The organism is Streptomyces sp. NPDC058470 (assembly GCF_042721055.1).
Taxonomy (GTDB): Bacteria; Actinomycetota; Actinomycetes; order Streptomycetales; family Streptomycetaceae; genus Streptomyces.
Map to the genome: position 1 here is coordinate 141,161 of NZ_JBHXMF010000008.1, position 55,756 is coordinate 196,916.

At 70.2% G+C, this 55,756-nt stretch carries 52 protein-coding genes (1 of these 52 only partly in view); 21 read left to right on the forward strand and 31 right to left on the reverse strand.

Annotated elements, in window-relative coordinates:
* Window positions 1-306 precede the first annotated feature (306 nt).
* Window positions 307-951, reverse strand: coding sequence for a TetR family transcriptional regulator (locus ACFWP7_RS08575; protein ID WP_384378090.1), 645 nt, complete (start codon window positions 949-951; stop codon window positions 307-309).
* A 169-nt stretch (window positions 952-1,120) separates the two neighbouring features.
* Here ACFWP7_RS08575 and ACFWP7_RS08580 point away from each other — a divergent pair, with 169 nt between their 5' ends.
* The gene (locus tag ACFWP7_RS08580; protein WP_384378093.1) at window positions 1,121-2,347 is read left to right on the forward strand and encodes an acyl-CoA dehydrogenase family protein; all 1,227 of its coding nucleotides are present in this window, start codon (window positions 1,121-1,123) and stop codon (window positions 2,345-2,347) included.
* An 18-nt stretch (window positions 2,348-2,365) separates the two neighbouring features.
* Here the strand turns inward: ACFWP7_RS08580 and ACFWP7_RS08585 are convergent, their stop codons facing one another.
* Genes ACFWP7_RS08585 through ACFWP7_RS08595 form a run of 3 tightly spaced genes read right to left on the reverse strand, consistent with a single transcriptional unit; the run spans window position 2,366 to window position 5,188 of the window.
* Window positions 2,366-2,887 carry a cupin domain-containing protein gene (locus ACFWP7_RS08585; protein WP_384378096.1) on the reverse strand — a complete coding sequence of 174 codons (522 nt, stop codon included), beginning with the start codon at window positions 2,885-2,887 and terminating at the stop codon, window positions 2,366-2,368.
* A gap of 7 nt (window positions 2,888-2,894) precedes the next feature.
* Entirely contained in the window at window positions 2,895-4,109 is a 1,215-nt protein-coding gene (locus tag ACFWP7_RS08590) for a cytochrome P450 (protein ID WP_384378099.1), read from the reverse strand.
* 5 nt (window positions 4,110-4,114) lie between these two features.
* Window positions 4,115-5,188 carry a type III polyketide synthase gene (locus tag ACFWP7_RS08595; RefSeq protein ID WP_384378102.1) on the reverse strand — a complete coding sequence of 358 codons (1,074 nt, stop codon included), beginning with the start codon at window positions 5,186-5,188 and terminating at the stop codon, window positions 4,115-4,117.
* 181 nt (window positions 5,189-5,369) lie between these two features.
* Between ACFWP7_RS08595 and ACFWP7_RS08600 the strand changes: the two genes are divergently transcribed.
* A complete protein-coding gene (locus ACFWP7_RS08600) occupies window positions 5,370-6,044 on the forward strand; it encodes a transcriptional regulator (protein WP_384378105.1) in 675 nt (224 codons plus the stop codon).
* Between the two features lie 36 nt (window positions 6,045-6,080).
* Here ACFWP7_RS08600 and ACFWP7_RS08605 read toward each other — a convergent pair whose 3' ends face one another.
* From ACFWP7_RS08605 to ACFWP7_RS08625, 5 genes are all read right to left on the reverse strand, one after another.
* On the reverse strand, window positions 6,081-6,320 hold the full coding sequence (locus ACFWP7_RS08605) for a DUF6213 family protein (protein ID WP_266468554.1): 240 nt from the start codon (window positions 6,318-6,320) through the stop codon (window positions 6,081-6,083).
* 25 nt (window positions 6,321-6,345) lie between these two features.
* Window positions 6,346-7,731, reverse strand: coding sequence for an NADP-dependent succinic semialdehyde dehydrogenase (locus ACFWP7_RS08610; protein WP_384378108.1), 1,386 nt, complete (start codon window positions 7,729-7,731; stop codon window positions 6,346-6,348).
* Between the two features lie 97 nt (window positions 7,732-7,828).
* A complete protein-coding gene (locus ACFWP7_RS08615; protein ID WP_384378111.1) occupies window positions 7,829-8,296 on the reverse strand; it encodes an NUDIX domain-containing protein in 468 nt (155 codons plus the stop codon).
* Window positions 8,293-9,831, reverse strand: coding sequence for an ATP-dependent DNA ligase (locus ACFWP7_RS08620; protein ID WP_384378114.1), 1,539 nt, complete (start codon window positions 9,829-9,831; stop codon window positions 8,293-8,295). Before ACFWP7_RS08620 ends, ACFWP7_RS08615 begins: the two co-directional genes overlap by 4 nt.
* A 63-nt stretch (window positions 9,832-9,894) precedes the next feature.
* Window positions 9,895-10,830: an NAD(P)/FAD-dependent oxidoreductase gene (locus tag ACFWP7_RS08625; RefSeq protein WP_384378117.1), complete on the reverse strand. Its 936-nt coding sequence runs from the start codon at window positions 10,828-10,830 to the stop codon at window positions 9,895-9,897.
* A gap of 77 nt (window positions 10,831-10,907) precedes the next feature.
* Here ACFWP7_RS08625 and ACFWP7_RS08630 point away from each other — a divergent pair, with 77 nt between their 5' ends.
* The 6 genes from ACFWP7_RS08630 to ACFWP7_RS08655 all read left to right on the forward strand — a co-directional run bounded on the left by ACFWP7_RS08630 (window position 10,908) and on the right by ACFWP7_RS08655 (window position 16,277).
* On the forward strand, window positions 10,908-11,522 hold the full coding sequence (locus ACFWP7_RS08630; protein WP_384378120.1) for a helix-turn-helix domain-containing protein: 615 nt from the start codon (window positions 10,908-10,910) through the stop codon (window positions 11,520-11,522).
* Window positions 11,523-11,607: 85 nt separating this feature from the next.
* Window positions 11,608-12,585, forward strand: coding sequence for an NADPH:quinone oxidoreductase family protein (locus ACFWP7_RS08635; protein ID WP_384378123.1), 978 nt, complete (start codon window positions 11,608-11,610; stop codon window positions 12,583-12,585).
* The gene (locus tag ACFWP7_RS08640; RefSeq protein ID WP_384378126.1) at window positions 12,582-13,763 is read left to right on the forward strand and encodes an acyl-CoA dehydrogenase family protein; all 1,182 of its coding nucleotides are present in this window, start codon (window positions 12,582-12,584) and stop codon (window positions 13,761-13,763) included. Before ACFWP7_RS08635 ends, ACFWP7_RS08640 begins: the two co-directional genes overlap by 4 nt.
* Complete coding sequence (locus ACFWP7_RS08645; protein ID WP_384378129.1) at window positions 13,760-14,845, forward strand: acyl-CoA dehydrogenase family protein; 1,086 nt, start codon at window positions 13,760-13,762, stop codon at window positions 14,843-14,845. Before ACFWP7_RS08640 ends, ACFWP7_RS08645 begins: the two co-directional genes overlap by 4 nt.
* A 222-nt stretch (window positions 14,846-15,067) precedes the next feature.
* Complete coding sequence (locus tag ACFWP7_RS08650) at window positions 15,068-15,922, forward strand: phosphatidylinositol-specific phospholipase C/glycerophosphodiester phosphodiesterase family protein (RefSeq protein ID WP_384378132.1); 855 nt, start codon at window positions 15,068-15,070, stop codon at window positions 15,920-15,922.
* Between the two features lie 160 nt (window positions 15,923-16,082).
* On the forward strand, window positions 16,083-16,277 hold the full coding sequence (locus tag ACFWP7_RS08655; RefSeq protein ID WP_365440206.1) for a hypothetical protein: 195 nt from the start codon (window positions 16,083-16,085) through the stop codon (window positions 16,275-16,277).
* Between the two features lie 32 nt (window positions 16,278-16,309).
* Here ACFWP7_RS08655 and ACFWP7_RS08660 read toward each other — a convergent pair whose 3' ends face one another.
* The 8 genes from ACFWP7_RS08660 to xylB all read right to left on the reverse strand — a co-directional run bounded on the left by ACFWP7_RS08660 (window position 16,310) and on the right by xylB (window position 26,219).
* On the reverse strand, window positions 16,310-17,539 hold the full coding sequence (locus ACFWP7_RS08660) for a phosphodiester glycosidase family protein (protein ID WP_384378135.1): 1,230 nt from the start codon (window positions 17,537-17,539) through the stop codon (window positions 16,310-16,312).
* 85 nt (window positions 17,540-17,624) lie between these two features.
* Complete coding sequence (locus ACFWP7_RS08665) at window positions 17,625-17,981, reverse strand: DUF779 domain-containing protein (protein WP_384378138.1); 357 nt, start codon at window positions 17,979-17,981, stop codon at window positions 17,625-17,627.
* Window positions 17,982-17,991: 10 nt separating this feature from the next.
* Window positions 17,992-19,515, reverse strand: coding sequence for an aldehyde dehydrogenase family protein (locus ACFWP7_RS08670; RefSeq protein WP_384378141.1), 1,524 nt, complete (start codon window positions 19,513-19,515; stop codon window positions 17,992-17,994).
* Between the two features lie 315 nt (window positions 19,516-19,830).
* Complete coding sequence (locus ACFWP7_RS08675) at window positions 19,831-21,159, reverse strand: GAF domain-containing protein (RefSeq protein WP_384378144.1); 1,329 nt, start codon at window positions 21,157-21,159, stop codon at window positions 19,831-19,833.
* A 111-nt stretch (window positions 21,160-21,270) separates the two neighbouring features.
* On the reverse strand, window positions 21,271-21,870 hold the full coding sequence (locus tag ACFWP7_RS08680; protein ID WP_384378147.1) for an N-acetylmuramoyl-L-alanine amidase: 600 nt from the start codon (window positions 21,868-21,870) through the stop codon (window positions 21,271-21,273).
* Window positions 21,871-22,048: 178 nt separating this feature from the next.
* A complete protein-coding gene (locus ACFWP7_RS08685; RefSeq protein WP_384378150.1) occupies window positions 22,049-23,062 on the reverse strand; it encodes an acetamidase/formamidase family protein in 1,014 nt (337 codons plus the stop codon).
* Between the two features lie 418 nt (window positions 23,063-23,480).
* The gene (locus tag ACFWP7_RS08690; protein ID WP_384378153.1) at window positions 23,481-24,689 is read right to left on the reverse strand and encodes an ROK family protein; all 1,209 of its coding nucleotides are present in this window, start codon (window positions 24,687-24,689) and stop codon (window positions 23,481-23,483) included.
* An 84-nt stretch (window positions 24,690-24,773) separates the two neighbouring features.
* Window positions 24,774-26,219, reverse strand: coding sequence for a xylulokinase (xylB, locus tag ACFWP7_RS08695; protein WP_384378156.1), 1,446 nt, complete (start codon window positions 26,217-26,219; stop codon window positions 24,774-24,776).
* Window positions 26,220-26,424: 205 nt separating this feature from the next.
* Here xylB and xylA point away from each other — a divergent pair, with 205 nt between their 5' ends.
* Window positions 26,425-27,591, forward strand: a complete 1,167-nt coding sequence (gene xylA / locus ACFWP7_RS08700; protein WP_384378159.1) for a xylose isomerase — start codon at window positions 26,425-26,427, stop codon at window positions 27,589-27,591.
* A 449-nt stretch (window positions 27,592-28,040) separates the two neighbouring features.
* Entirely contained in the window at window positions 28,041-28,664 is a 624-nt protein-coding gene (locus ACFWP7_RS08705) for a hypothetical protein (RefSeq protein WP_384378162.1), read from the forward strand.
* 68 nt (window positions 28,665-28,732) lie between these two features.
* Here ACFWP7_RS08705 and ACFWP7_RS08710 read toward each other — a convergent pair whose 3' ends face one another.
* The 3 genes from ACFWP7_RS08710 to ACFWP7_RS08720 form a co-directional block, all read right to left on the reverse strand.
* Window positions 28,733-30,076, reverse strand: coding sequence for an esterase-like activity of phytase family protein (locus tag ACFWP7_RS08710; protein ID WP_384378165.1), 1,344 nt, complete (start codon window positions 30,074-30,076; stop codon window positions 28,733-28,735).
* An 88-nt stretch (window positions 30,077-30,164) separates the two neighbouring features.
* Complete coding sequence (locus ACFWP7_RS08715; RefSeq protein WP_384378168.1) at window positions 30,165-31,448, reverse strand: SWF or SNF family helicase; 1,284 nt, start codon at window positions 31,446-31,448, stop codon at window positions 30,165-30,167.
* On the reverse strand, window positions 31,445-34,297 hold the full coding sequence (locus tag ACFWP7_RS08720; protein ID WP_384378171.1) for an SNF2-related protein: 2,853 nt from the start codon (window positions 34,295-34,297) through the stop codon (window positions 31,445-31,447). Before ACFWP7_RS08720 ends, ACFWP7_RS08715 begins: the two co-directional genes overlap by 4 nt.
* 416 nt (window positions 34,298-34,713) lie before the next feature.
* Here ACFWP7_RS08720 and ACFWP7_RS08725 point away from each other — a divergent pair, with 416 nt between their 5' ends.
* Window positions 34,714-34,896, forward strand: coding sequence for a hypothetical protein (locus ACFWP7_RS08725; protein ID WP_081223009.1), 183 nt, complete (start codon window positions 34,714-34,716; stop codon window positions 34,894-34,896).
* A 199-nt stretch (window positions 34,897-35,095) separates the two neighbouring features.
* Here the strand turns inward: ACFWP7_RS08725 and ACFWP7_RS08730 are convergent, their stop codons facing one another.
* From ACFWP7_RS08730 to ACFWP7_RS08740, 3 genes are all read right to left on the reverse strand, one after another.
* Entirely contained in the window at window positions 35,096-35,950 is an 855-nt protein-coding gene (locus tag ACFWP7_RS08730; protein WP_384378174.1) for a hypothetical protein, read from the reverse strand.
* A 138-nt stretch (window positions 35,951-36,088) separates the two neighbouring features.
* Window positions 36,089-36,403, reverse strand: a complete 315-nt coding sequence (locus ACFWP7_RS08735) for a hypothetical protein (protein ID WP_384378177.1) — start codon at window positions 36,401-36,403, stop codon at window positions 36,089-36,091.
* A 149-nt stretch (window positions 36,404-36,552) separates the two neighbouring features.
* Window positions 36,553-37,104 carry a PadR family transcriptional regulator gene (locus tag ACFWP7_RS08740; protein WP_384378180.1) on the reverse strand — a complete coding sequence of 184 codons (552 nt, stop codon included), beginning with the start codon at window positions 37,102-37,104 and terminating at the stop codon, window positions 36,553-36,555.
* Between the two features lie 109 nt (window positions 37,105-37,213).
* Between ACFWP7_RS08740 and ACFWP7_RS08745 the strand changes: the two genes are divergently transcribed.
* On the forward strand, window positions 37,214-37,972 hold the full coding sequence (locus ACFWP7_RS08745; protein WP_384378183.1) for an alpha/beta fold hydrolase: 759 nt from the start codon (window positions 37,214-37,216) through the stop codon (window positions 37,970-37,972).
* A 4-nt stretch (window positions 37,973-37,976) separates the two neighbouring features.
* Here ACFWP7_RS08745 and ACFWP7_RS08750 read toward each other — a convergent pair whose 3' ends face one another.
* Window positions 37,977-38,576 carry a class I SAM-dependent methyltransferase gene (locus ACFWP7_RS08750; protein ID WP_384378186.1) on the reverse strand — a complete coding sequence of 200 codons (600 nt, stop codon included), beginning with the start codon at window positions 38,574-38,576 and terminating at the stop codon, window positions 37,977-37,979.
* Between the two features lie 152 nt (window positions 38,577-38,728).
* Here ACFWP7_RS08750 and ACFWP7_RS08755 point away from each other — a divergent pair, with 152 nt between their 5' ends.
* The 5 genes from ACFWP7_RS08755 to ACFWP7_RS08775 all read left to right on the forward strand — a co-directional run bounded on the left by ACFWP7_RS08755 (window position 38,729) and on the right by ACFWP7_RS08775 (window position 43,836).
* Window positions 38,729-39,502 carry an MHYT domain-containing protein gene (locus ACFWP7_RS08755; RefSeq protein ID WP_384378189.1) on the forward strand — a complete coding sequence of 258 codons (774 nt, stop codon included), beginning with the start codon at window positions 38,729-38,731 and terminating at the stop codon, window positions 39,500-39,502.
* Between the two features lie 62 nt (window positions 39,503-39,564).
* The gene (locus ACFWP7_RS08760) at window positions 39,565-42,099 is read left to right on the forward strand and encodes a nitrate- and nitrite sensing domain-containing protein (protein ID WP_384378192.1); all 2,535 of its coding nucleotides are present in this window, start codon (window positions 39,565-39,567) and stop codon (window positions 42,097-42,099) included.
* Window positions 42,096-42,533, forward strand: a complete 438-nt coding sequence (locus ACFWP7_RS08765; RefSeq protein ID WP_384378195.1) for a roadblock/LC7 domain-containing protein — start codon at window positions 42,096-42,098, stop codon at window positions 42,531-42,533. The genes ACFWP7_RS08760 and ACFWP7_RS08765 overlap by 4 nt, the downstream gene beginning before the upstream one ends.
* 19 nt (window positions 42,534-42,552) lie before the next feature.
* Window positions 42,553-42,966 carry a DUF742 domain-containing protein gene (locus ACFWP7_RS08770; protein WP_384378198.1) on the forward strand — a complete coding sequence of 138 codons (414 nt, stop codon included), beginning with the start codon at window positions 42,553-42,555 and terminating at the stop codon, window positions 42,964-42,966.
* A 264-nt stretch (window positions 42,967-43,230) separates the two neighbouring features.
* Entirely contained in the window at window positions 43,231-43,836 is a 606-nt protein-coding gene (locus ACFWP7_RS08775; RefSeq protein WP_384378201.1) for an ATP/GTP-binding protein, read from the forward strand.
* A gap of 56 nt (window positions 43,837-43,892) precedes the next feature.
* Here ACFWP7_RS08775 and ACFWP7_RS08780 read toward each other — a convergent pair whose 3' ends face one another.
* A complete protein-coding gene (locus tag ACFWP7_RS08780) occupies window positions 43,893-44,321 on the reverse strand; it encodes a PPOX class F420-dependent oxidoreductase (RefSeq protein WP_384378204.1) in 429 nt (142 codons plus the stop codon).
* 94 nt (window positions 44,322-44,415) lie between these two features.
* On the opposite strand from ACFWP7_RS08780, the gene ACFWP7_RS08785 reads away from it, so the two are divergent.
* Together ACFWP7_RS08785 and ACFWP7_RS08790 are read left to right on the forward strand one after the other, a co-directional pair.
* The gene (locus ACFWP7_RS08785; RefSeq protein ID WP_384378207.1) at window positions 44,416-44,826 is read left to right on the forward strand and encodes a roadblock/LC7 domain-containing protein; all 411 of its coding nucleotides are present in this window, start codon (window positions 44,416-44,418) and stop codon (window positions 44,824-44,826) included.
* Window positions 44,827-44,954: 128 nt separating this feature from the next.
* Window positions 44,955-45,983 (forward strand): DUF6397 family protein, encoded by a 1,029-nt coding sequence (locus ACFWP7_RS08790; RefSeq protein ID WP_384378210.1) that lies wholly within the window; start codon window positions 44,955-44,957, stop codon window positions 45,981-45,983.
* Window positions 45,984-45,999: 16 nt separating this feature from the next.
* Here ACFWP7_RS08790 and ACFWP7_RS08795 read toward each other — a convergent pair whose 3' ends face one another.
* On the reverse strand, window positions 46,000-46,866 hold the full coding sequence (locus ACFWP7_RS08795) for an acyl-CoA thioesterase (protein WP_384378213.1): 867 nt from the start codon (window positions 46,864-46,866) through the stop codon (window positions 46,000-46,002).
* Between the two features lie 19 nt (window positions 46,867-46,885).
* Window positions 46,886-49,399 carry a DEAD/DEAH box helicase gene (locus ACFWP7_RS08800; protein ID WP_384378216.1) on the reverse strand — a complete coding sequence of 838 codons (2,514 nt, stop codon included), beginning with the start codon at window positions 49,397-49,399 and terminating at the stop codon, window positions 46,886-46,888.
* A 145-nt stretch (window positions 49,400-49,544) separates the two neighbouring features.
* On the opposite strand from ACFWP7_RS08800, the gene ACFWP7_RS08805 reads away from it, so the two are divergent.
* A complete protein-coding gene (locus ACFWP7_RS08805) occupies window positions 49,545-50,339 on the forward strand; it encodes a metal-dependent hydrolase (protein ID WP_384378219.1) in 795 nt (264 codons plus the stop codon).
* A 17-nt stretch (window positions 50,340-50,356) separates the two neighbouring features.
* On the opposite strand, the gene ACFWP7_RS08810 is transcribed toward ACFWP7_RS08805, so the two are convergent.
* The 4 genes from ACFWP7_RS08810 to ACFWP7_RS08825 form a co-directional block, all read right to left on the reverse strand.
* Window positions 50,357-50,632, reverse strand: coding sequence for a type B 50S ribosomal protein L31 (locus ACFWP7_RS08810; protein ID WP_384378222.1), 276 nt, complete (start codon window positions 50,630-50,632; stop codon window positions 50,357-50,359).
* Between the two features lie 36 nt (window positions 50,633-50,668).
* Window positions 50,669-51,139: a DUF5709 domain-containing protein gene (locus ACFWP7_RS08815; protein WP_384378224.1), complete on the reverse strand. Its 471-nt coding sequence runs from the start codon at window positions 51,137-51,139 to the stop codon at window positions 50,669-50,671.
* A gap of 234 nt (window positions 51,140-51,373) precedes the next feature.
* Window positions 51,374-53,155: an ABC transporter ATP-binding protein gene (locus ACFWP7_RS08820; protein WP_384378227.1), complete on the reverse strand. Its 1,782-nt coding sequence runs from the start codon at window positions 53,153-53,155 to the stop codon at window positions 51,374-51,376.
* Window positions 53,152-55,005, reverse strand: a complete 1,854-nt coding sequence (locus ACFWP7_RS08825) for an ABC transporter transmembrane domain-containing protein (protein ID WP_384378230.1) — start codon at window positions 55,003-55,005, stop codon at window positions 53,152-53,154. The genes ACFWP7_RS08820 and ACFWP7_RS08825 overlap by 4 nt, the downstream gene beginning before the upstream one ends.
* Window positions 55,006-55,299: 294 nt before the next feature.
* Between ACFWP7_RS08825 and ACFWP7_RS08830 the strand changes: the two genes are divergently transcribed.
* Window positions 55,300-55,756, forward strand: partial view of a peptide-N4-asparagine amidase gene (locus tag ACFWP7_RS08830; RefSeq protein ID WP_384378233.1) — the start only. Its footprint extends 1,160 nt past the window's final position; 457 of the gene's 1,617 nt are visible here — the first part of the coding sequence; the start codon lies at window positions 55,300-55,302; the stop codon falls past the right edge of the window.

Sequence of the window (55,756 nt, forward strand, 5' to 3'; positions counted from 1 at the left end):
CGGCTTCGCTGGTGGAAGTGGCCAGCCTTATGCGGCCCGCAGGTGTAGCGGCGAGGTGCCCGCGTCCTTGCCGGTGGAAGCGGTCGGCGCCGCACGGCTTCGCCGGTGGAAGTGGCCAGCCCTATGCGGCCCACAGGTGAAGTGGCGAGGTGTCCGCGTCTTTGCCGGTGGAAGCGGTCGGCGCCGCACGGCTTCGCCGGTGGAAGTGGCCAGCCTTATGCGGCCCGCAGGTGTAGCGGCGAGCTGCCCGTGGCCCCGCCGGTGAAGCGGCCGGTCCCACACAGCCCTGCCCGTGAAAGACGGCCGTCAGAACCCCGGCCCGCCGGCGCGGTCCCCGGCGGCAGCCAGCCGCCCCCACAGCAGGTCCGCAAGGCTCCGTACCAACTCGGCCCGCGAGCAAGGTCGTTCGCCCATCCACCAGTCGCCGGCCGCGTGCATCATGCCGACGATTCCGTGCCCCCACACCCGGGCGAGCTGCTGACTGTCGGGTCCGAGATCCACGCGCTCCTCGATGACCTCGGCGAGCTCCTCGCCCATACGGCGCAGCAGCGGCAGGGAGTGCTTGCTCACGTCGAACCCGGGGTCGCCCGGCTGGCCGCCCTCGGTGGGATGCATCAGGAACCGGTAGACCTGGGGGTGCGCCTCGATGGCCGCCAAGTAGGTGTCGAGCGTGGCCTCGACGCGCTCGCGGCGCTCGGCCGGCGCGTCGAGTGCGGCGCGCAGCGATCCGAGGAGGGCGTCCGTGTGCCGCTTGGCGAGGGCGGCGTAGAGTCCGCCCTTGTCGCCGAAGTGGCGGTAGAGGATCGGCTTGGTGATGCCCGCCTCGGCGGCGATGGCGTTCATCGAGGCTCCGGGGCCGTCACGCAGAACCACTCTGTCCGCGGCCTCCAGCAGCTCGCGCCGACGGCGGTCGGCGGACCTCTGCTGATCGGTCCGCTGTGTGGTGTCCATGGTCTCTCCCCACCCGTGCTGATTCGGTGACGCCTGCGCAAACTAACACTCAATGGCGCATGTGTATCGAACGGGCTGCCGAGCGGGGCTCGGGAGTTGACTTTTCCTACTGGTCGGTAACAGACTCCAGTTACCGCAAGTAACACTTTAGCGCATTATTGGAGGGACCATGGCCGAGTTCACGATGGAACTCAACGACGACCAGAAGGAGGTGCGGGACTGGATCCACGGGTTCGCCGCCGATGTGATCCGGCCCGCCGCCGCCGAATGGGACGAGCGTGAAGAGACCCCGTGGCCGGTCATCCAGGAGGCCGCGAAGGTCGGCATCTACTCCCTGGACTTCTACGCGCAGCAGTACTTCGACCCCACCGGGCTCGGCATCCCGATGGCCATGGAGGAGCTGTTCTGGGGCGACGCGGGCATAGCCCTGTCGATCGTCGGCACCGGCCTCGCCGCCGTGGGCGTCCTCGCCAACGGCACCGAGGAGCAGATCGGCACCTGGATCCCCCAGATGTACGGCGACGCCAACGACGTCAAGGTCGCCGCCTTCTGCTCCTCCGAGCCCGACGCCGGCTCCGACGTGGCCTCCATGCGCACCCGTGCCGTCTACGACGAGGCCAAGGACGAGTGGGTCCTCAACGGCACCAAGACCTGGGCGACCAACGGCGGCATAGCCAACGTCCACGTCGTGGTCGCGGTCGTCGACTCCGAGCTCGGCTCCAAGGGCCACGCCTCCTTCATCGTCCCGGCGGGCACCCCTGGCCTGTCCCAGGGCCAGAAGTTCAAGAAGCACGGCATCCGCGCCTCGCACACCGCCGAGGTCGTCCTGGAGAACGCCCGTGTCCCCGGCTCCTGCCTCCTCGGCGGCAAGGAGAAGCTGGACGAGCGTCTCGCCCGCGCCCGTGAGCGCGCCAAGTCCGGCGGCGAGCGCGTGAAGAACGCGGCGATGGCCACGTTCGAGGCGTCCCGTCCGGCTGTCGCCGCGATGGCGGTGGGCACCGCGCGGGCCGCGTACGAGGTCGCCCTCGAATACGCGATGACGCGCGAGCAGTTCGGGCGAGCGATCATCGACAACCAGGGCGTCGCCTTCCAGCTCGCCGACATGCGGACGTCGATCGACGCGGCGCGCCTGCTGACGTGGCGCGCCTCCTGGATGGCGGTCAACGGCAAGCCCTTCACCGCCGCAGAGGGCTCGATGTCGAAGCTCTTCGCCAGTGAGACCGCGAAGAAGGTCACCGGGCAGGCGATCCAGATCCTCGGCGGCAACGGCTACACCCGGGAGTACCCGGTCGAGCGCATGCACCGCGACGCCGCCATCTACACGATCTTCGAAGGCACGAGTGAGATCCAGCGGCTCGTGATCGCGCGCACCCTGTCGGGGATGCCGATCCGCTGAGCCTGCCGGAAGCCCTCCTCACCGGTGTTTCAGAGGTGTCAGCTGCTCGATGTCGTACCTCGCCCGGAGTGCCTCGATCGCCGCGCAGTCCGGTGGGCCGCCCGTGCCCAGGATCTCCAGCAGCTCGTCGAAGTACCGCTCGTGGTCCGGCGGCGGTGACGCCTGGAAGAACATCTTCGCGGGTGTCTCGGTGGGGTTGGAGAAGGCGTGCGGACATCCCGGGGGTACGACAATGACCGTGCCCGGGGTCGCCCGTACCACGCGGGTGCCCGAACTCGACTCCCACCGCTGCCAGTTGTCGGGCGTGCGCACCCGCGGCTCGAACGCGAGGACGTCCAGCTCGCCTTCGAGGACGTAGAACAACTCCTCGCTGCGCGTGTGCACATGGGCGCCCACGTCGAAGCCAGGAGGCACCACGACCTCGAAGGTCGACGCCATCCGCGAGTGCGAGCCGGTGACCTTGAACGTCACATGCTGGGCCGGCGTCTGCACGACCCGGCCGTGACCGGGCGGTACGAGCAGCCCCTCGGACGCTGTCATCCGCCGCTCACCACGTCACGGGCAGGGCCTCGGGTCCACGGATCAACGCGCCCTTCCTGAAGGGGACCTGCTCCGGCGGTACCGCGAGCCGCAGCCCCGGCACCCGGTCAAGGAGCGCGTCGACCATCAGCTCGGACTCCAGCCTGGCGAGCATTCCGCCCGGGCAGTAGTGCGGGCCGAAGCCGAACGACACATGCGGGTTCGGGTTGCGCGAGAAGTCGATCATCTCGGGGTCCGGGAAGACCTTCGGGTCGCGGTTGGCGGCCAGGTACGACACGTACACCGCGTCGCCCTCCCGGATCCGTACGCCGCTGATCTCGACGTCCTCCATGGCGATCCGGGAGAGGCCGACGGCGCTGCGGTGCGGGATGTAGCGCAGCAGCTCGTCGATGGCCTGGGGGCGGATCGCCGGATCGGCGCGGAGCTGGTCGGCCAGCTTGGGGCGGGTCATCAGGATGTAGAACATCTGCCCGCTGTTGTTGGTGACCGCCTCGCCGCCGATCTGGAGGAGCACCGCGAGACCGACGGCCTCGTCCATGGTGATCTCTTCCCGGCCCACGGCCGCGCCGAGCAGCGAACCGACGTCCTCGCCCGTGCTTCCGGCACGCTCGCCGATGAGCTTCGTGAAGTACGCGCCCATCTCGTTCTTGGCCTTCTCGCTGACCTCGGCGCCGTGCGAGGAGGACAGGATCAGCCCGGTCCAGGTGTGCATGAGGTGCCGGTCGGTGGCCGGGACGCCCATCAGCTCGCAGATGACGGCGATGGGGAAGGGGCTCAGGATCGACTCGGTGAGATCGGCGGACGGACCGGCATCCAGCATTTCGTCGACGAGTTCGTCGAGCATCCGCCGGGCACTGTCGCGCAGCCGCTCCACTCCGCGCGCCGTGAAGGCCGCGGCCACCGAGCGGCGCAGCCGCGTGTGGTCGGGCGGGTCGAGGAAGCCCACCGCGCCCGCGGAGGGGATGAAGTGCGGGGCGAGCCGGGTGACCTGCCGCCCCATGACGGCCTCACGGCTGAAGCGGGCGTCGTTCGTCACCATGCGGACGTCGTCGTGCCGTGTCACCAGCCAGGCCCAGCCGTCGCCGTTGGGCAGCTGGATCCGGGTGACCGGGCCCTCGCGCATCAGCTCGGTCAGGACCGGGTCGAAGTCCACGCCGGTCAGATTGAGCGCCGGCCAGTGGCGTACGGGCGGCAGGGGCTCGGTGATCGTCTTCTCGGTCATCCGGGTCACGTCGTTTCGGTGTTTGTGTTGTTCCCGTTGTTCCAGCGGCCAAGGGACATCTCCGCGGTGATACCGGGGCCGAAGCCCGCCAGCATTCCGCGCGCAGCGTGCTCCGCGCCGCCTTCGTCGAACAGTCGGCGCAGCGCGTCCAGGACGACGGCGCTGGCGATGTTCCCGTACTCGGTGAGGGTCGCCCGGCTGAACCGGAAGGCCTCCGGCGGGACCTCAAGGAACTTGCTGAGGTCGTCCAGGATCCTCGGGCCGCCCGCGTGGATGATGTAGAAGTCCAGGTCGGAGGCGTTCCAGCCGTGCTGGCGCGCGAGGTTGTGGAGCGCCGGGGCGAGCGGCTCCATCGTGGCCGGCACCCGCTTGTCCAGCAGGAAGTGGAAGCCGGTGGCGCGGACGTCGTACATGATCCAGTCCTCGGTCTTGGGGATCAGGTACGAGGCGTTGCGCTCCAGGGTGATGCCCGTGCCGCCCTTGCCGCGGACGACCGCGGCGGCGATGCCGTCGCCGAACAGCCCGTTGCAGAGCAGCGAGCCGACGCCCAGGTCGGTGGGCTGGTAGCAGAGCGAGCAGAACTCGCAGGCGACGATGAGTGCGTTGGCCTCGGGGTAGGCCGTGCAGAAGTCGTGCGCCCGGTTGACCGCGGCGCCGCCCGCCGCGCAGCCCAGCTGGGCTATGGGTATCTGCCGGGTGTCGCTGCTGAAGTCCATCGCGTTGATCAGCCAGGCCGTGAGCGAGGGCATCATGAACCCGGTGCACGACACGTAGATGATCACGTCGATGTCGGTGGTGAGGAGCTCGGCGTCGTCCAGCGCCCGCTGTACGACGGCGGGGACGCGGGCCTTCGCCTCGTTGCCGTAGACCCTGTTGCGGTCCTCGAAGCCCGGGTGCTTGAGGGTTTCCTCGATGGGCTGCACGATGTGCCGGGTACGAACGCCGGTGTTCTCGATCAGCCGCAGGGCGAGCGGGAGTTGGGGGTGGTCGGCGTGACGGGAGCGTGCCAGCTCCAGCGTCTCCTCCATTGTGATCACGTACTCGGGGACTGAGACCGCGGGTCTGCACAAAGTCGCCATGAGGAAGCGCCTACTTTCGCCTTCCGGGGAACCGTTCGTCCCCCGGCGGAAGGGTGGTTCACCCACGATCACCCGGCAGGGCGCGGATATCTCGTCGGATTACTCCAGATCGGGGACAAGCCTCCATGAGTGGGACCCTGGTCGAAGGAGCTCAAAGACCGTCGAACCGAAGGGACGCACGATGACACGGACGGCCACTGACCTGCGGAAAAGCGCCACCGAGAAACTCGCCCCCGACCCCCACGCCAACCGCCTGCTGCCGCTGATCGCCCGAGGCGCGGCGCAGCGCTCCACACTCGCCGCCCTCGCCCTCGAACAGCGCCATGTGATCGCCGCGGACCGCCGCGCGTTCCTGCATCTGGCGCAACGGCCGGACGCCGGGCCCGAGAGCGCCGCCTTCTTCGCCGCGCTCGCGGAGGGCGAGGCGCTGGCCCAGGACAGGCTGGGCGCGTACGCCGCCGCGTGCGGGGCCGACGAGACACGGGCCGCCGCGTACGAGCCGCTCGCGGACTGCCAGGCCTATCCCGCCTATGTCGCCTGGCTGGCACTCAACGGCTCACCGGCCGACGTGGTGCTCGCGCTGAGCGCCAACTTCGCGGCGTGGGGCGGCTATTGCGCGAGGATCGCGGAGGCCCTGCGCGGCCACTACGGCTTCGACGACGAGGCCTGTGGCTTCTTCGACTTCTTCGCCGGGCCCGCACCGGAGCTGGAGCGCCTGGCGCTGTCCGCCGTACAGGCCGGGCTGGACGCGGGACGGGTCGACGAGGACGAGGTGCTCCGGTACGGCCGCCTGCTGCAGGGCTGCGAGGAGAAGTTCTGGCACGCCCTGTGGGAGCTCGACGTGCGAGCGGGCTGACGCGTCGTCAACTGGTGCCGTGTCGATGCGGGGTGGTCAGTCGGACGTCGTCCCGCTGCTGTGCGCGATGCAGGCCACGTCGATGCGGTCGGCGAGCTTGGCGAGTTCGATCGTGAGCGCCGCCACCGTGTCCTCGTCGAGGCCGTCCTGGCCCGCCTCCACCAGATGCAGCCATCGGCCGCCCACCGTGCGCAGCAGTTTGCTGACGTCGGCGGCCGCCACCTGCAACGTGCCGCGGTCGTCGACGATCAGAGGCAGGGTCACTTCGCGGTTCACAGAGGGGATCGTAACCGCGGAACGCTCACGCTCCGTGCCATACGGTGGTGATGTTGCAGAACTCGCGGATTCCGTGCCCCGAGAGTTCACGCCCGTAGCCGGACCGCTTCACTCCGCCGAACGGGAACGCGGGGTGGGACGCCGTCATCCCGTTGACGAACACGCCACCCGCCTCCAGATCACGGACGAACCGGTCCACCTCGGTCTCGTCGCGCGTCCACACATTCGAACTCAGCCCGAAGGGCGTGTCGTTGGCGAGGGCCACCGCCTCGTCCAGGTCGGCCACGCGGTAGAGCGTTGCCACGGGCCCGAAGGTCTCCTCCTGGTGGATGCGCATCTCGGGCGTGATGTCGGTGAGGATCGTCGGCGTGTAGTACCAGCCGGGTCCCTCGGGGCGTTCCGCGCCGCACAGGACCGTCGCGCCGGCCTCGACCGCGTCGTCGACCAGTTTCTCCAGGTCGCTGCGGCCCTGCTCGGTGGAGACCGGCCCGACGTCGGTGTCCTCGTCGAGCGGGTCACCGACCTTCAGGGCCTTCATGCCCGCCGTGAAGCGCTCGGCGAAGGCCTCGAACACGTCCGTGTGCACGATGAACCGCTTGGCGGCGATGCACGACTGCCCGTTGTTCTGCACACGTGCCGTCACCGCGGTCTTCGCGGCCCGGTCGATGTCGGCCGACGGCATGACGACATAGGGATCGCTGCCGCCCAGCTCCAGCACCGTCTTCTTGACCTCGTCCCCGGCGACGGCGGCCACCGCACGCCCTGCCGGTTCACTCCCGGTGAGTGTGGCCGCCTTGACGCGCGGGTCGCGCAGGATGTCCTCGACGGCGCTTGAGCCGATGAGCAGCGTGTGGAAACAGCCCTCGGGGAAGCCCGCGCGCAGGAAGAGATCCTCCAGGTAGAGGGCGGTCTGCGGCACGTTCGAGGCGTGCTTGAGCAGGCCCACGTTGCCCGCCATCAGTGCGGGTGCGGCGAACCGGACGACCTGCCAGAGCGGGAAGTTCCACGGCATGACGGCGAGCACCGGGCCCAGCGGGCGGTAGCGCACGATCACCCGGGAGGCCCCGGAGTCCTTGGCGTCGGACTCGGCGGGCTCCTCGTCGGCGAGAAGTTCCTCGGCGTGGTCGGCGTACCAGTGCATCGCCTTCGCGCATTTCGCGGCCTCCGCGCGGGCCTGCCTGACCGGCTTGCCCATCTCGGTGGTCATCACCCGGCCGATGTCCTGCTGGTCCGCGTCGAGCAGGTCGGCGGCCTTGTGGAGCAGGCGCGCCCGCTCGGCGAAGGACGTGGTGCGATGCACACGAAACGCGGCCTCGGCGGTCGCGAGCCTGCGCTCGATCTCCTCTGCGCCGAGGGCCTCGTACGTCTTGAGCGTCTCGCCGTTCGCCGGGTTCACCGTCGCGATGGGCATGCCGACCTCCTGAAGCTGGCTGTTCTTCGACCCTCCCGCGCGGCGGGGTGCGGCGCAACGTGGAGGGCTCACCGGCGGCCGGTGCGGACACCGGCCCTCACCCCGTGTGCTCCGCCAGCCGGTCAAGAAACTCCGCCTGGGCCTTCACGATCAGCGCCCCGGCCCGGTCCAGGCCGAGCCACTCCACCCGGTCCAGCTCGGGGAACTCCTGCCGGCGGCCCGACTTCGGCGGCCACTCCATCTCGAAGGTGCCGGGGACCACCGTCGCCGGGTCGAGGTCGGCCTCGATCGCCCAGGCGGTGACGACCTTGCCGCCGGTCTGCCGGACCTCGCCGAGCGGCACGGCCTCGCCGTCGGGCGGCGGCAGCCCCAGCTCCTCCTGGAACTCGCGGCGCGCGGCCTCCCAGGCGGTCTCGTCGGGCTCGTACTCGCCCTTGGGTACGGTCCAGGCGCCGGCGTTCCGCCGCGCGAAGAAGGGGCCGCCCATATGGCCGAGCAACACCTCAAGGCCGTGGTCCGTGTGCCGGAACAACAGCAGTCCCGCGCTGCGCCTGCCGGTACTCACCGGGTCACCTCGGGATGCGCGGCGAGCAGCGTCTCGACCGTGTCGGCCTCGGCCGGGGTCTTGTCCTCGCGGTAGCGCACCACGCGGGCGAAGCGGAGGGTCACGCCGGCCGGGTAGCGGGTGGACTTCTGCAGACCGTCGTACGCGATCTCGACGACGAGTTCCGGTCGTACGGTCACGACGTGGCCGTTGTCCTCGACCGCCAGCTCCCTCAGACGCTCTGTCTGCCAGGTCAGCATCGCGTCGGTCATGCCTTTGAAGGTCTTGCCCAGCATGGCGAAGGACCCGTCCTCGTTCCGCGCGCCCAGATGCAGGTTGGACAGCTTCCCGGTGCGCCGCCCGTGGCCCCACTCGGCCGCGAGAACCACCAGGTCAAGGGTGTGTACGGGTTTGACCTTGAGCCAGGAGGCACCGCGCCGGCCCGCGCTGTAGGGGGCGTCCAGGGCCTTGCATACGACGCCCTCGTGGCCACGGGCGAGGGTGTCCACGAGAAACTTCTCCGCCGCGGCGAGGTCATCGGGACCTGCCACGAGTGTGCGCCGCACCCGCATCGGCTCGGGCACCAGCCGCGCCAGCTCCGCGTGGCGCTCGGTGAACGGCAGGTCCAGCAGATCGTGCCCGTCCACGGACAGCGCGTCGAAGAAGACGGGGGAGACGGGCACCGCGGCGGCGGCTGTGGCCACGTCCACGCGCGAGCCCACCCGCCCGGCGATCTCCTGGAAGGACCGCGGCACCCCGTCCTCGTCCAGGGCGATGACCTCGCCGTCCAGGATGAACCTGGTCTGCTTCAACTCAAGCGCGGCCGTGGTGAGTTCGGGCAGGCGGTCGGTGATGTCGTCGAGGGTGCGGGTGTAGACCCGTACGTCGTCGCCGTCGCGGTGTACCTGCACACGGATGCCGTCGAGCTTCTCCTCGACCGCGCAGGCGCCGAGCTTGCCGACCGCCTCGGACACCGAAGCGGCGGTGTGCGCCAGCATCGGCAGCACCGGGCGGCCGACGGTGAGCCGGAAGCCGTCCAGCGCCGCCGGGCCGTCGGAGAGCAGCGCCTGCGCCACCGTCTGCAGTGATCCGGCGAGCATCACCGCCCGTCGTACGTCCGCGGCGGGCGCGCCGGTCGCCTGCGCGAGCCCCTCGACCGCCACCGCGTCCAGCGCGCCCTGCCGCACCTCGCCGGTGAGCAGTCCGAACAGGAAGCGCTGCTCGTCCTCGGTGGCCGCCGCCATCAACTCGCCCACCAGGCGCCCGCGTTCGGCCTGCGATCCGGCACCGGAGACACCGCCGAGTTCGGTGAGCCGGGCGTCCACCTCGCGGACGGTCAGGGTCGCTTCCGGCGCGGGGGAGACGGGCGTACTGAGGACCTTCCAGCCGATGCCGAGCCGTCCCTGCGGCAGGCGGCCCGCCAGATACGGGATCACGATCGGCACGTCGTCCGCCTCGGCGTCCCGGAAGAGCTCGGCGAGCAGAGCGGTCTTCCGGGAGCGCGCCGAGGTCGCGGCGACCTCCTGGGACACGTGGGCGAGCCGGCTCAGCAGCATGCAGCCATGGTGCTACGGGGGCGACCAATACACACCCGCACGGCTGCTCTACGCCCGGCTGCTCTACACCCGCGCGGTCGCGTCGAGGTCCCTGAAGAGCAGGTCGCCGTTGATCGTGGCGCCCGCTCGGTAGCCGGCGCTCGCAGCGTTGACGACCTGTTCCGCGAACCCCATCGCATTGCCGGCCGCCCAAACGCCGGGGACCGTCGTCCGCCCGGTCTCGTCGACCACGGGATACGCGCCGAACGGGGTTTCCCGCAGCTCTGCGCCCAGTCGCTCCAGCAGACCGGTGCGCGGGACCGCGCGGGGCGCGACGAACACCACCGAGCGGGCGTGAACCGTGCCGTCCGCGAGCCTCACCCCGGTGAGCCGGTCGTCGTCGATGACGAGCTCCGCGACCTCGCCGGGCACCACGGAGACCCCGGCCGCGGCGAGCCGACGTAGGTCGTCGTCGGTCAGTTCGGCCTCGGCGACCGTGTGCAGGAACAGGGTCACGTCCTTCGACCACTGGCTGACCATCAGCGCCTGGTGCACGCTCATCGGGGTGGTGGCCAGCACCCCGAAGGCCTGGTCGCGGACCTCCCAGCCGTGGCAGTACGGACAGTGCACGACGTCCCGCCCGAACCGCTCGGTGACACCCGGAACCGACGGCAGCTCGTCGGCCAGGCCGGTGGCGACGACCAGCCGTCGCGCGTGCACGGTCCGCCCCTCCGCCAGGACCACGTCGAACTCCCCGGCTTCGTCCCGGACCACGTCCACCACACGGCCCGCGACCAGTTCCACGCCGTACCGCTCGATCTCCCGCCGGCCCTCGGCGAGGAACTCCCCGGGCGGCATGCCGTCCCGCGTCAGATAGCCCTGCATGTGCGCTGCGGGTGCGTTGCGCGGCTCGCCCGCGTCGACGACCAGGGTGGAGCGCCGGGCGCGCCCCAGGACGAGCGCGGCCGACAGTCCTGCCGCGCCGCCGCCGATGACGATCGCTTCGTACCTCTCGGTCATGGTGACCACCTCCATGGAGAAGGTCCCTCGAAGGTGACAGTATTGACAAATGGCTTTGCTGATTCTGCAATAAGAGGATGAGTGACACGGGCATGAGTGAGATGGGCGCGAACGAGGACTTGCAGACGGGTGAGGTGCTGGCCGAGGTCGGGCCGCGGCTGCGGCGGATCCGGAAGGAGCGGGGGGCGACGCTCGCGGGGCTGTCCGAGGTGACCGGCATCTCCGTGAGCACGCTCTCGCGGCTGGAGTCCGGGCTGCGCAAGCCCAGCCTGGAGCTGTTGCTGCCCATCGCCCGAGCCCATCAGGTGGCGCTGGACGAGCTGGTCGGCGCGCCACCGGTGAGTGATCCGAGGGTCCGCTCCAAGGCGATCGTGCAGCACGGTCGTACGTACTGGCCGCTCACCAGGCAGCCCGGCGGGCTCCAGGCGTTCAAGGTGCTCGAACCCGTTCGCAGGATGGAGCCCGACCCACGGACCCATGAGGGCTACGAGTGGCTGTACGTGCTCTCCGGGCGGCTGCGGCTCGTGCTCGGCGAGCACGACGTCGTACTCGGTCCGGGGGAGGCGGCGGAGTTCGACACCCGGGTACCGCACTGGTTCGGGTCGACGGGCGAGGGGCCCGTGGAGTTCCTGAGTCTGTTCGGTCCGCAGGGGGAGCGGATGCATGTCAGGGCGCGGCCCAGCCGGTCGTGATGCACGCGACTGTTCCCTGATTGGCAAGCGACCGCTTAGTATGTGAGGGACCCCGGTCAGACGAAGAAGTCCGTGGAGGCTCCGCATGCAGGCATGGCAAGTGCACCAGAACGGCGAGCCGGGCGAGGTGATGCGCCTCGAAGGCGTGGAGCGGCCGGTGCCCGCCGAGGGCCAGGTCCTGCTCAAGGTGCGCGCGGCGAACATCAACTTCCCGGACGCGCTGATGTGCCGCGGTCACTACCAGGTCAGGCCGCCGCTGCCGTTCACGCCCGGTGTGGAGATCTGCGGCGAGACGCAGGACGGCCGTCGCGTACTCGCCAACCCCGCGCTTCCGTACGGCGGTTTCGCCGAGTACGCCGTCGCGGATGCCGCCGCCCTGCTGCCCGCGCCCGAGGCCCTCGACGACGCCGAGTCGGCGGCTCTGCACATCGGCTACCAGACGGGCTGGTTCGGTCTGCACCGGCGTGCCGGCCTTGAAGCGGGCGAGACCCTCCTCGTGCACGCGGCGGCCGGCGGCGTCGGCAGCGCCGCCGTACAGCTCGGCAAGGCCGCCGGCGCCACGGTCATCGGCGTCGTCGGCGGGGCCGACAAGGCCGCCGTCGCCCGCGAGCTGGGATGCGACGTCGTCATCGACCGGCGCGCCGAGGACGTCATCGGCGCCGTGAAGGACGCGACCGGCGGCCGGGGCGCCGACGTGGTCTACGACCCCGTCGGTGGCGAGGCCTACGTCCAGTCCACCAAGGTCGTGGCCTTCGAGGGCCGGATCGTCGTCGTGGGCTTTGCGAGCGGCAGCATTCCGAGCCCGGCGCTGAACCACGCCCTCGTGAAGAACTACTCGATCCTCGGCCTGCACTGGGGCCTCTACAACACCAAGAACCCGAAGCTCGTCCAGCAGTGCAACGAGCGGCTCACCGAGCTCGCCGCGCAGGGTGCGATCAAGCCGCTGGTGAGCGAGCGCGTGCCGCTCGGCGGCGCCGCGGCGGCCGTGCAGCGGGTCGCCGACGGGGTCACGACGGGCCGCGTCGTCGTGGTCCCCGCGCTCGGGAACGGAGCAGTCGCATGACCGACGCCGCCGAACTGCGCCTTCTTACACAGGAGTTGCTGACCGCACATCCGCCGCTCTCGACGGACCGGCTGGACTTCCTCAGGGCCCGCTTCGACGCGGGACTCGCCTGGGTGCACTACCCCGAGGGGCTCGGCGGACTCGGTGCCTCGCGCACACTCCAGGCCGTCGTGGACGCCGAGTTGGAGGCCGCGGGCGCGCCCGACAACGACCCCCGGCGTATCGGTATCGGCCTCGGCATGGCCGCGCCGACGATCCTCGGGTACGGCACGGAGGAGCAGAAGAGGCGTTTCCTGCGCCCGCTCTGGGTCGGGGAGGAGGTCTGGTGCCAGCTCTTCAGCGAGCCGGGCGCCGGTTCGGACCTCGCCGCGCTCGGCACCCGGGCCGTCCGTGAGGGCGACAGCTGGGTGGTCAACGGGCAGAAGGTGTGGACGTCCAGCGCCCACCTGGCCCGCTGGGCGATCCTCATCGCCCGCACCGACCCGGACCTGCCCAAACACCGCGGCATCACGTACTTCATCTGCGACATGACCGACCCGGGCGTCGAGGTCCGGCCGCTGCGCCAGATCACCGGCGAGGCCGAGTTCAACGAGGTCTTCCTCACCGACGTACGCATCCCGGACGCACACCGCCTCGGCGAGGTCGGCGACGGCTGGCGGGTCGCGCAGACCACGCTCATGAACGAACGCGTCTCCATCGGCGGCATGCGCATCCCGCGCGAGGGCGGCATGATCGGGCCGGTCTCCAGGACCTGGCGCGAACGCCCCGAACTGCGCACCCACGACCTCCACCAGCGGCTGCTGAAGCTGTGGGTCGAGGCCGAGGTCGCCCGCCTCACCGGCGAGCGGGTGCGCCAGCAGCTCGTCGCGGGGCAGCCCGGCCCCGAGGGCTCCGGGCTGAAGCTCGCCTTCGCCCACCTCAACCAGGAGATCAGCGGCCTGGAGGTCGAACTCCTCGGTGAGGAAGGCCTGTTGTACGACGACTGGACCATGCGCCGACCCGAGCTGGTCGACTTCACCGGCCGCGACGCCGGATACCGCTACCTCCGCTCCAAGGGCAACAGCATCGAGGGCGGGACCAGCGAGGTCCTGCTCAACATCGTCGCCGAACGCGTGCTGGGCCTGCCCTCCGAGCCGCGCACCGACAAGGACGTCGCATGGAAGGACCTGGCGCGATGAGCGACTTGCTGTACTCGGAGGAGGAAGAGGCGCTGCGGGCCGCCGTTCGCGACCTCCTTGCGGACCGCTGCGACGCGGCGAGCGTCATCGCGCGCACGGAGTCCGACGCGCTGCACGACCGTGACCTGTGGAAGGCGCTCTCCGACGGGATGGGCCTCACCGGTCTCCTGGTGCCCGAATCGCAGGGCGGCCAGGGCGCCACGCACCGCGAAGTCGCCGTGGTCCTGGAGGAGTTGGGCCGCGCGGTCGCGCCCGTGCCGTATCTGACCAGTGCCGTCGTCGCCACGGAGGCGCTGCTCACCTGCGAGGGCAAGGAGGTCGCGGAGCTGCTGGGGGCGCTGGCGTCCGGACGGACTGTGGGTGCGCTCTCCGTCGCTCTGTCCGTGCCGCCCGGCGGCGCCTACAAGGTCGTACGGCATGAAAACGGCGCTCTGCACGGGGAGTTGACCGGCATCGCCGACGCGGCCATCGCCGACGTGCTGTTGGTGCCCGCGGACGACGGCGGGCTGTACGCGGTCGACGCTTCCGCCGTGACCGTCACTGCGCAGGTGTCCCTGGACCTGACCCGGCCGGTGGCGAAGGTGACCCTCGACGGGGCGTCCGGGCGTCTGCTGGGGGATGCCGAACCCGCTGTGCAACGCGCCCTGCGCGCCGGTGCCGGACTGCTCGTGTCCGAGCAACTCGGCCTGGCCGACTGGTGCTTGACGGAGACGGTCCGCTACCTGAAGGAGCGCAAGCAGTTCAACCGGCCCGTCGGCGGCTTCCAGGCACTCAAGCACCGGCTCGCGCAACTGTGGCTGGAAGTCGTCAACACCCGTGCCGCCGCCCGGAACGCCGCCGACGCGCTCGCCACCGGCAGCGAGGACCTCGACGTGGCGGTCGCCCTCGCTCAGGCCTACGCGGCGCCCGTCGCCGTCCATGCCGCGGAGGAGGCCGTCCAACTGCACGGCGGCATCGGCATGACCTGGGAGCACCCCGTCCACCTCCACCTCAAGCGCGCCAAGGCGGACTCTCTCGCGTACGGCACGGCGGGGGCACACCGCCAGGCGCTGGCGGGGCTGGTCGACCTTCAGGCGCCCTGACCGAAGCCTTCTTGCCGCCGGGCCCGCTCCCTCGTCGGGGGCGGGCCTTGGCGTTGCCTGCCGTGAAGTGTTTGCCTGTTGTGCGGCCCGCGTCCGAACGTACGGCCGACGAGGTGAACGTACGGAGGCAGTCCGGCCAACTCCCCGCACGGGCCTGCTCCTTGAGTGCCGGTGGATCGCATACTCGCTGGGGTCCCTTACGGCACTTCCAGGGAGGCAGACATGGCCTTTACCACCCGTCGCAGAGCCCTCACCACCCTTGGCGCCGCCCTCGCGGGCTCGGTCGCGCTGCCCGCCACGTCCGCACTGGCGGGCGAGCGGAAGCAACGCCCCCGGCCGCTGTGGCGCGCCCACGCGCACAACGACTACGACCACCCGCGCCCCCTCTTCGACGCCCTCGACCACCGCTTCGGCAGCGTCGAGGTCGACATCTACCTCGTCGGCGACCAGCTTCTCGTCGCCCACGACCCCGTCGACCTCGACCCGACCCGCACCATCGAGTCCCTCTACCTCGATCCCCTTGCCGCCCGAGTGAAGGCCAATCACGCTTCGGTGTACCGGGGTTACCGCACGCCCCTGCAACTGCTCATCGACATCAAGACCGAGGGCTCCTCGACGTACCTCGAACTCGACCGCCACCTGCGTCGCTACAAGAACCTCTTCACCACGTACAAGCACGGCCACGTGTACCCCGGCGCCGTCACGGCCGTGATCTCCGGCGACCGTGCCGCCCGTACGCCCATGGAGGCCCAGAGTGTGCGGCGCGCCTTCTACGACGGCCGGCTCGCCGACCTCGGCAGCGCGGCGCCCGCCTCCTTCGTTCCGCTGATCAGCGACAACTGGACGCTCAACTTCACCTGGCTGGGCAACGGCCCCTTCCCGGCCGCCGAGCGCGAGAAGCTGCGCGGCATCATCGCCGCGGCGCATGCACGCAAGCAGAAGGTGCGATTCTGGGCGACGCCCGATCTGGCGGGGCCGGCCCGGGACGCCCTGTGGACGGAACTCCTCGCCGCCGACGTCGACTACCTCAACACCGACGACCTCGCCGGCCTCGAAGTGTTCCTGGACGCCCACTAACTCGCGGCAGCAGGCAGACCCATGCGCACGTATGAGCGAGCGCACGACTGGTCGTAGAGACCACACGTTCGGGGGCCACGTCAGCCACCCGGACGAACCCTCCGCTACGCGACACTTGCGGCCGAAAGCCGCGGTGTCGACGTGGCGGAGGAGGTTGACGATGGCCATTTCCATCTCTGTGGTGGTACTGCTCCTGATCCTCGCGGTGGTGTTCGTGCGCAACGGCGCACTGAAGCTCTCGCACGCCGTGGTCTGTGTGCTGCTCGGCTTCTATCTGGCGAGTACGAGCATGGCGCCGACCATTCATGACGGGCTCACGGCGACGGCGGACATCGTGAGCAGCCTCAAGCCGTGAGATCCGTCGAGGTCCTCTGTCGCCCGTCGGCATCAGGGGCTTGAGAACACGCCGATGGCATTCGGTACCGGGCGTTCGGCGCCTCCGCTGGGGTGGTTGACGACGCTGACGGTGTTCGCCCCGGGCTGTTCGGCGACCATCGTGGTGGAGCCGCCGCCGTCTAGACTGAAGGCGTCGACGGATCCCAACTTCCGCATGGTCTCCGCGACTTCTGCGATGGTGAGTCCACTTTGGTACGCGGGGGCGCCGTCGAGGGCCAAGAGATACAGACGTCGGCCGCCGTCCGCGATGCCCACGGCGGTCCGTACGGCGGCGGTCGTGTTGTTGAGATCGGGCAGCGGCACGCCGTCGTCGAGCACCGGATAGCCGCCGAGCGCGAAGCGGTACGGGATCCCGGAGGCGTCCGCCACCAGACGGTGCCCCACCCGGACCAGCAGGCCCGCCGACAGCTTCCGCAACTGCTGGGCGCCTGCCTCACGGCCCACCAGGACGGTCGTGCCGACAGCGATGGGCCCGCTGCCAGGTGTCGTGGCCGTCGACACGACCCGCCCCTTGCGGACCGTCACCTCATAGGTGTCCGCACTGCAGGGCGCGGCCCGGTCGGTGTCCGTGCCGCAGGTGGCGCGCACCCGGGAGACACTTCCCCAGTCCGAGGTGAACGCGCCGATCGAACCCACCGGCAGTGCGTACTGGTTGAGCCCGCCGAGCGGCCACTTCCCCTCGTAGCTGCGTACGTAGCCGTCGAGGGCGAGGCCGTCCAGCCGGGCCCTGCGGTCGACGCCCACGCCGAGCACGTCCTCGGTGGTCGTTCCCGGCGGCAAGGCCGGCCCGAAGCGCTGGCCGTTCGGGACCGCCGCCTTGAGGGCGCGTCCGCTCGCGATCATCGGGCCCACGCTCGCGCCCGTCGCCGTGACCCCGGGATGCTGGGTTTCCGTGATGTTGAAGAAGTCGCCGTTGACGCCCGCGACGGCACCTCGGGCGCCGGCGAGTTGGGAGACGGGCGCCCGGGACGCGACAGATCCGGGGTACATGAGATCGACCCGCACATGGGGGTCGCGCATATCGACGGTCAGCACATGTGCGTGCGCCACACCCTTTGCGGCCGGGACGTCCATCTCCGTGTACTGGACGCCGGCCGCGATCCGCGTGCCGCTCGGCGCGCCACTGGCCGGTACCGCCCCCACAAGGGCGGTACCGGCCAGCGCACTCGATGCCGCGACAACCGTCAGTACTGTTCTGAAACGTCCGCTACGACGTGTCACCGTGCCCCCTGATGCCTCTGATGTCTCATCAACTGTCGGAGAACTCAAGGGGAGTTCATCAGACGGCGGGTGTCCGTGGCAGTGGCTACCCGCCGACCAGACGGGAACGGGTCAGAAAACGCACTCCTTCGGGTGCTTCCAGCGAGAAGCCACTGCCTCGGCCCGACACGACATCGACGATCAGCCGCGTATGGCTCCACAGCTCGTACTGACTCTTCGCCATCCAGAACGTCACCGGCTCCTCGACTCCGTCGACCTCCAGCTCGGCGAGCAGGACGTCCGATCCGCCGGTGCGGAACTCGCCCTCCGGGTAGCACATGGGCGCGCTGCCGTCGCAGCAGCCGCCGGACTGGTGGAACATCAGCGGTCCGTGGATGTCCCGCAGCCGCCGCACCAGTTCGGCGGCTGCGGGGGTCAGCTCCACGCGCGGGGTGGGATCCACCGCAGCGGCCCTAGAAGAAGCCGAGCTTCTGAGGGGAGTAGCTGACCAGCAGGTTCTTCGTCTGCTGATAGTGGTCCAGCATCATCTTGTGGTTCTCGCGGCCGATACCGGACTGCTTGTAGCCGCCGAACGCAGCGTGCGCGGGGTAGGCGTGGTAGCAGTTCGTCCAGACGCGGCCCGCCTGGATGGCACGGCCCGCGCGGTAGGCGGTGTTGATGTCGCGCGTCCACACGCCGGCCCCGAGTCCGTACAGCGTGTCGTTGGCGATCTTGATGGCGTCGTCGAAGTCGTCGAAGGACGTGACCGAGACGACCGGACCGAAGATCTCCTCCTGGAAGATCCGCATCCGGTTGTCGCCCTCGAAGATCGTCGGCTGGACGTAGTAGCCCCCCTTCAGCTCCCCGTCGTAGTCGACGCGTTCGCCGCCGGTGAGAATCCTGGCGCCCTCCTGCCGGCCGATGTCGAGATAGGAGAGGATCTTCTCCAACTGGTCGTTGGAGGCCTGCGCGCCGAACATCGTGTCGGTGTCGAGCGGGTGTCCCGGCTTGATGAGTTCGGTGCGGGCGACCGCCGCCTCCAGGAACTCCCGGTAGTTTCCGCGCTGGATCAGCGCCCGGGACGGACAGGTGCACACCTCGCCCTGGTTGAGCGCGAACATCGTGAAGCCTTCGAGGGCCTTGTCGCGGAAGTCGTCGTTCTTGGCCCAGACGTCGTCGAAGAAGATGTTCGGCGACTTGCCGCCCAGCTCCAGCGTGACCGGCTTGATGTTCTCCGAGGCGTACTGCATGATCAGCCGCCCCGTCGTGGTCTCGCCGGTGAACGCGACCTTCGCCACTCGCGGACTGGACGCCAGCGGCTTGCCCGCCTCCACGCCGAAACCGTTGACGATGTTCACCACACCCGGCGGCAGCAGGTCCGCGATCAGGCTCATCCAGTAGTGGATGGAGGCCGGGGTCTGCTCGGCGGGCTTGATGACGACCGCGTTGCCCGCGGCGAGGGCCGGTGCGAGCTTCCAGACCGCCATCAGGATCGGGAAGTTCCACGGGATGATCTGCGCGACCACGCCGAGCGGCTCGTGGAAGTGGTACGCGACGGTGTCGTCGTCCACCTCGCCCACCGAACCCTCCTGGGCACGGATCGCCCCCGCGAAGTAGCGGAAGTGGTCGATGGCGAGCGGGATGTCGGCGGCCAGGGTCTCGCGTACCGGCTTGCCGTTCTCCCAGCTCTCGGCGACCGCCAGTTTCTCCAGGTTCGCCTCCATCCGGTCGGCGATCTTCAGCAGGATGTCGCCGCGTGCGGCGACCGAGGTGCGCCCCCAGGCGGGCGCGGCCGCGTGCGCCGCGTCGAGCGCGCGCTCCACGTCCTCGGTGGTGCCCCGCGCGATCTCGGTGAACGGCTGCCCGTTCACCGGACTCGGGTTCTCGAAGTACTGCCCACGCGCCGGCGGAACGTACTCCCCGCCGATGAAGTGGTCGTAACGCGTCTGGTAGGAGACGATCGCGCCATCAGTGCCGGGCGCCGTGTAACGAGTCATGCTGGTCTGCCTCCCGGAGAAGCGCTGCCCGCCGTTGGGCAGCTCTCGCCGCGAGGCTAGGACCGGCGACGTTGCAAGTACGTTGCGGAGGTTCTCGGGTCCGGTTCGGGTACTGGCTGGGTTCGTGGCCGGTGCGCTGAGTACGAGGGACGGCCGAGTGCGCCAGAGCGGCCGAGGCCGAGGGCGAGGGCGAGGGGGAAGTCGCTTAGTACGTGGGGGCAGCCGAGTGTGGAAGAGCCGTCGCGTGGGTGGGGGCGGTCGAGGGTGGAATGGCCGTCGCATGCGTGGAGCGGTTGAGTGCGAGGAGGCGGCCAACTATGAGGCGGCGGTCCAGTGCGAGGGGGCGGTCGAGTGTGAGGGAGCCGTCGAGGGTGAGGGATCGCCCGAGTACGAGAGGGTTGCCGACAGCTCGGACTCCAGCGCGCTCAGGCGCGCTCGTACAGCTGCTGTCGGCCGTACGGCGGCCAGCGCCCGCCATACGTCGAGATCCTCCTCGCCCCAGGGCGCATGGGTCCAGTCCGCCAACAGGTCGGGATCGCGGCGGGCGATGAGCGCCGCACGCAGCCCGTCGGCGAGCCTGCGCCGCAACCGCACCACCGCCGGGGCCCCCGAACCGGGCAGCAACGGACCCGTGTACGCCGACGCGGCAGCCGTCACCGCACCGGTACCGAGCCGCCGTTCGACGACCGCGACATCGGACTCGACCGGCGTGGTGAGCCGGTAGGGGCGTGAGTCCAGCAGCCCCGGGCCGAGCAGCCGGCGCAGCCGGGTGAGCTCGGCGCGCAGTGTCACCGGCGACACCGACTCGTCCTCGTACAGCGCACACAGCAACTCGTCACCCGTCAGTCCTTCCGGGTGCCGGGCCAGCAGCACCAGGATCTCGCTGTGCCTGCGGCTGAGCCCGACCTTCCGGCCGCCCGCGACCAGTTGGGCCTCGTCGCGGCCCAGCGCGGACAGCTCGATGGTGCCGGCGGTGGCCGGCGGCGGTGCGAGCAACGCCAACTGGGACTCCGCGGCCCTCGCCACCGCCTGCACGAAACCGAGACTGTGCGGATGCGCGAGCCGGTCCCCGCCGGTGATGTCGACGGCGCCGAGCATCCGCCCGGTGCGCGGATCGTGCACCGGCGCCGCCGCACACGTCCAGGGCTGGACCCGGCGGAAGAAGTGCTCGGCCGCGAACACCTGCACCGCCCGGTCCACCGCGACCGCCGTGCCCGGCGCGTTCGTCCCGACCGAGGTCTCCGACCAGCGCGCACCCGGCACGAAGTTCATCCGCCCCGCCTTTCGCCGCATCACGGGATGACCCTCGACCCACAGCAGCCTGCCCTGGGCGTCGCACACCGCCAGGAGATGCTCCCCGTCCGCCGCGAACGTCCCCAAGAGCTCACGGAACACCGGCATGACCCGGGCCAGCGGATGCTCCGCCCGGTACGAGCCGAGATCACCGTCCGTGAGCTCCACGTTCGCGGTGCCGTCCGGTACGACACCGGCCCGTGCCGAACGCCGCCACGAGTCGGCCACCACCGAGCGGACCGGCCGCGGCACCGTGCCCGCCTCGGTGAACGCCTTGTGGGCACGGCGCACGATCCGCACCCGTTCGGCGGGATCGGCGCCCGGTTCCAGAGCCACCCATGGATCGGTCAACTCGGCCTCCCGGAAAGCGATGCGGCTGGCCCCATCGTCACGCCCGGTGCGGGTCCGGACAAGCTCTGTGACCATTCCTTCGGCCGGGCGGACAGTGGACGGGCCGGTGGCTCAGGCGAAGTTGACGAGCCTTATGAAGCGCGTCCAGTCCCAGTTCGGCCCCGGATCGGTGTGGTCGGTGCCCGGCACCTCGTAGTGGCCGATGATGTGCGCGCGGTCCTTGGGGATGCCGTATCTGGTGCAGATCGCAGCGGTGAGCTTGGCGGACTCCTCGTACAGGGCGTTGGTGAAGTAGGCGGGCTGGTCCACCCAGCCCTCGTGCTCGATGCCGATGCTGCGCGTGTTGTAGTCCCAGTTCCCCGCCTGCCAGGCGATGTCGCGCTCCCTCACGCACTGCGCCACATGCCCGTCGGCCGATCGCACAAGGTAGTGGGCGGACACCTTCTTCTGCGGGTTCTGGAAGATGGACAGGGTGTCGGAGTAGTTCTCCTGGGTGACATGGATGATCACGTAGTCGAGCGGATAGCTCGTCGGCCGGTTGGCCGCCGTGTAGTTGGACGTGGTCGCCGGAACCCATTCGGTGGGCGGGTAGTCGACGGCCGCGACCTGTGCCGTGGCCCGTGCGTCGGGGAGTAACGCGTAGGGGAGGGCGGCGAGGGCGGCGCCCTTCAGGACGCGTCGCCGGCTGAAGGACGATCTGGCCCGTTCCATGGGACATCTGCCTTTCGGTGTGGCGGGGCGAACGCCCCGCGGGAGTGTCTTCGGCTCGGCCCCGCGATGGGAGCCGTGGCCTCAGCGCGGGTGAGCCATGGCCTGATGCCGGTGAGCCGTGGCCTCAGTGCCGCGGAGCCGCGGCTCAGTGCTGGTGAGCTGCTGGTGAGCCACGACCTCAGTGCCGGATAGCCGCGGCCGTCCCGCGCAGTTGCGCATGCAGCCCGCGATGAGTCTCGCGTGCCGGCAGCCATTCCTTGCGGAGCTTGGCGACGCACGTGTAGTTGGTGTCGCAGACGTTGGCGAGCGGCGACTCGACCGCCTGGGTTGCGAACTGGTAGGCGTCCAGCTCGCTGAATCCGTAGTCGCGCACCAGCCATCGCACCAGGTCGAGCTGGGATATCCGGAACGCGTCCTCCAACGGGCGTGCGGACCCGGTCGAGATGATGTGCGTGTCGGATTCGATGCGCGGCCAGGGGGTGGCGATCCCCTTGAGCAGCTCGACGATCACCACCGTGTTCATCGCGCACTCGACGGCGACACCACACGTCTCGCCCTCGCCCTGCCGTGCGTGTCCGTCTCCGAGGCTCAACAGGGCGCCCTCGACGTTCACTCCGAGGAAGCAGGTGACGCCGGCCCGCATCTCCGGAGTGTCCATGTTCCCGCCGTGCGCGTCGGGCACCAGCGCGGAGCGCACCTCCAGGTTCGCCGGCGCCACGCCGACGGTCCCGTGCATCGGATCCATGGGCAGCTCGATCCGTATGTCACTCTCACGCGCGCGGAACACTGCGGTGCGCCGCTCCCGGTCGAGCTGCCAGATCCATACCGTCTCCGGCAGCGGTGGCTGCAGCGTGGCAGTCGTGTGCGTGGAAGTGAGCGCGCCGAACAGGGGGACTGTCGTCGACGCCGCCCAGTCCCGGGCCGGTTCGATCGACACGAAGTGCACCGCGACCGTGTCTCCCGGCTCCGCTCCCTCCACATGGAAGGGCCCGGTCTGCGGGTTGAGGAAGGGGAACTCGCAGACCTCGGACACCAGGTCCTTCTCGGACCGCACGCGCCCGGCGAAGCAGTCCTCGGTGTACAGGTCGAGGACGGCGCCGGGGGCGATACGTGCGACGGGCGGCGCGCCGCCGAACGTCCACGCGAACTCACCGGGTTCGGGTCGTACGGTCAGGATTCGGGGGTCGGTCATGGCTGCACAGCTCCGCTCTTCCGTGTCGGTGGACCGGGACACACTGCCATCGGTCCGACGGCTGTGCCTCGCGAGAATCACGGTACGGCGCCTGCCGGTTGAGCAGGAGAGACGGTCCTGAATCAGTGGACGGAGGCCGGGCTGTGGACAACTCGGCCACCCGAAGGGGGGAACAGGTCTCCGGCGGCGGGCGTCCTGACGTACAACCACGGCTCTCTACGTCTGACCTGTGTCGGCCAACTGCTAGGTCCTGTCGTCACATTCCCGTCGTCGCCCGGAGGGTGGCCTCGCGGCGTCAGGTGCGTGTTCTCGGTGTGCCGGGTGTGGACCCTCGTACTGGATGTACTTGGGTCTGCGCCCGGTGCGGCGGGAGGGCGTGCGTGGCGTCGCGAGGCAGACGGGAATGTGACGACAGGGCCTAGGACCGCCCTGCCACCGCCGCCGGATCGTCGAGCACGGCCCGTACCACCGAGTGGGCCGCGCCAAGCAGCGGTCCCTCCGGCCCCAGCCGCGAAACGGACACGGCACAGGCGGGGCCCGCCGTGCGCCGCGCCAACTCGCCTTCCAGCGCGGGCAACAGCCATGGTGCGAGGCCGGACAGCGCTCCGCCCAGCACGACGGTCTCCGGATCCAGCAGATTGACCGCCCCGGTCAGGGCGATGCCGAGCGCGGTTCCGGCTCCGCGCAGCGCACGTCGTACGTCCGGGTCGCCCTGGGCCGCCCGCTCGGCGAGCAGACCGACCCGGTCTCCGCCCGGTTCCAGTCCGGCGGCACGCAGCACGGCCTCCTCACCGGCGTACTGCTCAAGGCAGCCGCGGCCACCGCAAGGGCACGCGGGCCCGTCCGGCCAGACAGGCACATGCCCCAACTCGCCTGCGAAACCGCGCGTTCCGCGCAACAGCCGCCCGTCCACGAGCACCGCCGCACCGATGCCGATCTCCGCCGACACGTGGAGAAAGTCGCGCGGAGTCGCGTTGCCGAGCCAGAGTTCCGCGAGGCCGCCGAAGTTGGCCTCGTTGTCCACGGTCAGCGGCAGTTCACCGGGCAGCAGCGCGCCGAGGTCCGTGTCGTGCCAGTCGAGGTTGGGGGCGCGGACCACGGTCCGGGCGTCCCGCGCCACCAGACCGGGTACGGCGACCGCCAGGCCGGCGGGCCACAGCCGCTCCCGCTCCGCCTCGGCGACGACCTGACGGACCATCGAAGTCAGTTCCGCGATCACGGGCTCGGGCGCCCGCCCGCGATTCGTGCCGTGCCGTACCGCCCGCGCCCGCACCTCACCGCGCAGATCGACCGCGCACACCGCGAGATGGTCGACGCCCACCTCCGCGCCGATCCCCGCCGGACCGTGATCGCTGACGGCGAGCGCCGAGCCGGGCCGCCCCACTCGTCCCGGCCGCTCGGGTCCCAGCTCTTCGAGGAGCCCCGAGCGGATCAACTCGTCCACCAGCGTCGAGATGGCCGCCCGGGTCAGGCCGATGCGCGAGGCGACGGCGGCACGGGACAGCGGCCCCTCGGCGTTGACCGTGTGCATGACCCGGGAGAGGTTGCGGCGGCGCATGCCCTGCTGGGTGTCGGGCAGACGCCGGCCGGAACCATTCGGATGGGCATCGTGCAACGGTGCGGTCATGCCTCTCTCAGTTCTTGTGCGGCCTGTCCGTTCAGACGGTTCGCTCTCAGTTCTTGTGCGGCCCGTCAGTTCAGGCAATCCGCGTCAGTTTCCGTTCGGTTCCCGCTCCAGCAGCGGGGCCGCGTCGGAGAGTACCCCGGCGATCCGCGCGAGCGTCTCCTCGTCCCGCTCCACGGCGTCGAGAACGGGCCCGTGGGCAGTGTTCCAGCGCCGGGCGACCGAGGCCGGGTCCTCGCCGGTCAGCAGACCCGCGGCCTGTGCGGCGGCGCCCAGCGCCACCAGCTCCCTGGCCTCCGGTACTTGAACGGGCCGCCCCGACAGGCGACGTACGGTCTGCTGCCAGGCCGCACCCTGCGCGCCCCCTCCGATGAGCAGCAGTGGCGCGGAGCGGTCGGCGTCCGGGTCGAGCACCAGGTCGAGGGCGCCCAGCAAGGAGTGGACGGCACCGTCGTATGCCGCCTGGAGCAGCTGCCCGCCGGTCGTGTCGTGCCGTAGCCCGTGCAGCAGCCCCGAGGCGTGTGGCAGGTTCGGTGTGCGCTCACCGTCCAGGTAGGGCAGGAGCGTCACGCCCGTGCTGGGCTCGACGGCCTCGCGGTCCAGGCCGAGGAGCGCGGCGACGCGGTCGACGGCAAGTGTGCAGTTCAGCGTGCAGGCCAGTGGGAGCCAGTCGCCGCGCGCGTCGGCGAAGCCCGCCACCGTGCCGGTCGGGTCGGCGGAGCGTCGCGTCGAGACGGCGTACACCGTGCCCGAGGTGCCGAGGCTCAGCACCGGTGTGCCGGGGCGCAGCCCGAGGCCGAGTGCGGCGGCCGCGTTGTCACCTGTGCCGGCGGCGACCAGCGTGCCCCTGGAGAAGGGCAGCCCACCCCTGGAGTGCACGGTTCCGGCGATCTCGCCGGGCCGGACCACCTGGGGGAGCAGGGTCGGGTCGAGGCCGACATGCGCGAGGATCTCGTCGTCGTACGCCTCCGTCGCCGATGCCCACCAGCCCGTACCGGAGACGTCCGAGCGGTCGGTGGTGCCCCGTCCCGTGAGGCGTTCGGTGAGGTAGTCGTGGGGCAGGCGCACGGACACGGTCGCGCGTACGGCGTCGGGTTCGTTCTCTGCCAGCCAGGCCCACTTCGTGACCGTGAAGGAGGGCCCCGGCACGCTGCCGGTGCGCTCGGCCCAGGCCTTCGGGCCGCCCAACTCCTCCACCAGCCGGCGGGCCTGCGGCGCCGAGCGGACGTCGTTCCACAGCAGGGCAGGGCGTACGGGGTCGCCCTGGGCGTCGAGTGTGACCAGGCCGTGTTGCTGGCCGCCGATCGACACCGCCGCGGCCTCGCGCGCCGCGTCGCCGCACTGCTGCAGTGCCTCGCAGAGCGCGTCCCACCACTGCCTCGGGTCACTCTCGCGGCGCACTCCGGAGGTGACGGTGTGCGGCGCCTGCCCGCTCGCCACGACCTGTCCGGTCGACGCGTCGACGACCAGGGCTTTGGTGGACTGGGTGGACGAGTCCACCCCGACGACGAGCGGACCCTCGGCTGCTGACATCGGTTCTCCCTCTTCCGCGGCTCCGCGGGATCGGCGTGTTTTCGGGCACCCAGGACCACTGTGACCCGCGTTCCGCACCTTGTCCCTGCCCTGAAGCAGCTTGTCCCTAGTCTTCGGACATCCCTGTCTCTTCCCAGAGATGCCTCAGCATACTAATTTGTTAAGCGCCATGACGAAATAGTCGGAGCCAGCAAGGAGTCGCGATATGAACTACCAGCCCACCCCCGAGGACAGGTTCACCTTCGGCCTGTGGACCGTCGGCTGGCAGGGAAGGGACCCGTTCGGCGACGCCACCCGGCGCGCCCTGGACCCGGTCGAGTCGGTGCAGCGCCTGGCCGAGCTCGGCGCCTACGGAGTGACCTTCCACGACGACGACCTGATCCCCTTCGGGTCCTCGGACAGCGAGCGCGAGTCTCACATCAAGCGGTTCAGGCAGGCCCTCGACGCGAACGGCATGAAGGTGCCGATGGCCACCACGAACCTGTTCACGCACCCCGTCTTCAAGGATGGCGCGTTCACCGCCAACGACCGTGACGTACGTCGCTACGCGCTACGCAAGACGATCCGCAACGTCGACCTGGCGGTCGAGCTGGGCGCCCGGACGTACGTCGCCTGGGGCGGCCGCGAGGGCGCCGAGTCCGGCGCCGCCAAGGACGTACGCGTCGCACTGGACCGCATGAAGGAGGCCTTCGACCTCCTTGGCGAGTACGTGATCTCGCAGGAGTACGACCTGAAGTTCGCGATCGAACCGAAGCCGAACGAGCCGCGCGGCGACATCCTGCTGCCCACGGTCGGCCACGCCCTGGCCTTCATCGAGCGCCTGGAGCGTCCGGAGATGTACGGCGTCAACCCAGAGGTGGGTCACGAGCAGATGGCCGGGCTGAACTTCACGCACGGCATTGCGCAGGCACTGTGGGCGGGCAAGCTCTTCCACATCGACCTCAACGGCCAGTCAGGCATCAAGTATGACCAGGACCTGCGCTTCGGGGCGGGCGATCTGCGCTCTGCGTTCTGGTTGGTCGACCTCCTGGAGAGTGCCGGTTACGCGGGGCCGAGGCACTTCGACTTCAAGCCACCGCGGACCGAAGACCTGGACGGCGTCTGGGCGTCGGCGGCGGGGTGCATGCGCAACTACCTGATCCTGCGCGAGCGTTCGGCCGCCTTCCGTGCCGACTCCGAGGTCCAGGACGCGCTGCACGCCTCGCGCCTGGACGAGCTGGCGCAGCTCACCGCCGCGGACGGCCTGAAGGGGCTGCTCGCAGACCGCGCGTCCTTCGAGGACTTCGACGTGGAGGCTGCCGCCGCGCGCGGGATGGCCTTCGAGCGGTTGGACCAGCTGGCCATGGACCATCTGTTGGGCGCGCGAGGCTGATCCGCGGGAACGCCGGGGTCGGCGCCTGGCGGGTGTCGGACCTGGCTCCTGCTGCCGATCTACACTGTTTTCCGGTGCTCTCCGCACGGAATTCTCCGGAATCGTGCGATCCATGGCATGGGTCCGTATCAACTTCCGCACAGGGGTCGCCTGATGACCGGTTCGAGGTGACTCTTGACGGTATGGCCATGCCGCCCTTACCGCCCCAGCCTCCTCGGCCACCGGGAGGAACACCGCCTTCTGGAGGCGGTGGTTTCGGCCCACCGTCTTCAGGAGGCTACGGGCCTCCACCCGCCGACTCCGGCGGCTATGGTCCGCCTCCCGGAGGCTCCGGCGACCACTACGGTCCACCGTCACAGGGCGGTGGAGGCTGGCAGCCGCCGCCGCCCGGATCACCGGGTGGGCCCGGCGACCATCGTGGAGGACCGCGCCGCGGCACCCTGTTCCTTGTGCTCGCCGTACTGGTGGGACTCGGAGTCATCGTCGCCGTGGCGTTGGTGACCACCAACGGAGGCGGCGACGATGACAAGAAGTCACCCACTGAGAGCGGCGGGAGCACGCGAACGCCCACCCCGTCGTTCAGCATCCCGTCCGAGCTCCCCAGCGAACTGCCGTCCCTGCCTTCGGAACTGCCGAGCGAACTGCCCTCGGAGTTTCCCAGCGAGCTACCTTCGGAGCTGCCGAGCGGACTGGAATCGCTCATCCCGAACCTGGCGGACGACGAAGTGCCGTTCTACTTGCTGAGGACGGGCGACTGCTTCGACACGCGCGACAGTCAGCCCGGGCAGGCCGCCAAGCGCTCGTGCGGCGCGCCGCATGACGCCGAAGTCGTGAAGGTGGCCGAACTCAACGGCAGCTACACGACCGACGCAGCCCTCCAGAAGGCCGCGACGGAGCTGTGCGAAGCCCCACTGGAACGCAAGGCGGCCCAACAGCCCGCGGGCACCGTGCGCGGCACCCTCGTGCAGTATCCGGACCCCGGCGTCTACGAGATCGGCATGGACAACGTCGCCTGCAGCCTGGCCGCCGACATCGGCAGCGGCACCCACAAGCTCACCAAGCCGCTGACGTGAACGGCACGTGTGCGTGGCCGTTGTTCACGGCTCACGCGCGCGTGCGGCACGGAAACGGCTCCCGTGGGTCAGATACCGCGAGGCAGCCGCACGTACGTGACGGTCGTCTCGATACCGCTGTCCACCAGCCGGCCCTGCGCGTCGAACGCGCCGGTCCCGTCGGTCATCCCGAAGTCGTTGTCGTTGATGAGGGCGAGTGTCCTGTCGTCCACGCGCGCGACGCCCTCGACCTTGCCGGGCACTCCTGCGACCGTCCCCAGGTCCACTACCAGCCGCTTGCGAAGCACCGGGACGCCGGAGGCCGCCGGGTCGTCGAGCTGCTCCAGAGAGGGCGACGTCGTGTCGGTGTCCCACCGGCTTCCGAGGATGTTCGCGCTGCTGGTGAGCTTGACCGACTGCAGGCGCGCTGCCTTGTCGGTGCGCTCCTCCACGAGCAGCTCGTCGCGGCCGACGGCCACCACGGAGGAGATCTTCAGCTCCGAGGTGTCGTCCTCGCTGGGGTCGACCACGTTCACCGGGTCGAAGCGGTACGCGTACTCGGCGGTGACCGCCCGCTTCTTCGGCGAGAAGCGCAGCAGCCGCGTCGTGAGCGAGGCGTCTCCCGCGTCGCCGTCCGGCAGCGAGAGCGGGCTCTGCACCGCGAGCACCAGGTCACCGCCGGGCAGCAGGGCGAGCCCCTCGAAGCCACGGTTGGTCTTCCGGTGCAGCAGGATGGAGGGCAGCGCCTCGACCACCGGGTAGTCCGCGCCGGTCGGGTTCAGCCCCTTGGGCACATAGCGCGTGAGCACCTCTCCGCGCGCGGAGACATGGATCAGTGACGGGCCGTACTCGTCGACGAGCCAGAACGAGCCGTCCGCGGCCCGTACGATCCCCTCGGTGTCGACACCGTTCGGGTTGTACGTGAGCGGGGTCTGCGCGTCATAGGAGTACGGCGCCTCGTCGCGCCCCGCCTGGTTGGGCAGCCCGGTGACGGGCTTTCCGCCGGACGTGGTGATCGGGATCGAGTCGAGCACCTTCACGGTGTCACCGGACACCCGGATCCTCACGATCGCCGGGTCGAAGCCGGGCACCGGGAAAGTGCGGCGCTTCGTGCCGTCCACCTTGATCTGGCCGTTGGGCCCGCGGTCGGTCACGGTCCAGAACTCGCCCTTGCGTCCGGCAGGGTAGATGTCGCTGCCGATGCCACCGAGGTCCACGCCTCGGTCGTCGGCCACGGTGCCCGGCAGCAGCGCGTTGCTGAACGTGCCCAGCGGGATGTCGCCGAGCGTCGCGGTGCCCGTGACCCGCGGCTGCGCCGGGTGGCCCTCCGCGCTCGCGGTGCCGGTCACCACGAGGGCAGCCACCACGGCGAGCGGCACACCCGCGGCGACGGATCGGCGGACGCGGCGCCGACTGACGGCGTGCGGGAACATTTGGCCTCCTGGGGCACAAGTTGGCTGACAACGGCCAGAGTTCGCCCTGGCACCAAACGCAGCATGATCCCTAGGTGAACGTGGCGCGTCAACCACTCGTCGGATCACCGTGCAGGTCCCCTTCCGCCAGGGCGAGAGCCGTCGCGGGGTCCCCCACCGCCGGCCCCGCAGGGCTCCACAGGCCCCGCTCCTTGCGATACGGCCACCACCGGCCGTCGCGCCCCAACCGCAGCTGAGCCGTCCCGTCGATCGCGCTCCAGCGGTTGTGTGCGGTATGCAACCGTGGCCGCTCGTCGTCGTCCCAGGCCGACTCCAGCGCGGCACGCGCGCGTGCCAGCGATTCCGGCTCGACGGTCCACTCCTCCTCAAGGACGGACAGCGCCGCCACACCGCCGTACCGCCAGGCTCGTACGGAGAGCTCCAGCTCCCAGGCGTCGCGCCCCGAACCGTCGGCGAGCCGCTGGGCGATCGCACTCTCCGGGCGTCCGGCAGCAATCCGGACCGCATCCTGGGCAGGCGTCAGCTCCGCCTCGACCGCCCGCCGTCCGTGCCCGGGGCGGAGCGCCTCGGAGAGCAGCCGGTAGGCCTCGGCCGCGGTCGCGGCGGCCAGGAACTCCAGTGCAGCCGGGTCGACCCCGGGTGCCGGAGCGGCCTCCGTGTCCAGGGAAGGAGGCTTTCCCGGCCCCTCGGGCAGCACTGGAAGGGCGGGCAGCGGCGGAAGGATGTCCCCGACCGCGTAGGCGTCGGCGGCGTTCACGCCCTCCGGACAGGGGTTCGGCGTTTCAGCCGACTCCTGTGCGGGGGCGCTGCCACGCGCCTGAAGCTCTTCCAGGAGAGTGTGTTCGTCCCGCCCGCGCATCAGCAGCAGGACGAACGGATCCTGGTCCAGGAGCCGCGCCGTCTGGTAGCAGAGCGCGGCCGTGTGCCCGCAGTGGTCCCAGGCCTCGCAGTCGCACTCCGCCTCCAGATCACCGAGTCCCGGCAGGAGTTCGACTCCGGCGGCCGCCGCGTCCTCGACCAGGTGCGGAGGCATGTCGCGGTCGAGCAGCGCGGCGATGTGCCCCGCGCGTTCGACGGCCATGTCCAGGAAGCGGTCCCACTGTTCCCCGGACAGTTCCTGAAGCAGCACGTCCGCCCGGTGCGCGGTGCCGTCGTGGTCCTGTACGACAGCCGTGATGCGCCCCGGACGCACCGAGACGGCGCCCACCGCTCCGGCACGCGCGAGCCTGCGACCCGTCTTCACCTGCTGGGAGTCCAACGCCGCGTCCTCCAGGGCCTGTAGCCAGGCCAGGCCCCACCAGGTCCGCGCGAAACCCCGCCCGTGCGCGGGCGGCAGCGCGGCAAAAGTGCGCTCCTTGTCGCGATCAGTCATCGTGCGCCCCCTCGCAGCTCCACCAGGTCGGCCAGTGCGGCATCGGTCAACTCCGTGAGGGCCGCCTCCCCGGCGCCTAGCACCGAGTCCGCCAACTTCTGTTTGTGCCGCAGCATGTCGGCGATCCGGTCCTCGATGGTCCCCTCGGTGATGAACCGGTGCACCTGCACGGGCCGACTCTGGCCGATGCGGTACGCCCGGTCCGTGGCCTGCGCCTCGACTGCGGGGTTCCACCAGCGGTCGTAGTGCACGACATGCTCGGCCCGCGTCAGGTTCAGCCCCGTGCCGGCCGCCTTCAACGACAACAAGAAGACAGGGATTTCGCCCTCCTGGAAGCGGTCCACCATCGCCTCGCGCGCGCTGATGGGCGTCCCTCCGTGCAGGAACTGCGTCGACACACCGCGCTCAGCCAAGTGATTCTCGATGAGGCGCGCCATCCGCACGTACTGCGTGAAGACCAGAACGCTCGCTCCCTCGGAGAGGATGGTGTCGAGTAGTTCGTCCAGCAGCTCAAGCTTCCCGGACCTGCCCGGAATCTTCGGCTGATCCTCTTTGAGGAACTGAGCGGGGTGGTTGCAGATCTGCTTCAGCCCGGTCAGCAGCTTCACGATCAGACCGCGCCGCGCCATGCTGTCCGCGCCCGAGATCTCCGCGAGGGCCTCGCGCACCACGGCCTCGTACAGCCCCGCCTGCTCGGTTGTGAGCGACACGGCACGGTCGGTCTCGGTCTTCGGTGGCAGTTCGGGCGCGATACCCGGGTCCGACTTGCGCCGGCGCAGCAGGAAGGGCCGTACGAGCTGGGCGAGCCGTTCCGCCGCCGCAGGATCCTCGCCGCCCTCGACGGCCTGGGCGTACCGCGTACGGAACGTGCCGAGCCTGCCGAGCAGTCCGGGGGTCGTCCAGTCGAGGATCGCCCACAGTTCCGAGAGGTTGTTCTCCACCGGTGTGCCGGTGAGCGCCACACGCGCGCGTGAGCCGATCGTACGCAGAGCTCGTGCCGTCGCCGAGTAGGGGTTCTTGACGTGCTGCGCCTCGTCCGCGACGACCATGCCCCAGGCCGCCTCGGCGAGACCTGGCGCGTCGAGGCGCATCGTGCCGTACGTCGTGAGGACGAACTCGCCGTCGGCCAGGCCCTCCAGGCTGCGCCGGGAGCCGTGGAAACGCCGTACGGGGGTGCCGGGGGCGAACCTCTCGATCTCGCGCTGCCAGTTGCCCATCAGGGAGGCCGGGCAGACCACGAGTGTGGGACCCGCGGCCGACTCGTCTGTCTGCCGGTGCAGATGCAGGGCGATCAGCGTGATGGTCTTGCCCAGGCCCATGTCGTCGGCGAGACATCCGCCCAGCCCCAAAGAGGTCATACGGGCGAGCCAGTTGAGTCCCCGAAGCTGGTAGTCCCGCAGCGTCGCGGTGAGTGCGGCGGGCTGCCCGACCGGCTCCTGCGCCTCCGGGTCCGCCAGCCGTTCCCGCAGCGTCGCCAGCCACCCCGTGGGCCGTACGTCGACCCGGAGGCCGTCCACCTCCGTGGAGCCCGTCAGAGCGGCACCCAGCGCGTCGATGGGTGTGACCTTGCGGTCCTGCTGTGCCTGGGCGCGGCGTACCTCGTGCGGGTCGATCAGCACCCACTGGTCGCGCAGCCGCACCATGGGCCGGTTCGCTTCGGCGAGCCGGTCCAGTTCCTGCCGGGTGAGGTGCTGATCTCCCAGCGCGAACCGCCAGTTGAAGGCGAGCAGGGCGTCCGCGGACAGAAACGAGGGCGCGTCCGACGAGGTTCCGACCGGGCCCTCCTCGTCGTCCGGCGGGCCGATGACCGCGCGTGCGGTCAACTTCTGCGCCAGCTCCTTGGGCCAGTGCAGGTCGATGCCCGCGACCGCCAGCCTGCGGGCGCCTTCGCCGAGGAGTTCCGTGACGTCCTCGTCGGCGAGTTCGACGGCGTCCGGTACGGCTGCCGACAGGAGGGAAGCCAGTGGGTCCCAGGCCCGCACCGCGCGGCGCAGTGCGAGCAGTGCGGCCATCCGCGCGCGCGGGCCGAAGGGGGAGGCTCCGGCCCAGACGGCGGAGGCGTCCGCGACGAGCGTCGGATCACTCACACTGTGGACCTGCGGTACCGCGCGGAACGGCAGCCGGGTCTCCTCCGACACGGCCGACGCGAGCCCCGGTACCTCGACGCGCAGCGAAATCCGTACGTCCGAGTCGTGCCCGGCGGCGATGTCCGCGGCCCAGGCACGCTGCTCGGGCACGTGCTGCGGTTCCTCCGCCGCGAAGGCCTGACCGCCCGCCGCGAGCGACGCCGCGGGCGAGCGGGGCAGCGCGTCGGCGACCGCGTCGAGGAAGGCCCGGAGCAGCTGTTCCGGATCGGGCAACCGCAGCGGTCCGTCGCCGTCCACCGGCACTGCGTGCGCATGAGGCGGCATCGCGGCGGCCAGCTCACGGATCCGCTCCAGGTCCTGCGGCGGCAGCGGCCCCGCGCGCCAGGTGTCGTGGTCTTCGGCGGTCAGTCCGGGCAGCAGCAGCCCTCGCGCGGCGAACTGGAGAGCGAGTACGGCGGCCGCGCCCCAGAACGAGGTCGCTCGGTGCGCCTGCGCTGCGGCACGCGCGCGCGTGAGGACCGGCAGAGCGGCACGCACGGGGAGGAACACGGCGGGTACGGTCACGAGGTCGACGCCCTCGGCCGTGGGCAGGACGACGGTCAGATCCTCGGCGGAACCGGGCGCCACCTCGGGAGGAGGATCGCCATCCGGGTGCCAGAAGGCGACGCCGGCGGTGCGACGCGGATCGGCGGGGACGAAAACGGCACAGCAGCGGGCCAGTTCAGTGATCTCGGCGGGAGTTGCCGCAGGAATCCTCTGCACAGCGATGGCGCATTCCTCAAATTTGACTACTGGGCGGGTCGTCGAGGGTACAGCACTCCGGGTGACAGGCGGAACCGGTGGAGTCGTGGCATGGGTCGGCTCCGGCCGGGGGCGGCACCAGGCACTGTTCGTCCTGCGTCGGGACACGGCTTGGGGTGGGCGATACCCAGCCCCGTCCGCGGCTCGCCCAGCATCTGATGCGCGCATTGCCGAGAGTTGGGTATCCCCTCTACGGATACCGGGCTCGTCGACTCCTGCCGGCAGGCCCTGCGCCACAGGGCACGAGGGCGGGGAGGGTCTCAGGGTTGGCTAGGGGTCGGGCCTCAGGGTCGTATCAGGGTCCCGGTCCGGAACCGTGGGAGGCGCGGACCCGTTCTCAGGACAGAGAGCGGCATTAGCCGCGAAGGAGGCGACACATGTCGAAGAACGCGAAGATCGCCGCAGGGGGTGTGGCGGTCGGGCTCATCCTGCTGATCTGGCTGCCCTGGTGGGCCGCCTTCCTGATCGTGCTGGGAGTCCCGGCGGCCGCATATCTGGCGCTGGACCCCTCGCAGCGGCGCAGGCTGCGCCGTGTCACACGCAAGGAGATCGGTCGCTGATACGCCACCGGCCGGTTACGCCTCCTTCCAGCGTGCCGGAGCCGACCACATCACCGCTCGCGGGCCTGCCATCGGCGCCGTCCGCGAGCGGGGGTTGTGCGCCTGCTCCCATGCCTCGCTCCTCAAGGCGGCGGCCCGGAACCTCGGGACGCTCACCCCATGAGGACCGTGTCACGTGGGTATCGCGTGACGCGGCCGCTCAGCTGGGGCGTACCGCCATCTTGTCCAGGGCTTCCAGGAGGCCGGGCAGCTCCGGACCGCGGCCTATGGGCAGGACTTCTCCGGGCTCCTCGTCGAGGAGGACGAAGGCGATGTCGTCGGTCCTGGCGACCAAGGACCAGCCTGGGCCGTCGGCGCGCAGGGTCCGGGCATCGCTCGTGGCGAAGGCCGAGCGGACGCGGCCGAGCGGAGGTGGCCTGTCCACGTAGGAGCGTGCCTCCGCCAGGACCCGGCGGACACCGCTGAGTGCCTCGCCGTCGGTGATCTCGGCCTGGTCCGGGGGATTCTGAGGGGTCTCTTCGGCCGGCGCCTCGCCGTCCGGCTTCACGAAATCGGCGTCGTCGATCTGCTCCCGCCAGGTCGCCCACTGCAGCGCGATCTCGTCGGCGCCGAGGCGCCGTTGAGCCGGACCCCAGGTAGTGGTGTCCGGTGGGCGCAGCGGGGGCCGCTCCGTGAGCTCGGGCCCGGGGTCGTGCGGGGCCGGCACACCCGGCGCCGCGACGGCGACCTCAAGGGGCCAGCCGGGCAGCGCGGAGACGACCGTGCGCTCGTCCGGCGACAGATCGTGCTCCATGCCGCAGTCCCAGGAGGCGATGGCGACGGCGACGAGTGAGACGTCGTCGATGACGACAGTCCACCGCGCGCCCGCGCCGTCCTGACCGATCACAAGACCGTACCCGTCGGCCAGAGGCGTCAGGTCGAGCGCCGCGCAGGCCGCCGGGTAGTCGTCCCCCAGCACACTGGGGAACTTCGCCGGTGTGAGCAGCACGGCTGTGAGCACGAACAGCGCGTCGTCGTCCCCGGCGGCGATGGCGTCATCGTCCGTCCCGGCCATCCCAGCCTCCCCATCGCCTGTGTCCGTCGGCGCACCCTAGTGCGACCGGAAGGCGCTTGTCACGAGTGCCAAGCGCAGGTGGAGCTGCTTGCTATCCGGCCGGACAGGCGCGAAACGACCGTCCGGGGCCCTCTCCTGTCACGCGGCGGGCAGTCCGAGCAGTGTCCGGGCCACCGTCTGCGGTGACTCGTCGCGCTCGCGGGCCAGGGCGATGACAGCCCGGCAGGCCAACTCGTTCACACCGAACGACAGGGCCTCCGGCGACACCCAGGCCGCCGCCTCTTCGAGTCGCTCCTGGTCGTCCTCCGCGCACGCCGACACGTACGCGGCGGCCGCCTCGAACAGGTTGTGTCGAGCCTTCTCCGGCCGTCGTGTCGCGGGCTGCCCTTCCTCGGACCGCTCGGCCGTCTTCTTGCCCCACGTCTTGCGGAGTCTGCCGAATATTCCGGACATCTGGCCGCCTTCCCCCGTGACGACCCGAGAGGGTCGTCGCTCACCGGTCAACTAATGCTACTCAACGTTGAGTTGTAGCCTCGGCGGTAGAAGAGGGCCGGGCCGGTGAAGCGGTACGACCGGGCACACCCCCAAGTGCCCTACATACCTCACCCGTCGCTCACGCCTTCCTCGCGGCTTCCGTCGAGTGAGTCGATCGTGGCCCTCAGCCACGCCAGTTCGGCCCGGCTGGTGGCCCGCGCAATGGTGAGGATGCCGCGCCGGAAGGGATCGTCCACCTCCTCGGCGCGCAGCGGTCTGTCACCGTCGTAGAAAAAGCTCGCGGGCTCCTCCAGGAAGGCGAGCCTGCGTCGTAGTACTACGGCCTGCGCCGCCGGCTTCTCCAGATGTCTGAGGAAGGCGAGCACGGTGAACCAGCGGTTCTCGTCGGTGATGTCGCGCCGCGCGGGTTCCGCGAGCCGGTGACGCAGCTCGCGTCTGCCCTCCTCGCTGAGTGTCAGGACGTGACGCGGGGCCGCCACGGAGCCGGGCTGCGTCGCCCGGGCCAGCAGGCCGGCCTGCTCCAGTCGCTTGATCGCGGGATACAAGGTGCTCTCGGCCACCGGCTTCACATGGCCCGTCAGCGCGGTGATGCGTTTGCGCAGCTCATAGCCGTGCAGCGGGGTGTCGTACAAGAAGCCGAGGATCGCCAGCTCAAGCATGCCCACAGTCTGCCGCACACTCGCTGTACATCGCTTCATCTATACATCGGTTCCGATGTATTCTCTTGAAGGCGCGAGAAAACGATGAAGCGGCACAGAGGAGAGCGTGATGAAGCAGGCCGATTTCGACGGCAAAGGAAGCCGGATCCGCTGGACGGAAACGGCGGGCGCCGAACCGGCGCGCGTCTACGTCCACGGGCTGGGGGCGGCGTCGACGGTCTATTACGCGCACATCGCGGCCCGGCCCGAACTGGCGGGCCGCCGTACCCTGTTCGTCGATCTGCCCGGCCACGGCATCAGCGACAGGCCCGCGGACTTCGGCTATACGCTGGAAGATCATGCCGACGCGCTCGCGGCGGTTCTGGACGCCGACCGCGTCACCGAGGCGGAGCTCGTCGCGCACAGCATGGGAGGCGCCGTCGCCATCGTGCTCGCCCACCGGCGGCCCGACCTCGTCTCACGGCTGCTTCTCGCGGAGGCCAACCTCGACCCGTACCCGCCGGGTACGACGGGCAGTAGCGGAATCGCCTCGTACGAGGAGGCCGACTACGTCGAAAACGGCGGCCACGCGCGCGTGCTCGACAAGGTCGGCCCCTCCTGGGCGGCCACCATGCGCCTCGCCGACCCGTGCGCCCTGCACCGCACGGCCACCGGACTCGCGCGGGGCACGAACCCCACGATGCGCCACATGCTCCGAGACCTGACGGTGGACCGTGTCTATCTCCAGGGCGAGCTGAGCGGCGAACTCCCGGGCGGGGAGGGACTGGAGGCCGCCGGAGTGCGCGTGGTGACCGTGCCAGGCGCCGGGCACAACATCATGTTCGACAACCCCGATGCCTTTGCGGCGGAGGTCGCCGGAAGGGCCTGAGGCGTCAGGCGCGGCGTGCGGCCAGCGCGAGGAATCGGCTGTCCTCGTCGACGTACGACGTCATGTCCCAGCCGGAGCCGGCCAGCAGGGAGCGGAGGTTGGCCTCGTCACGCAGGTCGTCCGGAGTGAGCCGTCGCCCCTGGCGGGCCGCGAGCGCTGCCCGGCCGATCGGGTGGAAGAGCGCCAGAGTCCCGCCGGGCCGTACGACTCGTGCCAACTCCCGCAGGTTTTCTGCGGGGTTCGGCAAGTGAGCGATGAGGCCAGCCCCGAAAACGGCGTCCAGTGACTCGGTGCGCAGGGGTAGCCCGGCGACATCCGCGAGCAGCAGTTGCCCCTCGCGGTCCCGTCCGGCCTGCACGGCGGCCTCCAGCATGGCTGGAGTCAGATCGGCCCCCAGGACCACTCCGGAGGGCCCCACGGCCGCTCGTAGTGGCGGCAGGGCGCGCCCGGTGCCGCAGCCCGCGTCGAGCACGCGGGCGCCCTCGGTCAGTGCCAGTTCGGCGACCGCTGCCGCGTACGCGGGGCCGTCGTCGGGGAAGCGGGTGTCCCAGTCGGCCGCGCGTGCCCCGAAGAACTCCTGGACATGTGTGTGGTGGTCGCTCATGTTCCGCATGATCCCTCACCGACACGAAGTACGAACCGGCGCACACGTTCGAACGCGACGCGGTCGTTCAGTTGCACCTTTCCGTCATATTTCAACACCTTTCGAAATGCGCCCCCATTGTGAGCCCCTGCTCGGACTAGCGTCCCTGAGCCATGGGACACCTGGACCACGCCACCTTCGGCTGGCTGACACCCGTGCTGTCGTACGCGATGGCCTCCATCGGCGCGGCCTTGGGGCTGCGCTGCACCGTCCGAGCGCTCGGTGCCACAGGGCGGTCGCGCCGCAACTGGCTCCTCACCGCGGCGTCGGCGATCGGCACCGGCATCTGGACGATGCACTTCGTGGCGATGCTGGGCTTCAGCGTCAGCGGTACGGAAATGCGCTACAACGTGCCGCTGACCATCGTCAGCCTGCTCGTCGCCATGGTCGTCGTCGGCGCGGGAGTCTTCGCCGTCGGCTACGGCCGTGACCGCGGTCGCGCCCTTGCCCTCGGGGGGCTCACCACGGGCCTTGGCGTCGCGAGCATGCACTACTTGGGTATGGCCGCGTTGCGGCTGCACGGAGACGTGCACTACGACCCGGCCCTCGTCGGACTCTCCGTCGTGATCGCCGTGGTCGCCGCCACTGCGGCCCTCTGGGCGGCACTCAACATCCAGTCGCCGGTGGCGGTCGCTGTCGCTTCTCTCGTCATGGGAGGGGCCGTGAGCAGCATGCACTACACCGGAATGATCGCGGTGAGCGTGCGTGTCAGTCCTTCCGGCGAGGCCCTGCCCGGGGCCACGGCGATGCAGTTCATCTTCCCCCTCGCCGTCGGCCTCGGGTCCTATCTCTTCCTGACATCGGCGTTCGTCGCCCTGTCGCCGACGACCGGTGAGCGCGAGGCCTCCGCGTCGGCCCAGCGGCCGGTCGAGTCCATCGCCCGCTAACGGCGGCTGCCGGCCACGACAGGCCGGCGGGCACGAGCCGAAACCATCCGAGCGAGGAGGCCATGCGTACACCCCGTAGGACCCCCAGGGCCGACGCCGAGCCGTCGCCCCAGCCCCCGGCGCGAGGCCGCCGCGCGCACGCGGGCCGGCCGGCCGACGAGCGCGCGGACGCCGACGAAACCGTCACCGACGCGCCACCGGAAGCACCGCCGCGCGCGGGAACGTGGCACATTCGCCCCCGCACCGTACGAGCCAAGATCGTCTGCCTGTTGATGGTGCCGGTCGTCTCGTTGCTCGCGCTGTGGGCGTACGCCACAGTGACGACCGCCCAGGACGTCGCAGGGCTACGGCAGTTGCAGAGCGTCGACTCGACGGTCCGGGCACCCGTCGACGCAGCCGTCGCCGCGCTCCAGACCGAACGCGCCGCCGCCGTCCGATACGCGACCGCCCCCGCCGCCGCGCAGGAGAACGACCTCAAGGAGCTGGCCGGGCGCACCGACCGCGCCGTCGCGAAGCTGCGACTGGGCGAGCACAACACCGTCGCCGACGGCGCGGACCTGCCTGCCGGAGTGGCCGCGCGCCTCGACGCCTTCGTCACCGGAGCCGAGCGACTGCGATCCGTGCGCGCCGCCGTACTGGACCGCCGTACGGGCTGGGACGACACGTACAGGACATACACCGAAACCATTGCGACGGCCTACGCCGTGGACGGCGCGCTCACCGGCATCAAGGACGCCGAACTGGGCTCCGACGCGCGCGTGCTGCTCGAATTCTCCCGGGCAGGGGAGGCGCTCGCCCAGGAGGACGCGGTGCTGTCCAGCGCCCGGCTCGCCAGGACTCTCGACGGAGTGCGACTACGGCTGTTCACGGGGGCCGTCGACACCCGCCGTACGCTGACCGACACGGCTGTGGCTGATCTCGGCGGGCCCGAGAAAGCCGCCTGGGACAAGATCGTGGAGGGGAGCGCGTACGCCGACGTGCGCGCCGTCGAGGACAAGGTGCTCGCGGCCCAACCCGGCGGCAAAGCGATCGCCGCCGCGCCGGAAGCCGACTGGAACACCGCCCACGCGCGCGTGCAGAACACGATGCGGACGATCGAGGACAACGCGGCCCGCGGTGTCGCGGACCGGGCCGACCCGTTCACACGCGGAGTGCTCACTCCGGCCGGTGCCGCAGTGCTGCTCGGACTCGCCGCGGTCGCCGCATCGCTCGTCATCTCGGTACGCATCGGACGCGGACTCGTCGTGGAACTGGTGAGCCTGCGCAACAGCGCCCTTGAGATCGCGCGCCGCAAACTCCCGCAGGCCATGCGCAAACTGCGCGCCGGTGAGGAGATCGACGTCCGCGCCGAGGCACCGCCCGGCCCACCCGCGGAGGACGAGGCCGGGCAGGTCGCGGAGGCCCTGGGCACCGTGCACCGAGCCGCCCTTCGCGCCGCTGTCGAACGCGCCGAGCTCGCCGGCGGAATCTCCGGGGTCTTCGTCAATCTCGCCCGCCGCAGCCAGGTTCTCGTGCACCGCCAACTGAGCTTGCTGGACAGCATGGAGCGCAGGTCCGACGACCCGAACGAGCTGAGTGACCTCTTCCGGCTCGACCACCTCACCACACGCATGCGGCGCCACGCGGAGAGCCTGATCATCCTCTCCGGAGCCGCGCCCGGCCGCGCCTGGCGGATGCCGGTCTCGCTGACGAATGTGGTCCGCGCGGCCGTGTCCGAAGTCGAGGACTACGCGCGCGTGGAGGTGCGACAACTCCCCGAGGCGCCGGTGGTGGGTGGCGCGGTGGCCGACCTCACCCACCTCCTGGCGGAGATCGTCGAGAACGCCGCCCAGTTCTCGCCGCCGCACACCCGAGTCAGGGTCAGCGGCGAGCCCGTCGGCAACGGCTACGTCGTGGAGGTCGAGGACCGGGGGCTCGGCATGGGCAAGGAGACGCTCGCCGAGGCCAATCGCCGGATCGAGCAGTCCGAGGCGCTCGACCTCTTCGACAGCGATCGGCTCGGCCTCTTCGTGGTCAGCAGGCTCGCGGCCCGGCATGGCATCAAGGTGCACCTGCGGACCTCGCCTTACGGCGGTACCACCGCGGTCGTTCTGCTGCCCACCGCCCTGCTGCACGGTGGCGCGGCGGAACGTTCCCCCCGCAAGGCCGACACGGAAAGGCCTGCGGAACGCGAGTACGCGCGCGTGTCGGCCGCATCGGAGCCGGACTCCGTCCAGGCAGTCGCCGAGCGGCCCGCATTGGTGCCCCCCATACAGACGGGCGTGGAAACCCCGGCGAACGGTTCGCCCGAGACCCCGCCTCCCGGAGTCACCACACTGCGGCTGCACCGGCCTCCGGACGACCCCGAAGAGTCCGACGACCTCCCCCGGCGGGTGCGGCAGGCGAGTCTCGCGCCCCAACTGCGTGAACAGCACCTCGAGGAGCGGGTCGAAACGCCGGGCCACCGCACCGACGACCAGCGAACCCCCGAACTCGTACGGGACCGCATGTCGGCCTACCGCGACGGCTGGGCGCGTGGCGGCGGCCGGTCACCCGGCCTCCGTGCCACACCCGACCCCGAAGCAGGCAACGACAGCAGCGAAGGAGACCCCGCATGATCCAGGATCCGAACATGAGGGCCGCCCCGCAGTCCGGCGAACTCGACTGGCTGCTGGACGACCTGGTGCTGCGCGTCGCCGAGGTGCGGCACGCGGTGGTGCTGTCGAACGACGGACTCGCGGTGGGTGCGTCCACCGCGCTGCGGCGCGAGGACGCCGAACACCTCGCGGCCGTGGCCTCCGGCTTCAACAGCCTGGCCAAAGGCGCCGGACGGCACTTCGGTGCCGGGGGAGTACGTCAGACCATGGTGGAGATGGACGACGGCTTCCTGTTCGTCGCGGCCGCGGGCGACGGCTCGTGCCTCGCTGTCCTCACCGCCGTGGCAGCCGACATCGGCCTGGTGGCGTACGAGATGGCACTACTGGTCAAGCGGGTCGGCGAGCACCTCTACACACCGGCGCGCGTCGGCGCACAGCCGCCCGCAGCCGGATGAACGAGGACGGTCGGTGCAGATGACCGAGGACATGTCGGGCGCCCTCCAGCAGGAGGGCAGCCAGTGGTACGACAATGAGGCCGGCCCCCTCGTCCGCCCTTACGCGATGACAGGTGGGCGCACCAAACCCGGCCCCACGGGCGTGCGCTTCGACCTCATCGCCCTTGTCACGCTCGATACGGGCGCACCCGGCGTCGATGACGACACCTCACTGGGACCGGAACACCGGGCCTTGATCGAGCTGTGCCGTATCGAGACACAGTCGGTGGCCGAACTCTCCGCCGACGCCGACCTGCCGGTGGGCGTGGTCAGGGTGCTCCTGGGCGATCTCCTGGAACTGGGCTGCGTCACGGTGAGCCGCCCGGTTCCTCCTGCCCAGTTGCCCGATGAGCGGATCCTCCGCGAGGTGATCGATGGACTGAGGGCGCTCTAGATGAGCAGGGCAAGGACGAACGAAGTCAGCGACAACCAAGTAGCCGATGAACCAAGTCGCCGTGTAATGCGACCATTTGCCGGTACCTCCGGATACCGGATGGGCGGGAGGTGGCCGCAACGGACAAATTGTGGTCCCTTCCCTCGAAGAGGGGTCGAAGTTGTCATGATGCTGACTTCGCGCACCCACACAGAGTTACCGACCCGGACCCCGAACGGACGTACCCACGTCGACCGTTGCCGACACTCCCGAGAGAAGTGATCGATGGTCTCCGAGAACTCCGATGCCTCGGATGGTGACATGACCGCCCTGGCATTGAAGATATTGGTCGCCGGTGGATTCGGCGTGGGCAAGACCACCCTGGTGGGCGCGGTCAGTGAGATCAGGCCGCTGCGGACCGAGGAACTGCTGAGCGAGCTGGGAGAGTCGGTGGACGACACCGGCGGTGTGGACCAGAAGGTCACGACGACCGTCGCCATGGACTTCGGCCGGATCACCATCAGGTCCGGCCTCTCGCTCTACCTCTTCGGAACGCCGGGCCAGGACCGGTTCTGGTTCCTGTGGGACGAGCTCTCACAGGGGGCTCTCGGCGCCGTTGTCCTCGCGGACACCAGACGGCTCGAGGACTGCTTCCCCGCGGTGGACTACTTCGAGCACCGGCACATCCCGTTCGTGGTGGCCGTCAACTGCTTCACGGGTGCCCGTGCCTACGGTGCTCAGGATGTGTCCCGTGCCCTCGATCTCGATCAGGGTACGCCCGTGGTGCTCTGCGACGCCCGTGACCGCGACTCCGGGAAGGAAGTGCTGATTCGTCTTGTCGAGTACGCCGGGCGGGTGCACACCGCCCGGCTGCTCGACTCCGTCGGCTGACAGACGTCGCGGCCGTCCTGGGGTGCCTTGGCCCGGCCGCGGGCGGATCGCGGCTCTCAGTCGGCCACTGCGGCGTAGGCCAGAACCTTACTGATCCTTACGCGTACGAGGAGCTCACCGGGAACCCCGTTGCGCTCCCCGAACTCCACGGCGCGCTCTTCACCCATGTAACGGGCGCCGATCCGGCCGGCCCAGCGCCGCAGTTCGTCGAGGTCCTCCGAGAGTTCGGCCCGTCCTTCAAGGACCACGAAGGCGAAGGGCGGCCGGTCGTCGTCCACGCACAACGCGACCCGCCCGTCCCGGGCCAGATTCCGACCCTTGACGCTCTCCTTCGACGTGTTGAAGACCAGGTCGTCACCGTCCAGCAGAAACCAGATCGGCGCCACATGGGGTCCTCCGTCGGCTCGGACGGTCGACAGTTTTCCGGTGCGGGTTCCGTGCAAGACGAACGCCCGCCATTGCTCGTCGGTCATCTTCTGTGCCATGCGTCCATCCTCCTTGCCGGGGCAGCGGCTGTGGTGAAGGCTGGCTGGCCAGATCCTCCGGTCAGGGGGAGGGACACCACGGGGGGACCGGATCATGGCGCAGACGGGACTCGGCTGGTTGCTGGACGACCTCACAGAGCGCGTCGCACACGTACGGCACGTGTTGGTGCTCTCCAACGACGGGCTCGTGAGGGGCGCGAGCACGGGGCTTCGACGTGAGGACGCCGAACATCTCGCAGCCGTCTCGTCAGGCCTGCACAGCCTCGCCAAGGGCTCCGGCCGCCACTTCGGCGCGGGCCAGGTGCGCCAGACGATGATCGAGTTCGACGACGCGGTGCTCTTCGTCACCGCCGCGGGCGCCGGCAGCTGTCTGTGTGTCCTCACCGCCGCGGAGGCAGACATCGGCCAGGTCGCGTACGAGATGACCCTGATCGTGAACCGTGTCGGCGAGCACCTCGGCGTGGACGAGCGGCATCCGGAGAACGCACCCGTCGAAGACCGTTGACCTGCGCAAACGTCGTCACGGCCGGAGTTATCCACAGGCTCGACGCGAGATCGGCCGAACCGGCTACGGTTTTTCCCGAAGCAAGCGCACGCCAGCGCGAGCAACTCGTACGACGGGGGAGAACCGCCATGTCCGGTAACACCATCACGGCCATCACACCAGCCGTCACGTCCGAGGCCGGTATCTCTGTGCCTGCCGTTCCTGCCGCAGTCCCGGCAGGCACAGGGGCACGCCGACCGTCTCTCTCGCTCAGCCGTGCCGCGCGAGAACTCGAGCTCAGGCGCGGTGAGTTCGAACTCGCCGTATACCTCGGGTGCGTCCGGACCATCCCTGACGAAGGGGGAGGAGGACGCCGAGTCTCCCGCACGGAGATCGACCGGGTGCGCTCCGTGGACGGCTACCCGGAGGCCCTGAGAGATCGCGTCAAAGCCGTGGGCACAACCGAGGGAGCCGCCCTCATGGAGGTGACGACCGCCAGGTTCACGCGCCTCGCTCGGTTGGGTCTGGTGGTTCCTGTGAAGGTCTACCTCAACCGTTACCGGGCGGTCGTGTGGCTGTATCTGGCGGAAGAGCTGCGGCAGTTCGCGGCCGACAAGAACAACGTGAGGCTGCTGAGCGGTCGTACGCCCGAAGGGCTCCGCGACCAGCTGGACGAAGGACTGGACCTCCGCCCTCGCAACTGGCGGGGGCGCCACATGGGATTCCTGTTGCGGCAGAGCGAGGACCCCTGGGAGCGGGCAGCGATCGTGGCGTCCCTGCTCGACCCGGTCGACGTCGCCGAGATCGTCAGGGATCCGTACGAGCGCGCCTATGTGAACCGCCTCCGGCCCGAACGCGCCCTGCACGGCACACCCGACTCTCCTGCTGCGCAGACCGCCTCGCGGATCATGACGGCCGGCGAGCCAGACGAGATCAGCTGGCTCCGGGCCGACCTGGGACAGCTTCTCACCGAGGCTCGCGATCTCCGCCCTGCTCCGCGCCCCGCGCCAAGGGCTTCACAGCCGACTCCTTCACCGTCGGTGGCCGCACAGCCGATGTCCTCCCGGCCGGGACCGCTCGCCCCGCCGGACCGTCCCCGGCCCGAAGTGCCCGAGAAACCCCAGGAGCCTGAGCGACCGCGGAAGCTGCTCGGCTGGCTGCGCCGCAGGAAACCCTGACCGCCAGGGCAATTCCCTACAGAGCCCGGAAAAGCCCCTCCTGGACAACCGAGACGAGCAGGCGGCCCCCCTGGTCGTAGATGCGTCCGCGGGCCAGCCCGCGCCCGCCCGTCGCGATCGGCGACTCCTGGTCGTACAGGAACCACTCGTCCGCCCGGAACGGCCGGTGGAACCACATCGCGTGGTCCAGCGACGCCATGTCGAAGCCTCGCGGACCCCACAGCGGCTCCACCGGAATGCGGACGGCGTCCAAGAGGGTCATGTCGCTCGCGTACGTCAGCGCGCACGTGTGCACGAGTGGGTCGTCGCCCAGCGGCCCGACGGCGCGCATCCACACCGCGCTGCGCGGCTCGGCGTCCTTGATCTCCTCAGGAGTCCAGCGGAGCCGGTCCACATAACGGATGTCGAAGGGCTGGCGCCGCGCCATGCGCTCCAACGCTTCGGGGAGCGTGCCCAGATGCTTCTTGATCTCCTGCGCCAGCGTCGGCAGCGATTCCGGATCCGGGACCTCGCGGGCCGGCGGCAACTGATGCTCGAAGCTCCCTTCCTCAGGCTTGTGAAAGGAGGCGGTCAGATTGAAGATCGTGCGGCCCTGCTGCACGGCGGTGACGCGACGGGTGGTGAACGACCGCCCGTCGCGGACCCGTTCGACCTGGTACACGATCGGCACGCCCGGGATTCCCGGGCGCAGGAAGTACGCGTGCAGCGAGTTCACCGGTCGGTCGCCTTCCGTGGTACGCCCGGCGGCGACCAACGCCTGCCCGGCCACCTGGCCGCCGAACACCCGCTGCAGTGACTCCTGCGGGCTGCGGCCACGGAAGATGTTGACCTCGATCTGCTCGAGGTCGAGCAGGTCGACAAGGCTCTCGGCTGGATTCGTCATGTGGGGGATTCTCCTGTGCTCACAACTGGCCGACGTCGGTGACCCGGACGACCGCGCGGCTCTCGGCATCGGAGGCCACGAGGTCGACCTCCGCGCTGATGCCCCAGTCGTGATCGCCATTCGGGTCGGCGAAGGTCTGCCGGACGCGCCACAGGGCATTCTGCGGCTCCTCCACGATCGACAGCAGCTTGGGGCCGCGGGCGTCGGGGCCGGTGCCGAGGTCCTCGTACTCGTCCCAGTACTTGTCCATCGCCTCACCCCAGGTATCGGCGTCCCAGCCGGAGTCGGCATCCAGCTCACCGAGCTCGTTCACATGGTCGAGGGCGGCGAGTTCGACGCGCCGGAACATGGCGTTGCGGACGAGGACGCGGAAGGCGCGGGCGTTCGCGGTGACCGGCTTGACCTCGTCGGCCTTCTCCTGGGCCTCCTCGGCCGTCATCACCTCGGGGTTGGCGAGCTGCTCCCACTCGTCCAGGAGGCTGGAGTCGACCTGACGCACCATCTCGCCCAGCCAGGCGATCAGATCCTCCAGGTCATCGGACTTCAGGTCGTCAGGGACGGTGTGCTCAAGGGCCTTGTAGGCACTGGCGAGGTAGCGCAGGACGATGCCCTCGGTACGGGCCAGCTCGTAGTGGGAGACGAACTCCGTGAAGGTCATCGCCCGTTCGTACATGTCACGGATGATGGACTTCGGCGACAGCGGATGGTCACCGACCCACGGATGGCTCTTGCGGTAGACGTTGTAGGCGTGGAAGAGCAGCTCCTCCAGGGGCTTGGGGTACGACACCTCCTGGAGGCGCTCCATGCGCTCCTCGTACTCGACGCCGTCCGCCTTCATCGCCCCCACGGCCTCGCCGCGCGCCTTGTTCTGCTGGGCCGCGAGGATCTGCCGCGGATCGTCCAGCGTGGACTCGACGACGGACACCATGTCCAGGGCGTACGAGGGGGATTCGGGCTCCAGGAGCTCGAACGCGGCGAGTGCGAACGTCGACAGCGGCTGGTTGAGCGCGAAGTCGTGCTGCAGATCGACGGTGAGGCGCACGATGCGGCCCTCGGCGTCAGGCTTGTCGAGCTTCTCGACCACGCCGCCGTCGAGGAGCGAGCGGTAGATGGCGATCGCCCGCCGGATGTGCCGCAACTGCTGCTTGCGCGGCTCGTGGTTGTCCTCCAGCAGGTGCCGCATCGCCTCGAAGGCGTTCCCGGGCCGGGCGATCACCGAAAGGAGCATTGTGTGGGTGACCCGGAAACGGGAGGTCAGTGGCTCGGGCTCGGAGGTGATGAGTTTCTCGAAGGTGTTGTCCGTCCAGCCGACGAAGCCCTCGGGAGCCTTCTTGCGCACCACCTTGCGGCGCTTCTTCGGGTCATCGCCGGCCTTGGCGAGCGACTTCTCGTTCTCGATGACGTGCTCGGGCGCCTGCGCGACGACAAAGCCCGCGGTGTCGTAGCCGGCGCGCCCGGCGCGGCCGGCGATCTGATGGAACTCGCGGGCACGAAGCGTCCGGACCCGGATGCCGTCGTACTTCGCCAGCGCCGTGAACAGCACGGTGCGAATGGGCACGTTGACCCCGACACCGAGGGTGTCCGTACCGCAGATGACCTTCAGGAGACCCGCCTGGGCCAGCTTCTCCACGAGCCGTCGGTACTTGGGCAGCATGCCCGCGTGATGCACACCGATGCCGTGGCGCACGTAACGGGAGAGGTTCTGGCCGAACTTGGTGGTGAAGCGGAAGTTGCCGATCAGATCGGCGATCTTGTCCTTCTCCTCACGCGTGCACATGTTGATGCTCATCAGCGCCTGTGCCCGCTCCACGGCCTGGGCCTGCGTGAAGTGCACGATGTACACGGGAGCCTGCTTGGTCGCCAGCAGCTCGGTGAGGGTTTCCGTCAGCGGAGTGAGCACGTATTCGTAGGACAGCGGCACGGGCCGGGTCGCCGAGCGGACCACCGACGTGGGACGGCCGGTGCGCCGGGTGAGGTCCTTCTCGAACATCGAGACGTCGCCGAGCGTCGCCGACATCAGGATGAACTGCGCCTGTGGCAGTTCCAGGATCGGGATCTGCCACGCCCAGCCGCGGTCGCCCTCCGCGTAGAAGTGGAACTCGTCCATCACGACCTGGCCGACGTCGGCGTGCTTGCCGTCGCGCAGCGCGATGGAAGCCAGCACCTCGGCGGTGCAGCAGATGATGGGGGCGTCGGCGTTCACGGAGGCGTCGCCGGTCAGCATGCCGACGTTCTCGGTGCCGAACATCTTGCACAGCTCGAAGAACTTCTCCGAGACGAGGGCCTTGATCGGCGCCGTGTAGAAGGTGACCTCGTCACGGGCGAGCGCGGCGAAGTGCGCGCCCGCGGCGATCATGCTCTTGCCCGAGCCGGTGGGCGTCGAGACGATCACGTTCGCGCCCGAAACCACCTCGATCAGCGCCTCCTCCTGGTGGGGATAGAGGGTGAGACCGCGTTCCCCGACCCACGACTCGAAGGCTTCGTAGAGGGCGTCGGGGTCTGCGGTCTGCGGCAGCTGATCGATAAGGGTCACGCACCCATCTTGCCTGTGAACCCACTCGATGGGGGAATCGGATGCCAGCCCGAAGATCGCGAACGCTACGCTGTGCCGCCGACGAAGTGTCAGCGCATGCGGGCAACTGGACAGCGGCACAAGAGGAATGGGGCGGGGACCGGCCATGATGGGACCAGCACACTCACTATCGGGAGCAGCGGCCTGGCTCGGCGTCGGAGCGGCGGCGGCCGCCGCCGGGCACACCATGCCCTGGCCGGTCCTTCTGGTCGGCGCGTTGATCTGCGCAGGTGCCGCGCTCGCCCCCGACCTGGACCACAAGGCGGCCACCATCTCGCGCGCCTTCGGGCCCCTGTCCAAGTGGCTGTGCGAGGTCGTCGACAAGCTCTCGTACGCCGTCTACAAGGGGACACGCAAGCCGGGCGACCCGCGCCGCTCCGGCGGTCATCGAACGCTGACGCACACCTGGCTGTGGGCGGTGCTCCTGGGTGTGGGCTCTTCGGGCGCCGCGATCACGGGAGGCCGCTGGGCGGTCCTGGCCATCCTGTTCGTGCATCTGGTGCTCGCCATCGAGGGGCTGCTCTGGAAGGCGACCCGCGGCTCCAGTGCCGACGTCCTGGTCTGGCTGCTGGCCGCGACCAGTGCCTGGATCCTCGCGGGAACCCTGGACAAGCCGGGCAACGGCGCGGACTGGCTGTTCACGGCCCCGGGCCAGGAGTACCTGTGGCTCGGGCTGCCGGTCGTTCTGGGCGCCCTGGTCCACGACATCGGGGACGCCCTGACGGTCTCGGGCTGCCCGATCCTGTGGCCGATCCCGGTCGGCCGCAAGCGCTGGTACCCGATCGGCCCGCCCAAGATGCTGCGTTTCCGGGCCGGCAGCTGGGTGGAGCTCAAGGTGCTGATGCCGGTGTTCATACTGCTGGGCGGGGTGGGGTGTGCGGCGGCGCTCAATGTCTTCTGAGTGACCGGGTCACGCGGTCATGCCGTACCCGCCCCGTTACGGCCCTGGCCCCCGCCCCCGTACCGCCGCTCGAACTGAGCGATCCGCCCCTCCGAGTCCACCGTCCGCGCCTTCCCCGTGTAGAACGGATGGCTCTCCGAGGAGATCTCCACGTCCACGACGGGGTAGGTCTCGCCGTCGTCCCAGTCGATGGTGCTCTCGCTCGTCGCGGTGGAGCGGGTGAGGAAGGCGTACCCGGCGGCGCGGTCGCGGAAGACGACGGGGTGGTAGTCGGGCTGCTTGTCCTGCTGCATGGTGGATGCTCCTTGCGGGGGAGTGTTGGGGCCCGGTCAGTCGTACGGCGAGTCCTCGTCGACGATGTGCATCGCGGCCTCCTCGGCGGAGGCGGCGGCGCCGTCGATCCCTACGTCCGTGGCGAAGAGCTCGCTCTCCTCGTCCTCGTGGGCTCCTTCGTCGGGGGCCACGAGACGGCCGGAGCGGAGCGTGCCCACCTCGTTGTCCAGAGGTTCGCCGTCGGAGCCCTGGCAGTCGCCGATGCCGTCTCCGACGGGTTCGGCGATGTCGGGGACTTCCTCCGCGAGCCGCTGGTCCAGGGTCTCGCCCTGGTGGCGTTCCGCGGCCGTCACCCCGGAGTGTTCCACCGCCCACGGCCGCTCCGGCGGGGACCAGCCCCGGTCGAGGGGGTCGCCGACGCCGTCGGCGTCGAGGGTGTCCTCGGCGTCGAGCAGCCCCGCGTCATCCTGCACCTCGGATCCGTCGGGCTGGTAGACATCGTCTCCCCATCCGTCGGAGCTGGTCACGGCTACCTCCAGGTGGTGCGGATCGGGCCCGATGGCGCCGCGCTCGACGGCGGGCGCGCGGGCCGCTGGACACAGGCGTCACCCGGTGTGAACCGGGTGGTTTCCGGGGAATCCCCGGGCCGGTGTCCACGTCCAGCCTTCCACCCCCCTTCGGCACCGCGCAACGCCACACGGTCCGACCATGTGCGCCCACGGGTGTCCAGGGGCGCATATCGACCGGCTAGGCCCGCTCGCTCACCCGTGCCAGGACCGCCACAGTGCCGCGTACGCACCGTCGGCGGCGACCAGCTGGTCGTGACCGCCGAGTTCGGTGATGCGGCCGTTCTCGACGACGGCGATGATGTCCGCGTCGTGAGCGGTGTGCAGCCGGTGGGCGATGGCGACCACGGTGCGGCCGTCGAGGACACGGGCAAGGGAGCGTTCCAGGTGACGGGCCGCACGGGGGTCGAGGAGCGAGGTCGCCTCGTCCAGGACCAGCGTGTGCGGATCGGCGAGCACCAGCCGGGCCAGCGCGATCTGCTGGGCCTGGGCCGGAGTCAGTGCCAGCCCGCCCGAGCCGACCTCGGTGTCCAGGCCGTCGTCCAGGGCCTGAGCCCAGCCGTCCGCGTCGACCGCGCCGAGTGCCGCCCACAGCTCGGCGTCGACGGCACCCGTCCGGGCGAGCAGCAGGTTGTCGCGCAGGGAGCCCACGAAGACGTGGTGCTCCTGGTTGACCAGGGCCACGTGGGAGCGCACCTCCTCGGCGGGCATCCGCGACAGCTCCGCGCCGCCAAGGGTGATCCGGCCGTCCCGGGGTGCGTAGATCCCGGCGAGCAGGCGCCCCAGCGTGGACTTGCCCGCGCCGGACGGGCCGACCAGGGCGAGCCGGGTGCCGGGTGCGACCGACAAGGAGACGTCCCGCAGCACGTCCACGCCGGCGCGGTAGCTGAAGTGCACCTGGTCCGCGCGCACGTCACGCCCGTCCGGAGCCACCCCGGGATCGCTCGCGGCGGGCTCGATGTCCCGGACACCGACCAGCCGGGCCAGCGAGACCTGGGCGACCTGCAGCTCGTCGTACCAGCGCAGGATCAGCCCCACCGGGTCGACGAGCATCTGCGCGAGGAGCGCGCCTGTCGTCAGCTGGCCGACGCTGATCCAGTCCTGCAGGACGAAGACCCCGCCGATCATCAGGACCGAGCAGAGGACGGTGACATGGGTGATGTTGACGACGGGGAAGAGCACCGAGCGCAGGAAGAGCGTGTAGCGCTCCCAGGAGGTCCACTCCTTGACCCGGCGGTCCGACAGGTCGATGCGGCGCTCGCCCAGCCGGTGGGCCTCGATGGTGCGCCCGGCGTCCACTGTTTCGGCGAGGACGCCGGCCACGGCGGCGTAGCCGGCGGCCTCCGAGCGGTAGGCGGACGGCGCGCGCTTGAAGTACCAGCGGCAGCCGACCACCAGGAGTGGTACGGCGATCAGCACGGCGGGGGCGAGCGGCGGCGCCGTCACGGTGAGTCCGCCCAGCAGCAACGCAACCCACACGACGCCGATGGCGAGCTGGGGCACGGCCTCGCGCATTGCGTTGGCGAGCCGGTCGATGTCCGTGGTGATGCGGGACAGCAGGTCGCCCGTTCCGGCCCGCTCCAGCACGCCGGGCGGCAACCCCACCGACCGTACGAGGAAGTCCTCGCGCAGATCGGCCAGCATCCGCTCGCCGAGCATGGCGCCGCGCAGCCGCACCTGACGTACGAACACGGCCTCTATGACGAGCGCGAGGACGAACAGCACGATCGTGCGTTCCAGATGGAGCTCACGTGCCTGGTCCGAGACCCCTTCGACGACCGAGCCCAGCAGGTAGGGCCCGGCCATCGAGGCCACGACGGCCACGGTGTTGACGGTGACGAGCAACAGGAAGGCCCGGCGGTGCCGTTGGAACAGTTCGGCCACGTAGGCGCGTACGGTCGCGGGGGCGCCGACGGGCAGCGTGTTCGCCGTCGTCGGGGCCGCCGGATCGTAGGCCGGTGGCGCCAGGCCGATCATGCGGTCTCCTCGATTTCTTCCAGTACGTCTCCGAGTACGTCTGCGTCGAGCTCTTCCAGCTCTTCCCGCGCGGCTTCCTCTTTGAGTACGGCTGCCAGTGCGCCGCCCTCCGAGGCCTCCTCGTCGGTCTCCCGGGTCACCACGGCGCGGTACCGCGGCTCGCTGTGGAGCAGCTCGCGGTGTACGCCGACCGCCGCGACCTCGCCCTCGTGCACCAGCACAACCCGGTCGGCGTGGTCCAGGAGCAGCGGCGAGGAGGTGAAGACCACTGTGGTGCGGCCGGTGCGCAGAGCGCGGACACCGTCGGCGATCCGTGCCTCGGTGTGCGAGTCGACGGCGGACGTCGGCTCGTCGAGGACGAGTACCTCGGGATCGGTGATCAGCGACCGGGCCAGCGCGAGACGCTGGCGCTGGCCGCCCGACAGGGAGCGGCCGCGTTCGGTGACGCGGGCGTCCATAGGGTCCTCCGTGCCCAGCGACCCCTCGCCGAGCGCGTCCAGTACGTCACCGCACTGCGCGGCCGCCAGCGCCTCGGCGGCGCTCACCGCGCCCGACGAGGGCACGTCGAGCAGCTCGTGCAGCGAGCCGGACAGCAGCACCGGGTCCTTGTCCTGGACGAGGACGGCGGTGCGGGCCGAGTCGAGAGGGAGTTCGTCCAGCGGTACTCCGCCGAGGAGCGCCGAAGTGCCCTCGACACCGGGATGTCCGCCCAGCCGCTCGGCGAGCAGGCCCGCCACGTCCGGGTCGCCGCACACCACGGCGGTGAGCCGCCCGGCGGGCGCGAGCAGGCCGGTCGCGGGGTCGTACAGATCCCCGACCGGCGCCTCTGCCACCCGTGACCCGTCGCTGTCCATGGCGCGTTCGAGGGACAGTACCCGGGCGGCGCGCTTGGCGGACGGGCGTGAGAAGGAGTACGCCATGGCGATCTCCTCGAAGTGCCGCAGCGGGTAGGTGAGCAGCATGACCGCGCTGTATACGGTGACCAGTTCACCGACCGTGATCCGGCCGTCGCGGGCCAGACCCACGCCGTGCCAGATGACGGCGATCAGCAGCAGACCGGGCAGCAGCACCTGGATCGCCGAGATCAGCGACCACATCCGGGCACTGCGTACGGCCGCGTGGCGGACTTCCTGGGAGGCGCGGCGGTAGCGGTCGAGGAACAGTTCCTCGCCGCCGATGCCACGCAGCACCCGCAGGCCCGCGACGGTGTCCGCGGCCAGCTCGGTGGCGCGGCCGGCCTTCTCGCGCTGGAAGTCGGCGCGCCGGGTGGCGCGGGGCAGCAGCGGCAGCGCGGCGAGTGCCAGGACGGGCACGCCCACGGCGACGATCACGCCGAGCGCCGGCTGATAGACGACCAGACCGATGCAGACCAGCACGATGGTGAGCGCCGCCGCCGTGAACCGCGACACCGCCTCCACGAACCAGCCGATCTTCTCGACGTCACCCGTGGAGACAGCGACGACCTCGCCCGCCGCGACCCGACGGGTGAGCGCGGAGCCGAGCTGGGCGGTCCTGCGGGCCAGCAGCTGCTGGACGCGTGCGGCGGCCAGGATCCAGTTGGTGACCGCTGCGCGGTGCAGCATGGTCTCGCCCAGCGCGATGCCCGCCCCGCACAGCACCATCACTGCGCCGGTCAGCGCCAGCCGTGTGCCGGAGCGATCGACGACGGCCTGGACGGCGAAGCCCACGCAGAACGGCAGCCCGGAGACCGACACGAAGTGCAGCAGCCCCCAGGCGAGGGCCTTGAACTGCCCACCGAGCTGATTCCGGCCGAGCCACCACAGGAAGCGGGGACCCGAGCGCGCGTCGGGCACTCCCGGGTCGGGGTACGGAAGGTCTTGAATCTGCATGACGTCCAAGCGGCTCGTGTCAGGGGGCGGAGGAAACCGTGGAGTCGCAGTCGATCGACCGCGGAGCCCGGCAACTGTCGGCAACAAACCGTGAAAGGTTCGCGTCGGAGCGTGGTGGAAAGCAAACGGTTTTCCGCCCCAGGGCAAGGAATCAGCCGCGTCCTTCAGCTGTCCATCGGAGCGGCGTCGCACTGTCGGGGTGAGGGGCGACAGTGCCGTCTGAGGGGCGAGTGAGATGGGTGTGAAGGGAGGGGCCATTGCGGCCGGGCGCCAATTCCCCGTAGAACACCGCCCATGAGAAGACGGATCACCATGTCCATGCTCTCCGGAGCGATCCTCCTGGCGAGCATGCTCCTCGGAGCGAGCCCGGCGCCCGCCGCCCAGTCCGCCGACCCACCAGCCGAGTTCGGCACCGACTGGCACGACCCGGTGACCGCGGCACCGCCCGTCACCAAGCCCGACACGCGATCATGTGAAGTCACCGTCGCACAGGCGCAGTTCAGGGACTTCACGCCCTACGAGGGCACCTATGCACCTCCCGGCGACTGCGGTGACCGCTGGAGCAAGGTCGTGCTGCGACTCGACGGCAACGTCAAGGGACGGCAGTACGACCGTCTCGGCTACCTTCACATCGGCGGCGTCGAGATCTTCCGTACGTCCACTCCCCAGCCCTCGCCCGACGGCATCGAGTGGTCCGTCGAGAAGGACGTCACGCGGTACAGCGACACGCTGCGCGCGGCACAACCCGTCG

Coding starts and splice junctions, on each gene's coding strand:
- xylB (WP_384378156.1), bottom strand. CDS start 26,219: ATGTCAGCAGCCGAGGGTCCGCTCGTCGTCGGGGTGGACTCGTCCACC.
- ACFWP7_RS08670 (WP_384378141.1), bottom strand. CDS start 19,515: ATGACTCGTTACACGGCGCCCGGCACTGATGGCGCGATCGTCTCCTAC.
- ACFWP7_RS08610 (WP_384378108.1), bottom strand. CDS start 7,731: ATGCCCATCGCGACGGTGAACCCGGCGAACGGCGAGACGCTCAAGACG.
- ACFWP7_RS08765 (WP_384378195.1), top strand. CDS start 42,096: ATGATCCAGGATCCGAACATGAGGGCCGCCCCGCAGTCCGGCGAACTC.
- ACFWP7_RS08710 (WP_384378165.1), bottom strand. CDS start 30,076: ATGTTCCCGCACGCCGTCAGTCGGCGCCGCGTCCGCCGATCCGTCGCC.
- ACFWP7_RS08595 (WP_384378102.1), bottom strand. CDS start 5,188: ATGGCGACTTTGTGCAGACCCGCGGTCTCAGTCCCCGAGTACGTGATC.
- ACFWP7_RS08725 (WP_081223009.1), top strand. CDS start 34,714: ATGTCGAAGAACGCGAAGATCGCCGCAGGGGGTGTGGCGGTCGGGCTC.
- ACFWP7_RS08730 (WP_384378174.1), bottom strand. CDS start 35,950: ATGGCCGGGACGGACGATGACGCCATCGCCGCCGGGGACGACGACGCG.
- ACFWP7_RS08750 (WP_384378186.1), bottom strand. CDS start 38,576: ATGAGCGACCACCACACACATGTCCAGGAGTTCTTCGGGGCACGCGCG.
- ACFWP7_RS08760 (WP_384378192.1), top strand. CDS start 39,565: ATGCGTACACCCCGTAGGACCCCCAGGGCCGACGCCGAGCCGTCGCCC.
- ACFWP7_RS08625 (WP_384378117.1), bottom strand. CDS start 10,830: ATGACCGAGAGGTACGAAGCGATCGTCATCGGCGGCGGCGCGGCAGGA.
- ACFWP7_RS08745 (WP_384378183.1), top strand. CDS start 37,214: ATGAAGCAGGCCGATTTCGACGGCAAAGGAAGCCGGATCCGCTGGACG.
- ACFWP7_RS08645 (WP_384378129.1), top strand. CDS start 13,760: ATGAGCGACTTGCTGTACTCGGAGGAGGAAGAGGCGCTGCGGGCCGCC.
- ACFWP7_RS08580 (WP_384378093.1), top strand. CDS start 1,121: ATGGCCGAGTTCACGATGGAACTCAACGACGACCAGAAGGAGGTGCGG.
- ACFWP7_RS08690 (WP_384378153.1), bottom strand. CDS start 24,689: ATGACCGCACCGTTGCACGATGCCCATCCGAATGGTTCCGGCCGGCGT.
- ACFWP7_RS08740 (WP_384378180.1), bottom strand. CDS start 37,104: ATGCTTGAGCTGGCGATCCTCGGCTTCTTGTACGACACCCCGCTGCAC.
- ACFWP7_RS08600 (WP_384378105.1), top strand. CDS start 5,370: ATGACACGGACGGCCACTGACCTGCGGAAAAGCGCCACCGAGAAACTC.
- ACFWP7_RS08790 (WP_384378210.1), top strand. CDS start 44,955: ATGTCCGGTAACACCATCACGGCCATCACACCAGCCGTCACGTCCGAG.
- ACFWP7_RS08810 (WP_384378222.1), bottom strand. CDS start 50,632: ATGCAGCAGGACAAGCAGCCCGACTACCACCCCGTCGTCTTCCGCGAC.
- ACFWP7_RS08780 (WP_384378204.1), bottom strand. CDS start 44,321: ATGGCACAGAAGATGACCGACGAGCAATGGCGGGCGTTCGTCTTGCAC.
- ACFWP7_RS08775 (WP_384378201.1), top strand. CDS start 43,231: ATGGTCTCCGAGAACTCCGATGCCTCGGATGGTGACATGACCGCCCTG.
- ACFWP7_RS08590 (WP_384378099.1), bottom strand. CDS start 4,109: ATGACCGAGAAGACGATCACCGAGCCCCTGCCGCCCGTACGCCACTGG.
- ACFWP7_RS08640 (WP_384378126.1), top strand. CDS start 12,582: ATGACCGACGCCGCCGAACTGCGCCTTCTTACACAGGAGTTGCTGACC.
- ACFWP7_RS08805 (WP_384378219.1), top strand. CDS start 49,545: ATGATGGGACCAGCACACTCACTATCGGGAGCAGCGGCCTGGCTCGGC.
- ACFWP7_RS08715 (WP_384378168.1), bottom strand. CDS start 31,448: ATGACTGATCGCGACAAGGAGCGCACTTTTGCCGCGCTGCCGCCCGCG.
- ACFWP7_RS08575 (WP_384378090.1), bottom strand. CDS start 951: ATGGACACCACACAGCGGACCGATCAGCAGAGGTCCGCCGACCGCCGT.
- ACFWP7_RS08785 (WP_384378207.1), top strand. CDS start 44,416: ATGGCGCAGACGGGACTCGGCTGGTTGCTGGACGACCTCACAGAGCGC.
- ACFWP7_RS08655 (WP_365440206.1), top strand. CDS start 16,083: ATGGCCATTTCCATCTCTGTGGTGGTACTGCTCCTGATCCTCGCGGTG.
- ACFWP7_RS08825 (WP_384378230.1), bottom strand. CDS start 55,005: ATGCAGATTCAAGACCTTCCGTACCCCGACCCGGGAGTGCCCGACGCG.
- ACFWP7_RS08755 (WP_384378189.1), top strand. CDS start 38,729: ATGGGACACCTGGACCACGCCACCTTCGGCTGGCTGACACCCGTGCTG.
- ACFWP7_RS08685 (WP_384378150.1), bottom strand. CDS start 23,062: ATGACCGACCCCCGAATCCTGACCGTACGACCCGAACCCGGTGAGTTC.
- xylA (WP_384378159.1), top strand. CDS start 26,425: ATGAACTACCAGCCCACCCCCGAGGACAGGTTCACCTTCGGCCTGTGG.
- ACFWP7_RS08795 (WP_384378213.1), bottom strand. CDS start 46,866: ATGACGAATCCAGCCGAGAGCCTTGTCGACCTGCTCGACCTCGAGCAG.
- ACFWP7_RS08770 (WP_384378198.1), top strand. CDS start 42,553: ATGACCGAGGACATGTCGGGCGCCCTCCAGCAGGAGGGCAGCCAGTGG.
- ACFWP7_RS08630 (WP_384378120.1), top strand. CDS start 10,908: ATGAGTGACACGGGCATGAGTGAGATGGGCGCGAACGAGGACTTGCAG.
- ACFWP7_RS08735 (WP_384378177.1), bottom strand. CDS start 36,403: ATGTCCGGAATATTCGGCAGACTCCGCAAGACGTGGGGCAAGAAGACG.
- ACFWP7_RS08635 (WP_384378123.1), top strand. CDS start 11,608: ATGCAGGCATGGCAAGTGCACCAGAACGGCGAGCCGGGCGAGGTGATG.
- ACFWP7_RS08820 (WP_384378227.1), bottom strand. CDS start 53,155: ATGATCGGCCTGGCGCCACCGGCCTACGATCCGGCGGCCCCGACGACG.
- ACFWP7_RS08650 (WP_384378132.1), top strand. CDS start 15,068: ATGGCCTTTACCACCCGTCGCAGAGCCCTCACCACCCTTGGCGCCGCC.
- ACFWP7_RS08680 (WP_384378147.1), bottom strand. CDS start 21,870: ATGGAACGGGCCAGATCGTCCTTCAGCCGGCGACGCGTCCTGAAGGGC.
- ACFWP7_RS08620 (WP_384378114.1), bottom strand. CDS start 9,831: ATGCTGCTGAGCCGGCTCGCCCACGTGTCCCAGGAGGTCGCCGCGACC.
- ACFWP7_RS08585 (WP_384378096.1), bottom strand. CDS start 2,887: ATGACAGCGTCCGAGGGGCTGCTCGTACCGCCCGGTCACGGCCGGGTC.